The 57,671-nt window shown below is 28.3% G+C and carries 65 protein-coding genes (2 of these 65 running past the window's edge); 9 read left to right on the forward strand and 56 right to left on the reverse strand.

The window, feature by feature from the left end:
• Both Q1A46_RS01630 and Q1A46_RS01635 read right to left on the reverse strand, forming a co-directional pair.
• Positions 1-254, reverse strand: partial view of a response regulator transcription factor gene (locus Q1A46_RS01630; protein ID WP_299673316.1) — the start only. The gene continues 379 nt to the left of window position 1, outside the view; the window shows 254 of its 633 coding nt (coding positions 1-254); the start codon lies at positions 252-254; the stop codon falls past the left edge of the window.
• A gap of 223 nt (positions 255-477) precedes the next feature.
• Positions 478-1,479, reverse strand: a complete 1,002-nt coding sequence (locus Q1A46_RS01635; RefSeq protein WP_299673318.1) for a T9SS type A sorting domain-containing protein — start codon at positions 1,477-1,479, stop codon at positions 478-480.
• Between the two features lie 720 nt (positions 1,480-2,199).
• On the opposite strand from Q1A46_RS01635, the gene Q1A46_RS01640 reads away from it, so the two are divergent.
• From Q1A46_RS01640 to Q1A46_RS01665, 6 genes are all read left to right on the forward strand, one after another.
• Positions 2,200-4,902 carry a substrate-binding domain-containing protein gene (locus Q1A46_RS01640; protein ID WP_299673320.1) on the forward strand — a complete coding sequence of 901 codons (2,703 nt, stop codon included), beginning with the start codon at positions 2,200-2,202 and terminating at the stop codon, positions 4,900-4,902.
• A gap of 331 nt (positions 4,903-5,233) precedes the next feature.
• Entirely contained in the window at positions 5,234-6,769 is a 1,536-nt protein-coding gene (locus Q1A46_RS01645) for a YifB family Mg chelatase-like AAA ATPase (RefSeq protein WP_299673322.1), read from the forward strand.
• Between the two features lie 42 nt (positions 6,770-6,811).
• The gene (pabB, locus tag Q1A46_RS01650) at positions 6,812-8,137 is read left to right on the forward strand and encodes an aminodeoxychorismate synthase component I (RefSeq protein WP_299673324.1); all 1,326 of its coding nucleotides are present in this window, start codon (positions 6,812-6,814) and stop codon (positions 8,135-8,137) included.
• 2 nt (positions 8,138-8,139) lie between these two features.
• Positions 8,140-8,958 (forward strand): alpha/beta hydrolase, encoded by an 819-nt coding sequence (locus tag Q1A46_RS01655; protein ID WP_299673326.1) that lies wholly within the window; start codon positions 8,140-8,142, stop codon positions 8,956-8,958.
• A 14-nt stretch (positions 8,959-8,972) separates the two neighbouring features.
• Positions 8,973-10,283, forward strand: a complete 1,311-nt coding sequence (gene tilS / locus Q1A46_RS01660) for a tRNA lysidine(34) synthetase TilS (protein WP_299673328.1) — start codon at positions 8,973-8,975, stop codon at positions 10,281-10,283.
• Positions 10,284-10,299: 16 nt separating this feature from the next.
• Positions 10,300-12,276, forward strand: a complete 1,977-nt coding sequence (locus tag Q1A46_RS01665) for a cytochrome c biogenesis protein CcdA (protein WP_299673330.1) — start codon at positions 10,300-10,302, stop codon at positions 12,274-12,276.
• 58 nt (positions 12,277-12,334) lie between these two features.
• Here Q1A46_RS01665 and Q1A46_RS01670 read toward each other — a convergent pair whose 3' ends face one another.
• From Q1A46_RS01670 to Q1A46_RS01690, 5 genes are read right to left on the reverse strand one after another with little or no spacing between them, the layout of a single operon-like run.
• The gene (locus Q1A46_RS01670) at positions 12,335-13,153 is read right to left on the reverse strand and encodes a DNA/RNA non-specific endonuclease (protein ID WP_299673332.1); all 819 of its coding nucleotides are present in this window, start codon (positions 13,151-13,153) and stop codon (positions 12,335-12,337) included.
• The gene (locus Q1A46_RS01675; protein ID WP_299673335.1) at positions 13,143-13,592 is read right to left on the reverse strand and encodes a thioesterase family protein; all 450 of its coding nucleotides are present in this window, start codon (positions 13,590-13,592) and stop codon (positions 13,143-13,145) included. The genes Q1A46_RS01670 and Q1A46_RS01675 overlap by 11 nt, the downstream gene beginning before the upstream one ends.
• Before the next feature lie 36 nt (positions 13,593-13,628).
• Positions 13,629-14,708 (reverse strand): ABC transporter permease, encoded by a 1,080-nt coding sequence (locus Q1A46_RS01680; RefSeq protein ID WP_299673337.1) that lies wholly within the window; start codon positions 14,706-14,708, stop codon positions 13,629-13,631.
• Positions 14,698-15,960 (reverse strand): mechanosensitive ion channel family protein, encoded by a 1,263-nt coding sequence (locus Q1A46_RS01685; RefSeq protein WP_299673339.1) that lies wholly within the window; start codon positions 15,958-15,960, stop codon positions 14,698-14,700. The genes Q1A46_RS01680 and Q1A46_RS01685 overlap by 11 nt, the downstream gene beginning before the upstream one ends.
• A gap of 13 nt (positions 15,961-15,973) precedes the next feature.
• On the reverse strand, positions 15,974-16,678 hold the full coding sequence (locus tag Q1A46_RS01690) for a queuosine precursor transporter (RefSeq protein WP_299673341.1): 705 nt from the start codon (positions 16,676-16,678) through the stop codon (positions 15,974-15,976).
• A 67-nt stretch (positions 16,679-16,745) separates the two neighbouring features.
• Between Q1A46_RS01690 and fabD the strand changes: the two genes are divergently transcribed.
• Positions 16,746-17,633 carry an ACP S-malonyltransferase gene (gene fabD / locus Q1A46_RS01695; RefSeq protein WP_299673343.1) on the forward strand — a complete coding sequence of 296 codons (888 nt, stop codon included), beginning with the start codon at positions 16,746-16,748 and terminating at the stop codon, positions 17,631-17,633.
• Positions 17,634-17,660: 27 nt separating this feature from the next.
• Here fabD and Q1A46_RS01700 read toward each other — a convergent pair whose 3' ends face one another.
• The 7 genes from Q1A46_RS01700 to Q1A46_RS01730 form a co-directional block, all read right to left on the reverse strand.
• Complete coding sequence (locus Q1A46_RS01700) at positions 17,661-18,350, reverse strand: hypothetical protein (RefSeq protein ID WP_299673345.1); 690 nt, start codon at positions 18,348-18,350, stop codon at positions 17,661-17,663.
• On the reverse strand, positions 18,325-20,013 hold the full coding sequence (locus Q1A46_RS01705) for a hypothetical protein (RefSeq protein ID WP_299673347.1): 1,689 nt from the start codon (positions 20,011-20,013) through the stop codon (positions 18,325-18,327). The genes Q1A46_RS01700 and Q1A46_RS01705 overlap by 26 nt, the downstream gene beginning before the upstream one ends.
• Positions 20,014-20,052: 39 nt before the next feature.
• Entirely contained in the window at positions 20,053-22,890 is a 2,838-nt protein-coding gene (locus Q1A46_RS01710; protein ID WP_299673349.1) for a pitrilysin family protein, read from the reverse strand.
• A gap of 121 nt (positions 22,891-23,011) precedes the next feature.
• Positions 23,012-23,554: a carboxymuconolactone decarboxylase family protein gene (locus Q1A46_RS01715; RefSeq protein ID WP_299673351.1), complete on the reverse strand. Its 543-nt coding sequence runs from the start codon at positions 23,552-23,554 to the stop codon at positions 23,012-23,014.
• Positions 23,555-23,606: 52 nt separating this feature from the next.
• Complete coding sequence (locus tag Q1A46_RS01720) at positions 23,607-24,173, reverse strand: TetR/AcrR family transcriptional regulator (protein ID WP_299673353.1); 567 nt, start codon at positions 24,171-24,173, stop codon at positions 23,607-23,609.
• A 73-nt stretch (positions 24,174-24,246) separates the two neighbouring features.
• Positions 24,247-25,257 (reverse strand): UDP-glucose 4-epimerase GalE, encoded by a 1,011-nt coding sequence (galE, locus tag Q1A46_RS01725; protein WP_299673355.1) that lies wholly within the window; start codon positions 25,255-25,257, stop codon positions 24,247-24,249.
• A gap of 1 nt (position 25,258) precedes the next feature.
• Entirely contained in the window at positions 25,259-26,407 is a 1,149-nt protein-coding gene (locus Q1A46_RS01730) for a DegT/DnrJ/EryC1/StrS aminotransferase family protein (RefSeq protein WP_299673357.1), read from the reverse strand.
• Positions 26,408-26,476: 69 nt separating this feature from the next.
• Between Q1A46_RS01730 and Q1A46_RS01735 the strand changes: the two genes are divergently transcribed.
• Positions 26,477-28,861, forward strand: coding sequence for a penicillin acylase family protein (locus Q1A46_RS01735; protein ID WP_299673359.1), 2,385 nt, complete (start codon positions 26,477-26,479; stop codon positions 28,859-28,861).
• Position 28,862: 1 nt separating this feature from the next.
• Here Q1A46_RS01735 and Q1A46_RS01740 read toward each other — a convergent pair whose 3' ends face one another.
• From Q1A46_RS01740 to Q1A46_RS01825, 18 genes are all read right to left on the reverse strand, one after another.
• Positions 28,863-29,486: a hypothetical protein gene (locus Q1A46_RS01740; protein ID WP_299673361.1), complete on the reverse strand. Its 624-nt coding sequence runs from the start codon at positions 29,484-29,486 to the stop codon at positions 28,863-28,865.
• Positions 29,487-29,525: 39 nt separating this feature from the next.
• Positions 29,526-30,443, reverse strand: a complete 918-nt coding sequence (locus Q1A46_RS01745) for a pyridoxamine 5'-phosphate oxidase family protein (RefSeq protein WP_299673364.1) — start codon at positions 30,441-30,443, stop codon at positions 29,526-29,528.
• Between the two features lie 49 nt (positions 30,444-30,492).
• On the reverse strand, positions 30,493-30,903 hold the full coding sequence (locus Q1A46_RS01750; RefSeq protein WP_299673366.1) for an Rrf2 family transcriptional regulator: 411 nt from the start codon (positions 30,901-30,903) through the stop codon (positions 30,493-30,495).
• 45 nt (positions 30,904-30,948) lie between these two features.
• Positions 30,949-31,407 (reverse strand): hypothetical protein, encoded by a 459-nt coding sequence (locus tag Q1A46_RS01755; protein WP_299673368.1) that lies wholly within the window; start codon positions 31,405-31,407, stop codon positions 30,949-30,951.
• A gap of 29 nt (positions 31,408-31,436) precedes the next feature.
• On the reverse strand, positions 31,437-32,006 hold the full coding sequence (locus Q1A46_RS01760) for a hypothetical protein (RefSeq protein WP_299673370.1): 570 nt from the start codon (positions 32,004-32,006) through the stop codon (positions 31,437-31,439).
• Positions 32,007-32,018: 12 nt separating this feature from the next.
• Positions 32,019-32,876: an FkbM family methyltransferase gene (locus Q1A46_RS01765; protein WP_299673372.1), complete on the reverse strand. Its 858-nt coding sequence runs from the start codon at positions 32,874-32,876 to the stop codon at positions 32,019-32,021.
• 93 nt (positions 32,877-32,969) lie between these two features.
• Positions 32,970-33,896 carry a hypothetical protein gene (locus Q1A46_RS01770; protein WP_299673374.1) on the reverse strand — a complete coding sequence of 309 codons (927 nt, stop codon included), beginning with the start codon at positions 33,894-33,896 and terminating at the stop codon, positions 32,970-32,972.
• Between the two features lie 83 nt (positions 33,897-33,979).
• Positions 33,980-34,675, reverse strand: coding sequence for a CPBP family intramembrane glutamic endopeptidase (locus tag Q1A46_RS01775; RefSeq protein ID WP_299673376.1), 696 nt, complete (start codon positions 34,673-34,675; stop codon positions 33,980-33,982).
• A 76-nt stretch (positions 34,676-34,751) separates the two neighbouring features.
• Positions 34,752-35,252 (reverse strand): GNAT family N-acetyltransferase, encoded by a 501-nt coding sequence (locus Q1A46_RS01780; RefSeq protein WP_299673378.1) that lies wholly within the window; start codon positions 35,250-35,252, stop codon positions 34,752-34,754.
• 64 nt (positions 35,253-35,316) lie between these two features.
• On the reverse strand, positions 35,317-35,496 hold the full coding sequence (locus Q1A46_RS01785; RefSeq protein WP_299673380.1) for a hypothetical protein: 180 nt from the start codon (positions 35,494-35,496) through the stop codon (positions 35,317-35,319).
• A gap of 79 nt (positions 35,497-35,575) precedes the next feature.
• On the reverse strand, positions 35,576-35,956 hold the full coding sequence (locus tag Q1A46_RS01790) for a hypothetical protein (RefSeq protein ID WP_299673382.1): 381 nt from the start codon (positions 35,954-35,956) through the stop codon (positions 35,576-35,578).
• A gap of 99 nt (positions 35,957-36,055) precedes the next feature.
• Entirely contained in the window at positions 36,056-36,619 is a 564-nt protein-coding gene (locus Q1A46_RS01795) for a metallophosphoesterase family protein (RefSeq protein WP_299673384.1), read from the reverse strand.
• A 142-nt stretch (positions 36,620-36,761) separates the two neighbouring features.
• Complete coding sequence (locus Q1A46_RS01800; protein ID WP_299673386.1) at positions 36,762-37,070, reverse strand: cupin domain-containing protein; 309 nt, start codon at positions 37,068-37,070, stop codon at positions 36,762-36,764.
• Between the two features lie 34 nt (positions 37,071-37,104).
• A complete protein-coding gene (locus tag Q1A46_RS01805) occupies positions 37,105-37,686 on the reverse strand; it encodes a TIGR00730 family Rossman fold protein (RefSeq protein ID WP_299673388.1) in 582 nt (193 codons plus the stop codon).
• Between the two features lie 6 nt (positions 37,687-37,692).
• The gene (locus Q1A46_RS01810; protein WP_299673390.1) at positions 37,693-38,319 is read right to left on the reverse strand and encodes a metallophosphatase domain-containing protein; all 627 of its coding nucleotides are present in this window, start codon (positions 38,317-38,319) and stop codon (positions 37,693-37,695) included.
• Between the two features lie 64 nt (positions 38,320-38,383).
• On the reverse strand, positions 38,384-38,602 hold the full coding sequence (locus Q1A46_RS01815) for a hypothetical protein (RefSeq protein ID WP_299673392.1): 219 nt from the start codon (positions 38,600-38,602) through the stop codon (positions 38,384-38,386).
• A 2-nt stretch (positions 38,603-38,604) separates the two neighbouring features.
• Positions 38,605-39,153 (reverse strand): isochorismatase family protein, encoded by a 549-nt coding sequence (locus Q1A46_RS01820; RefSeq protein ID WP_299673394.1) that lies wholly within the window; start codon positions 39,151-39,153, stop codon positions 38,605-38,607.
• A 57-nt stretch (positions 39,154-39,210) separates the two neighbouring features.
• Positions 39,211-39,930, reverse strand: a complete 720-nt coding sequence (locus Q1A46_RS01825; RefSeq protein WP_299673396.1) for a YARHG domain-containing protein — start codon at positions 39,928-39,930, stop codon at positions 39,211-39,213.
• 229 nt (positions 39,931-40,159) lie between these two features.
• Between Q1A46_RS01825 and Q1A46_RS01830 the strand changes: the two genes are divergently transcribed.
• On the forward strand, positions 40,160-41,116 hold the full coding sequence (locus Q1A46_RS01830) for a hypothetical protein (protein WP_299673398.1): 957 nt from the start codon (positions 40,160-40,162) through the stop codon (positions 41,114-41,116).
• A gap of 11 nt (positions 41,117-41,127) precedes the next feature.
• Here the strand turns inward: Q1A46_RS01830 and Q1A46_RS01835 are convergent, their stop codons facing one another.
• From Q1A46_RS01835 to Q1A46_RS01950, 24 genes are all read right to left on the reverse strand, one after another.
• On the reverse strand, positions 41,128-42,291 hold the full coding sequence (locus Q1A46_RS01835) for an acyltransferase family protein (RefSeq protein ID WP_299673400.1): 1,164 nt from the start codon (positions 42,289-42,291) through the stop codon (positions 41,128-41,130).
• A 12-nt stretch (positions 42,292-42,303) separates the two neighbouring features.
• Positions 42,304-42,810: a hypothetical protein gene (locus Q1A46_RS01840; RefSeq protein WP_299673402.1), complete on the reverse strand. Its 507-nt coding sequence runs from the start codon at positions 42,808-42,810 to the stop codon at positions 42,304-42,306.
• A complete protein-coding gene (locus Q1A46_RS01845) occupies positions 42,811-43,722 on the reverse strand; it encodes an AraC family transcriptional regulator (RefSeq protein WP_299673404.1) in 912 nt (303 codons plus the stop codon). It abuts the gene before it with no gap.
• 14 nt (positions 43,723-43,736) lie between these two features.
• Entirely contained in the window at positions 43,737-44,687 is a 951-nt protein-coding gene (locus Q1A46_RS01850) for an SDR family oxidoreductase (RefSeq protein WP_299673406.1), read from the reverse strand.
• A 127-nt stretch (positions 44,688-44,814) separates the two neighbouring features.
• Positions 44,815-45,048 carry a hypothetical protein gene (locus Q1A46_RS01855; protein ID WP_299673408.1) on the reverse strand — a complete coding sequence of 78 codons (234 nt, stop codon included), beginning with the start codon at positions 45,046-45,048 and terminating at the stop codon, positions 44,815-44,817.
• Between the two features lie 119 nt (positions 45,049-45,167).
• Complete coding sequence (locus tag Q1A46_RS01860; protein ID WP_299673410.1) at positions 45,168-45,716, reverse strand: YbhB/YbcL family Raf kinase inhibitor-like protein; 549 nt, start codon at positions 45,714-45,716, stop codon at positions 45,168-45,170.
• A gap of 89 nt (positions 45,717-45,805) precedes the next feature.
• Positions 45,806-46,642: an AraC family transcriptional regulator gene (locus Q1A46_RS01865; protein ID WP_299673412.1), complete on the reverse strand. Its 837-nt coding sequence runs from the start codon at positions 46,640-46,642 to the stop codon at positions 45,806-45,808.
• A gap of 21 nt (positions 46,643-46,663) precedes the next feature.
• On the reverse strand, positions 46,664-47,419 hold the full coding sequence (locus Q1A46_RS01870; RefSeq protein ID WP_299673414.1) for a hypothetical protein: 756 nt from the start codon (positions 47,417-47,419) through the stop codon (positions 46,664-46,666).
• 69 nt (positions 47,420-47,488) lie between these two features.
• A complete protein-coding gene (locus tag Q1A46_RS01875; protein WP_299673416.1) occupies positions 47,489-48,277 on the reverse strand; it encodes a hypothetical protein in 789 nt (262 codons plus the stop codon).
• Between the two features lie 12 nt (positions 48,278-48,289).
• Positions 48,290-48,742: a lipocalin family protein gene (locus Q1A46_RS01880; RefSeq protein WP_299673418.1), complete on the reverse strand. Its 453-nt coding sequence runs from the start codon at positions 48,740-48,742 to the stop codon at positions 48,290-48,292.
• A gap of 20 nt (positions 48,743-48,762) precedes the next feature.
• Positions 48,763-49,293 carry a DUF1572 family protein gene (locus tag Q1A46_RS01885; protein WP_299673420.1) on the reverse strand — a complete coding sequence of 177 codons (531 nt, stop codon included), beginning with the start codon at positions 49,291-49,293 and terminating at the stop codon, positions 48,763-48,765.
• A gap of 187 nt (positions 49,294-49,480) precedes the next feature.
• The gene (locus Q1A46_RS01890; RefSeq protein ID WP_299673422.1) at positions 49,481-49,912 is read right to left on the reverse strand and encodes a nuclear transport factor 2 family protein; all 432 of its coding nucleotides are present in this window, start codon (positions 49,910-49,912) and stop codon (positions 49,481-49,483) included.
• A 57-nt stretch (positions 49,913-49,969) separates the two neighbouring features.
• Positions 49,970-50,395, reverse strand: coding sequence for a MarR family winged helix-turn-helix transcriptional regulator (locus tag Q1A46_RS01895; RefSeq protein WP_299673424.1), 426 nt, complete (start codon positions 50,393-50,395; stop codon positions 49,970-49,972).
• 92 nt (positions 50,396-50,487) lie between these two features.
• Complete coding sequence (locus Q1A46_RS01900; RefSeq protein ID WP_299673426.1) at positions 50,488-50,952, reverse strand: hypothetical protein; 465 nt, start codon at positions 50,950-50,952, stop codon at positions 50,488-50,490.
• Between the two features lie 5 nt (positions 50,953-50,957).
• The gene (locus Q1A46_RS01905) at positions 50,958-51,380 is read right to left on the reverse strand and encodes a hypothetical protein (RefSeq protein WP_299673428.1); all 423 of its coding nucleotides are present in this window, start codon (positions 51,378-51,380) and stop codon (positions 50,958-50,960) included.
• 42 nt (positions 51,381-51,422) lie between these two features.
• On the reverse strand, positions 51,423-52,928 hold the full coding sequence (locus tag Q1A46_RS01910; RefSeq protein ID WP_299673430.1) for a leucine-rich repeat domain-containing protein: 1,506 nt from the start codon (positions 52,926-52,928) through the stop codon (positions 51,423-51,425).
• A gap of 208 nt (positions 52,929-53,136) precedes the next feature.
• Positions 53,137-53,547, reverse strand: coding sequence for a hypothetical protein (locus tag Q1A46_RS01915; RefSeq protein ID WP_299673432.1), 411 nt, complete (start codon positions 53,545-53,547; stop codon positions 53,137-53,139).
• Between the two features lie 5 nt (positions 53,548-53,552).
• Positions 53,553-53,675, reverse strand: coding sequence for a hypothetical protein (locus tag Q1A46_RS01920; RefSeq protein ID WP_299673434.1), 123 nt, complete (start codon positions 53,673-53,675; stop codon positions 53,553-53,555).
• A 41-nt stretch (positions 53,676-53,716) separates the two neighbouring features.
• Positions 53,717-55,000, reverse strand: coding sequence for a S28 family serine protease (locus tag Q1A46_RS01925; RefSeq protein ID WP_299673436.1), 1,284 nt, complete (start codon positions 54,998-55,000; stop codon positions 53,717-53,719).
• A gap of 122 nt (positions 55,001-55,122) precedes the next feature.
• Positions 55,123-55,428, reverse strand: a complete 306-nt coding sequence (locus tag Q1A46_RS01930) for a hypothetical protein (protein ID WP_299673438.1) — start codon at positions 55,426-55,428, stop codon at positions 55,123-55,125.
• A 121-nt stretch (positions 55,429-55,549) separates the two neighbouring features.
• Entirely contained in the window at positions 55,550-55,984 is a 435-nt protein-coding gene (locus Q1A46_RS01935) for a GNAT family N-acetyltransferase (protein WP_299673440.1), read from the reverse strand.
• Between the two features lie 45 nt (positions 55,985-56,029).
• Positions 56,030-56,689, reverse strand: a complete 660-nt coding sequence (locus Q1A46_RS01940) for a hypothetical protein (RefSeq protein WP_299673442.1) — start codon at positions 56,687-56,689, stop codon at positions 56,030-56,032.
• 11 nt (positions 56,690-56,700) lie between these two features.
• A complete protein-coding gene (locus Q1A46_RS01945; RefSeq protein WP_299673444.1) occupies positions 56,701-57,444 on the reverse strand; it encodes a hypothetical protein in 744 nt (247 codons plus the stop codon).
• A 49-nt stretch (positions 57,445-57,493) separates the two neighbouring features.
• Positions 57,494-57,671, reverse strand: partial view of a hypothetical protein gene (locus tag Q1A46_RS01950; protein ID WP_299673446.1) — the final stretch only. The gene runs 182 nt beyond the window's last position; the window shows 178 of its 360 coding nt (coding positions 183-360); its start codon lies beyond the right edge, outside the window — the gene reads right to left on this strand; it ends in the stop codon at positions 57,494-57,496.

A 57,671-nucleotide genomic window follows, 5' to 3' on the forward strand; every position in this document is an offset into this window, starting at 1 on the left:
ATTTTAGTTGATCCTGAAGTTATCAGAAATTTAGGTTGGTTAACTAAATTAATACTATTCTTAAGAACATCTACTGCAATCATATCTGGAAGCTTCATGTCTAAAAGAACAATATCACAATCATTATTCTCTAACCAATCTAATACTCCTTGCCCCGTTTTGGATGATCCAACAACATCAAAAGAGGAAGTTTTTAATAAAGCTTTCACTCCGTCAATGACTATTTCATGATCGTCGGTAATAAATACTTTCATTTTATTTGTTTTTCCATAATGATTAAAACTAGGAGGTTAAAATCAAATCACGTAGCAAATATAAACACATGAAATTATCTATTTGTAGACAAAACCCTTAGATGGTTATTTTTTTGAAAATATTTTGACATCAGCTAATTATCTTATAAATAAATTTATAATTACTTTAAATAAAAAAAACCACCTAACCGTAGGTGGTTTTTTTTATTTAAAGTAATGAGAATTATTTTTTTATAAAGCGTTTATATGTTTTACTTTTTTCTGTTTTGACTACTAATAAATACATACCATGCGATAGGTTAGAAACATCTATTTCGTCTGAGTTATTATATAAACCTATTTCTTTACCTAAGGAATTATACAATTTAATACTATTGATATTGATATCTGACTGAATTTTTAATTTATTCTTGGCTGGATTAGGGTATATAGTAATGTTTGTTTTTAAGTAATCTTCTATATTGGCAGTTGCTTGGCAATCAGTGTTGAAACTGGTATTACTGTCTTTTCTCCAAGTATTGGGAGGCGTGAAGTTTTCATCAATTTGAATACAGTTTAAATTAGAATTATTTGTAGAACTAAAAGATCTAATTAGGGTATTATTTCCATTGGATAAGTTTAAAGTGGTTAATTCATTGAAATCACATAGAACTACTTCCAGTTCATTGTTTTTTGAAAGATCAAGAGATGCTATATTATTATCTCTACAATTTATTACTGATAGTTTTATGTTTTTATCTAAAATTAAATTTGTTAAAAAATTATTTTTAATGTTAATGGCTAAGAGGTCTGTGTTATTTTCTAAATTAAGATCTCTTAGTTCATTACGTTCCAAGTCTATTGTTATTAAATTTTTGTTGTTACTTAAGTTGATATTTCTAATTGAATTATTATTACAGAATAATCTTTGTAGAGAAGTGTTAGAACTTATATCTATGCTATTTAAATTGTTGTTATTACAAGCCAAAATTGTGATGTTTGGAAAAGCTTCTATGCCTGTTAAGTCACTTATTGATTTGTCAGAGACATCAATAGTTCCTCTAAAATTATTAGCTTCTATACATTGTATTTCTCCATCTTGATTAGTGTCTATTAGAGGAGATGTTTGATTTATCAATACGCTTTTAAAATTAAGATCAGGGAATACTACAATATCTGAACATTGGCTATTGATAGTGAGCCTTAGAGCCAATAGTAAAATCGTAAAATAAATTTTTTTGTTCATTTTTTAAGTTTTTTTTGTTGTTTGTTATTTTTTGCAAACATAATAAAAAATAATGCGCGGAAATTTATTTTATTTACTTGTTTATCAGTGTTTTATTTTTTTTTGATAAAGATGATGGCAAGACTCTATAAAAATATAGAATAATATACTTAGTTAATTTTTACGACTCATGATATTTCTTAACTTTATATTAACTTAATAAAAAAAGATCAAGTTTGAATTACTTAAAAAATATAAAATGAAAAATGTATTGATATAGTTCACAAGATTTTGAAAATTTAACAGAGGATACTACTTTTTACTTTAAAAAATTATTGTATAGGAGTATTACATGAAGAGTGAATTAATTACTGAAGTTTTTTCTATTTTTTTTTAAAAAACTACCAAGATTTCTAATATACAAAGAGGTTATTTCTTATTTTTTTTTTATTTATTTTTGCACCCGTTAATGAACCTATAAATAAATTAATAATTAAAATTTTAATTATTCAAAGCGTTGTTTTTTAGAGGTTTATAATATGGGTTAGTGTTAGTTTTAAACTTAGGATCTAGTGCCGCAAGGCGTGGGGGTTCGACTCCCTTCACCCGTACAAGTAGAAAACGCGAATAAGACTACAGAATAGTAAGCTTGTTATGCGTTTTTTTTTATTTGTTTATAGTTTAGTATATTAGAAATCAAAATAGTAATAGTTGGGGGAAGTTAAAAACATACTATTTTTTTTGTTGTTTATATTAGTGCTAGGAGGATGTAGTAATTCTAAGACTCAAGAAAAATATACAATAGGATTTTCACAGTTTTCTTCAAGTGAAAATTGGAAAGAAGCAGTTGTGCAATCAATGCATATTGAAACTGGTTTTCATAATAACATCATTCTTAATATTTCTGATTCAAAAGCAGATGTTGACAAACAAATTTCTGATATTGAAAACTTCATTGAGGATAATGTAGATGTGATTATCGTATCTCCAATTGCTCCTAAACCCTTAAAGCCAATAATCAAGAAAGCTGTAAAAAATAAAATTCCAGTAATTATTTTAGACAGAGAAATAAGTATTTACGATTCTTTTATCGGAGTTAATAATTATGAGGTTGGAGTAAATGCGGCTAAATATCTCCAATCTTTAAAGAAAAAGTTAAAAGTTGTAGAGATTAAAGGTTGGGCTGGTACAACACCTACTAAACATATTAGTTTAGGATTTAGAAAAATTATTAAAGAATCTGAAAGTATAGAGCTAGTTGGATCTATTCAGGATAGTTATGATGGTTCTGGAATACTAGAAAACTTAGAAGAATTACTTAACAAATCAGAGCAAATTGATTATGTTTTTGCCCACTCTGATGATTTAGCACTAAAAGCGTATGAAGTGTTTAAATCATCTAAACACAAGCATGTAAAGTTTATTGGTGTAGGAGGTCTTAATTCTGAAAACGAAGGATTAGATTTAGTTAAAAAAGAAATTTTTGAAGCAACAGTTTTATGTCCAACTGGAGGTAAAGAAGCGATCCAAGCTGCAGTTAGTTTTATTAAAGGAGAAGAAGTTAATTCTGAAATTTTATTACCATCTGTTGTTGTAGATGCAACAAATGTTGATTTGTTAAGTAGACAATTGGCTTTAATTCAGGCTCATGAATTTGATATCGAAAAACAACAACAGCGAATAGATGATCAAGTTAAATTATATAATTCTCAACGAGATTTTTTAATTGCTACATTAATTTTCTTAGGTATTATCATAATTTTATTGATCATAACCTTAAGAGCAAAAAGGAAGTTAATCAAACAAAAAAGGTTACTAGTTAAACTGATCGATCAAATAGATAGTCAGAAAAAAGAAATAGAGAAAATCGCTGAAGATTTAAGGGTAACCCATGAAACAACCAATAACTTTTTTATGGGAGTTTCTCATGATTTTAAAACACCAATATCACTAATTTTATCTTCTACAGAATCATTAATAGGTTCAGAAACTCAACAGAAATCAAATGAGTTTAATTTAATTTATAATAACTCGAGAAGATTGCTGCGAATGATTAATCAATTGCTTGATTTTAGAAGGGTAGAAAGTAGAAGTTTCAAATTAAAAGCATCTAAAACTAATATAGAATCTTTTGTAACATCAATATTTTCAGATTTTAATAGTGAAGCGAATAAAAAGCAAATAGACTTCTCTTTAAAATCAAAGATTAAAGATTCAGATGTTTTTATAGATCGTGATTTATTCGACAATATTTTGTTTAACTTATTATCTAACGCTTTCAAGTTTACTCCTATTGGAGGAAAAATAATAGTGAGTATTGAAGAAACGCTGAATAAAGTTTTTATCTCGATAAAAGATACAGGGATTGGTATTCCTAGCTCAGAAAATGAAAAAATATTTAATCAGTTTTATCAAGGAACGAATAATCAGAAAACAAGTTCAGGTATAGGTTTATTTTTAACCAAAGAGTATGTTAAGTTACATAATGGAGATATTCGCGTAATATCTGAAAAAAATAAAGGAGCTGAGTTTATTATTTCTATTCCTAAAGGAAAAACACATTTAAAAGAAGAAGAAATAATTAATGCTAATATCAAAGAAATTTCTATTCCTCAAAAGCAACTTATAGAGAGGAAAAGTTTCGAGTTCAAAAAATCAAAGAAAGAAAAAGAAAGATTATTGGTAATTGAAGATAATAATGATTTAAGAGAGTTCTTAAAAAATAAATTGTCAGAGTTTTATGAAGTTCATGATTCGGATGGGATAAATGTAAAAGATAAGATATTAGAAACTATTCCAGATGTAATTATCAGTGATGTTAATTTGCCTGAAATAAGTGGTTTTGAAATTTGTGAAATGATTAAGAAAGATGAAAGAACTTCTCATATTCCCGTCTTAATTTTAACAGCATTAAAAACTGATGAAGCACATTTAATCGGGCTTAAATCTGGAGTGGATATGTTTTTAACTAAACCATTTAATCTGTCAGTTTTATTTCAGTCAGTTGAAACATTGTTGTATAATCGAAAGAAACTTCAAAAGTATTTTAAAGAAACTACTAAAAATTTAAAAGAAGAAAAGTTAAAAGAACATAAAAAGAAAATAAAAGATAAAGAATCAGATTTTATTAATAAAATTGATGAATTAATAGATTCTAATATTGATGATTCTTCTTTTACTGTGGAAGTCTTAGCAGAGGAGTTAAATATTTCTAGAGTACAGTTATATAGGAAAATAAAAGCTTTATTGGGTATTACAATAAGTGATTATATTCAAAATATTAGGTTAGAGAAAGGAAAAGAAATGCTTCTTACAGATGAAACTTTAAGTATCGCAGATATCGCCTATTCAGTAGGTTTTTCTTCTCCGAATTACTTTTCAACTGCTTTTAAAGCTAAATATGGAGATACTCCAAAGAAGTATAAAAAAGGTAAAACAGGCTAAGTTAATTAGCGTTTGTTGTTGTAACAATTTTGAAATAAAAACACCTAAATAATTGTTTTTCAGTGATTTGATTTTGTTTTTTGTTGTTGTAACATTTTTGAAGATAGTAAAAGTAAAAGAAACTTAACTTTGTAAGTGTAATCGAATATTTGTGATTTCTTTCGGGAAAGAACCAGTAAAAGAATTGGGGGATTATTTTACACTTCATCCAAATAAAGATTATGAAATTCAAGCGCGATTTATATCGCGCTTTTTTATTTTATAAATGTTGATTATTTGCTGATTTAAAAGAAAATGATTTATTTTATCCAAAATTGTTAAAGAAAAAAATATGCTAGTTAAAGTCTTTGGATCAGCTCTCTTTGGAGTTGATGCCACCACTATTATTGTTGAAGTAAATGTAGATAAGGGAATAGGTTATCATTTAGTAGGATTACCAGACAATGCTATAAAAGAAAGTAACTATAGAATTGCAGCTGCTTTACAAAACATAGGATATAAAATACCAGGAAAGAAAATCACAATTAATATGGCGCCAGCAGATCTTAGAAAAGAAGGATCAGCTTATGATTTAACTCTAGCCATAGGAATTTTAGCTGCGTCTAATCAGATTAAAGCGAATAAGATAAAAGAGTATCTTATTATGGGAGAGTTATCTTTAGATGGAAGTTTACAACCTATTAAAGGAGCTTTACCAATTGCTATAAAAGCAAAAGAAGAAGGTTTTAAAGGTTTTATTTTGCCTGAACAAAATGCACGAGAAGCTGCTGTTGTTGATGGATTAAATGTTTATGGAGTAAAAAACATTAAAGAAGTAATTGGTTTTTTTGATAAAGAAGATCAGCTAACGCAAACTGTAATTGATATAGAAAAGGAGTATAATAATCAATTAGAAAACCCTGAGTTTGATTTTGCAGATGTAAAAGGTCAAGAAAGTATCAAACGTTGTATGGAAATAGCTGCGGCAGGAGGGCATAATATTATTTTAATAGGTCCGCCAGGTTCTGGGAAAACAATGCTTAGTAAACGACTTTCTTCAATTCTTCCTCCGATGACTTTAGATGAAGCTTTAGAAACTACTAAGATTCATTCTGTAGTCGGTAAAGTAGCTAATTCTGGTTTAATGCTAGAGCGCCCTTTTCGAAATCCTCATCATACAATTTCAGATGTTGCTCTGGTTGGCGGAGGTTCTTATCCGCAACCTGGGGAAATATCTTTATCACATAATGGTGTACTTTTTTTAGATGAATTGCCAGAGTTTAAAAGAAGTGTTTTAGAAGTAATGAGACAACCGCTTGAAGATCGTGAAGTAACAATTTCAAGAGCTAGATTTACAGTAACTTATCCGTCATCTTTTATGTTAGTTGCAAGTATGAACCCAAGTCCGGGAGGATATTTTAATGATTCTGATAATGCAATGCATTCTTCACCTCTTGAAATGCAGCGATACCTAAGTAAAATATCCGGACCTTTATTAGATCGTATTGACTTACACATTGAAGTAAACCCTGTACCTTTCGAAAAACTTTCAGATACTCAAAAAGGAGAATCTTCACTTGTTATAAGAGAGAGAGTCACAGCAGCTAGAGCTATCCAAACAAAGAGATTTCAATCTTTAGAAAATGTACATTATAATGCTCAAATGAATACAAAACAAATACGAGAGTATTGCAAATTGAATGAAAGTTCAAAAGCTTTATTAAAAACAGCTATGGAACAATTAAACTTATCTGCCAGAGCTTATGATAGAATTTTAAAAGTAGCTAGAACAATTGCGGATTTAGATAATTCTGTAGATGTAGTTGAAAATCATATCGCTGAAGCTATTCAATATAGAAGTCTAGATAGAGAAGGATGGTTAGGTTAAAATTCTAATGAATTAATAATTCTCATTTACTATTTTTGCTCAATGTTTTTAAGAGCTGAACATACTTTTTTTCTAGAAAATGTTAAAGATTTCAAGAAAAGATTATTGCAATGGGGACAAACGCACGAAACCGTCGTTTTTTTAGATAGTAATAATTATGAACAACAATACTCAAGTTTTGATTGTGTATTGGCTGTAGAAGAATTTACATCTATTAAAACTGATTATTTTAATGCTTTTGAGAAATTAAAAGAATACCAATCTTACAGTAAAGATTATTTGTTTGGTTATTTGTCGTACGATGTTAAGAATGATGTAGAAAGATTGTCTTCAGGTAATTATGATGGTTTAACTTTTCCAGACATTTATTTCTTTCAACCTCAAAAGATTATTTCAATAAAAGGAAATGAGGCTAAGTTTTTATATTTAAATGCTTTTGACGATGAAATTGAAGATGATTTTGAAAGTATTTTGGGAGGGAATTTATCGGTGAAGTCGAATCAGTTAAAAGATGAAAAATCATCAGTAAAAATTAAACTTAGAATTCATAAAGATGAATATTTTTCGAAGTTAGATCAGGTATTAAAACATATTCATAGAGGAGATATTTATGAAGCAAATTTTTGTCAAGAGTTTTATGCTGAAAATGTAGACATTGATCCATATTCGATTTACAAGAATTTGAATACGATTTCCGAGCCACCTTTTGCAACATTTTTTAAACATGAAGAATTGTTTTTATTGTCGGCTTCTCCTGAGCGTTATTTGAGAAAAGAAGGAAGTAAAATTATTTCTCAACCTATAAAAGGAACAGCAAAAAGAATGGTGAATGCTATCGAAGATGATAAAATAGCTTTCGATTTGGCTAGAGATGAAAAAGAACGATCGGAAAATATCATGATTGTCGATTTGGTTAGAAATGATTTATCACGATTAGCTAAAAAAGGTTCTGTGAAAGTAGAAGAACTTTGTAAAGTATATCCTTTTAAACAAGTTCATCAATTAATATCGACTGTTGTTTCAGAAATTAATGAAGATGTTCATCCTGTAGATGTGATTAGAGAAACTTTTCCAATGGGAAGTATGACAGGTGCACCCAAAATTTCAGCAATGGAAATTATAGAAAAGTTAGAAGAGACAAAAAGAGGTTTGTATTCCGGAGCTTTTGGGTATTTTACTCCAGAAGGTGATTTTGATTTTAATGTAGTGATCCGTAGTATTTTATATAATTCTGATAAAAAATATGTATCTTATTCCGTAGGAGGAGCTATTACAGCGAAGTCAGTACCAGAAAAAGAATATGAAGAATGTCTGTTAAAGGCAAAAGCAATGAAACAAGTATTAACTCAAAATACCAACAGTAATTAAGAATGCATAGTACAATTCAATTTAAGCACAACGAAACCGAGTTTTTTGGTCAATACTGGAAACCTCAGAGTTATAAAGCATCAGTTATTATACTTCACGGATTAGGTGAACACTCGGGAAGGTTTTCTCATGTTGCGGAAGAATTGATAAAGCATGATTTTGCTGTTATTGCTTTCGATCATTACGGTCATGGTAAAACAAAAGGGAAGAGAGGTCATAATCCAGGATATAATGCAGTTATGAATAGTATTACTGCATTTATAAAAAAGACAGAAGAGGTTTTAGGAGAGTTTCCGATGTTTCTTTACGGCCATTCAATGGGGGGAAATGCAGTTTTAAACTATATGATTTCATCTACAAATAATATTAAAGGAGTTATTGCTACAAGTCCGTTTTTGAAATTGGCTTTTGAACCTCCAAAATGGAAGTTGTCAATAGGTAAAATAATTCAAAAGATTGCTCCATTTTTAACTTTAGATAATGAAGTAGATCCTAATTTTATTTCTAGAATTCCTAAAGAAGTAAAAAAATATCAAGATGATCCGTTAGTTCATTCTAGAGTAAGTCCAAATTTTTCTTTGGTTTTTATAGAGAAAGGGGCTTATGCGATTGAAAATGCTTCCAAATTAAATAAACCAGCATTATTACTTCACGGTAAAGATGATAAATTAATTAGTTATTTAGGAAGCGAGGATTTTGCCAAAAATAACCCAAGCGTAACATTGAAATTGTATAATGAAGGTTATCACGAATTACATAATGATTTATGTAAAGATCAAGTAATTCAGGATATTATAACTTGGCTAAAAACTCAAGCGTAATTTATTCAAATTTAGTGTTACAAGATTTTAAACTTCATATAGAGGATAATTTTCCTTTTTTAAAAGAAACCCCTTTTTTAATTGCAGTTTCTGGAGGGATAGATAGTGTTGTTTTATGTCATTTGTTTCATGATTTAAAGTGCAATTTTGCTATAGCCCATTGTAACTTTAAATTAAGAAGGGAGGCAAGTGATAGAGATGAAGATTTTGTAAAGGCACTAGGAAAGAAACTACAAGTAGAAGTTTTAACAACATCTTTTGAAACTGAAAAATATGCTAAAGAGGAAAAGTTATCAATTCAAATTGCAGCAAGGGAACTTCGTTATAATTGGTTTAAAAAAATAATTGAAGAAAGAAATTTTTCTCACGTATTGACAGCTCATCATTCAGATGACAACTTAGAAACTTTTTTTATAAACTTAACTAGAGGTTCTGGACTTGATGGGCTTATTGGTATTCCAAAACGAAATGAAAATATAGCAAGACCTTTATTAAAATTTTCTAGACAAGAAATAGAAAAATATGCATTATTGAAAAAAATAGAGTGGAGAGAAGATGCTAGTAATGCAGAACAAAAATATTTAAGAAATAAGATTCGTCATAAGTTAATTCCTATCTTAAAAGAGATAGATCCAAACATTTTAAATAGTTTTGAGAGAGTATCGCAAAATTTATCAGAAAGTAAGAAGATAATTGACGATAAAGTAAGTGAAATTTCTGAAAAAATACTTGAAATTGATGGAGATTTGATAAAAATAAGCGTTTCTGAAGTGTTAAAATTATCAAATCCTAAAGTTTATTTATACCAGTTGTTGAAAGAATATAATTTCACAGAATGGAATAATGTTAAGGACTTGTTAAAATCTCAAACAGGAAAAATTGTTACCTCTAAAACCCATGAATTACTTAGAGATAGAGATTTTTTATTGTTAAATAAACGCAATTTAAATGGGAGTTTAAAAATGCAGCAGGAAATAGGAATAGGCACATTTAAAATAGACGATAAAACAACGATAATTATTGAAAAATCCCTGAAAAATGAAGCAACAGGGAAAAATTCTATTTTAGTTAACAAAAATTTAGTAACTTTCCCGATGATAATAAGGAAATGGGAAGTTGGAGATTTTTTCTACCCGATAGGCATGAAAGGGAAGAAAAAAATCAGTAAGTTTTTTAAGGATGAAAAGTTATCTAAGTTCGAAAAAGAAAGTACTTGGTTGCTTTGTACTCAAAAAAATGAAATCATTTGGATTGTTGGTAAAAGACAAGACAGAAGATTTGCTGCTTCAGTTTCTACAAAGGATGTATTAAAAATAAGTAAATAAAATAACCCCAATGACAATGAAAAGAGTTTTTACCCTATTTTTATTTATTCTAGGTTTTTCGTTCGCCTCTTTTGCGCAGGATGATCCTCTAGAAGTAGAAACCTCTGTTAAAAAAATCTCAGATACTGAGTACGATTTAATTTTCACTATTTTTATTGAAGATGATTGGCACCTTTATTCACAGTACAATCCAAAGGATGCTTCTTTACCTATGACAATTAAACCGTCTGTAGGTGATGAAGGTTATACTTTGGTAGGTAAAGCTGTTGAAAGTGAGACAATAACAGAGTATAGCGAAATATGGGGAGTAGATGAAATCTTCTTTGCAGAAGAAGCTACTCTTACACAACGTATAAAATTAGATGATCCAGGTTTAACCCAGGTATCATTAAATATAGATGCACAGGTTTGTAAAGAATTCTGTTTACCTTATGATAACGATTTTACGTTTTCATTAAATGGAGGCGAAATTGTTGAAACTGTTGCTACTGTTGATGAAAATAGTAAAGCATTAACTAACTCTTTAAGCTTAGATTTAAAAAATAAAGAGTTATTAAATACAAATGTTTCTAATGGTGCTACTGATGGTGAAAAAGGAAATTTATTAAATATTTTCTTATTAGGTTTTCTAGGAGGTTTAATTGCCTTTTTAACTCCTTGTGTATTCCCATTAATTCCATTAACAGTATCTTTCTTTACAAAACAATCTGAGAAAAAAGCAAAGGGAGTTACGAATTCAATTTTATATGGTTTCTTTATTGTTGCAATTTATGTGGCTTTAAGTTTACCTTTCCACTTTGCTGATAACTTAGATCCTGAGATTTTAAATACAATATCTACTAATATGTGGTTAAACATATTTTTCTTTATTGTATTAGTTTTCTTCGCAGGTTCATTCTTCGGGTTTTATTCAATTACATTACCAAGTTCATGGGGTAATAAAACTGATAGTGCTTCTGGTATAGGAGGTATTATTGGTATTTTCTTTATGGCTGTAACTTTAGCAATTGTATCTTTCTCTTGTACTGGTCCAATTCTAGGTTCTTTATTAGCAGGTTCTTTAACTTCAGATGGAAGTCCGATGCAGTTAACAGCTGGTATGGGAGGTTTCGGTTTAGCATTAGCTTTACCATTTGCATTTTTTGCTCTTTTCCCTAAATTGTTAAGTGCTTTGCCAAAATCTGGATTCTGGATGAAAGCAATTACTGTAATGTTAGGTTTTATTGAATTAGCATTAGCATTCAAATTCTTATCAAATGCAGATTTAGTTGGACAATGGAATTTCTTAAAAAGAGAAATATTTATAGGAATTTGGATTTTAATTACTGTATTAGCAGCATTATTTATGTTTGGAGTAATTAAATTCCCTGGAGGTGAAAAAGTAAGAAGAGTTTCTGGTTTACGCATTGTTTTAGGTTTAGCTGTTTTAGGTTTCGCTGTTTACATGGGACCTGGTGTGACACAAAAGCCAGTATGGAATCAAAACTTATTAAGTGGTTTTGCACCACCTCAATTCTATAGTGTATACGAGCAACAAGATAATAAGTGTCCTTTAGCATTAAATTGTTTTAAAGATTTTGATGAAGGAATGGCTTATGCAAAGTCTGTAAATAAACCAGTTTTATTAGACTTTACAGGTTGGGCTTGTGTTAACTGTCGTAAGATGGAAGAAAATGTATGGAGTGAGAGTAACATCTATAACACATTAAAAGATGATTACGTATTAATTTCTTTATATGTTGATGATAATGAAAACCCGCTTCCAGCAGATCAACAATTTGATTTTGTGAAGCCTAATGGAAAAATTAAAAAGATTAGAACATATGGTGAAAAATGGGCTACTTTACAAACTGTAAACTTTAAAAATGCATCTCAGCCTTTTTATGTACAGTTAAGTCCAGATATGGAAGTATTAAATACACCACAACAGTATACAGATAAATTAAGTTATTATAACTGGTTAAAAACTGGTTTAAAGAAATTTAAAGAGTAACATCTTTAATATATCCGAGTAAACAAAAAAGGATTCGCAATTGCGAATCCTTTTTTGTTTATCTAAAAGACCACTTTTTATAACTTGTATTACTTTCTAATTGGTTTTCTATTTGATTAGGTAATTCAGGAAAAAAATCAATTCCTGTTTTTTGTTCTAATTGATCAATAGAAATAACAAAATTATATAATGGGGCAGAAGTTTCTTTGTGTGGAATTAGAAAAGCTATAGCTTTAATTTCAGGCTCAGAATAATCTAATAGAACTTTATAAAAAGCATTAGGAACTGTTACTTTCTCTTTACCTATAGTTTTTGTTGAAGCATGATCAAGAATTCCTCCTGTTACTATGTATAAGTGTTTGTACTTTTTAGACCAGTAACGAACTTTTTGTTCTAATTTATTCCAAATACCAGCATTAAAGTTGTGTTTTTGAGGAGAAATATTAGATGTGTAAAAAGTTTCATTAAAAAGTTTTTTTGAAGATTTTCTATCCGCAGCTGGACATAAATGTCCTTTATCGTAACCAGATTTCTTATAATTTTTCCAATCTGCAGACTTCGTTTTTACTTTAGGATCTTGAATGAAAAAAGGTCTTTTGAAATCAGTATAAACAATATCATCTTTTTCTAAAGAATAAGCAACCCATTCAGCTTGTTCATGTTTTTCACTATAAGAGAATGAATATCCACTATGATGAATTATTTGCCCAGTTGTAGAGCTAGGCAAATAATTAAATTGTGTGTTTTTTTTACTGTTGTTTTTTTCAACGGAAACACTTTCTTCAGATTTATATTTTTCTTTTTTTTCAGTGTAATAATATGCTACAGCAACAATAACAACTAAAAGAATGCTGAAAATATCTTTTTTACGCCTCACTTTTTAACGGAATTTCTTTGAAATCTTCTGTCCTTTCTGCATCAGTGAAAATTTCTTGAAATTTCACAGGAGGAACTGTCAATTTTCTTTTTTCTAAATCTAACCAAGCTCCATAAACATTAATTACAGCAGAAAGTTTTCCTTTACTATTAAATACCTCATGCTGAATTTTCCAGCGTTCACCTTTACCAGAAAGTCCTGTAATTTTCAAGTTTACAGAAATATCTTCTCCTAAATGTATCTCTTTTAAAAATCGTGTATTTTCTTCAAATAAAATCGGGCCTACTTTTTCTTTTGTGAAATCATGAATTGTTATTCCATACTGATTAAAATAACGTAATCTAGATTCAGCTGCATAATCATTGTATGCTGTATGTCTCATGTGAATGTTGGCATCAAAATCTGCCCATCTCGTTGTAAAATTTACAATAAAGCTCATGTGTGTGTTTTAATTTGTATGAGCGAAATTACAAACTTAACTTTTTACATCCAATGCATCTCTTAAGGCATTTCCTAACAACATAAAAGCCATAACTAAACTCATAATTGCAATTCCTGGAATTAATGCTAAATAGGGCTTTCCTAATATAATATAGTTGTAGTGATTTTTAATTATTGCTCCCCAAGATGGTGTTGGTGGTTGTGCACCAATTCCTAAAAAGCTTAATCCGCTTTCTATTAAAATAGCAGCGGCAAAGTTAGCCGCAGAGATAACAATAATAGGCGCCATGATATTAGGAAGAATATGCTTGAAAATAATTCTAAAGTTAGAAAAGCCTAAAGCTTTAGCAGCTTCTACATATTGTTCTTGTTTTGCGCTAATTACTTTTCCACGAACTATTCTAGCAACTTCAACCCACATAGTTAAACCTACAGCAATAAAAACTTGCCAATAACCTTTTCCCATGACTAATATAAAGGCAACTACTAAAAGTAATGTTGGAATAGACCAAGTTACATTAATAAACCACATAATAAACGCATCTATTTTTTTGCCATAGTAACCCGCAATCGCACCAACTGGTATTCCTATGATTAAAGAGATAAAAACAGCGATAAAACCGATGAAAAATGATATTCTAGTACCTATAAGTAACCTACTTAACAAGTCTCTTCCGTACTTATCTGTTCCAAATACAAAAGTACTTTTACTAATAAACTTTTCAGGCTCGTTATTAAAGATGGACAAAGGATAAGATTTAGGAAGTTGATCAGCGTATTTTATTACTTCTAAAATATTATTTTGTACAGAATATGATAAAATAGGTAATTCTCTGAAATCATTTTTTTTTCCCTCTATTAATGTGGTAAATAAAGATGTTTCTTCTTGTTGTTGATTAGGAATTCTAAGCATTAATACATTAAAACCAGGAGGTTTTGAATGAATTTCTAAGTGCATTTGATTAGCTGAATTAGAATTGTCTGGAGCTAAAACATAGCAAAATATAGCTATAAATCCGCAGAAAATGATGTAGCTAAAACTAAAAACACCCAGTTTATTTTTTTTGAATTTTCTAAGGGCAAGCTGATGTAAAGAATTTGAATTACTTTTCATCAGGATTTGTTTTCAAATTAGTAATATCTAAGCTAGAAGGGTTTTCATAAACTTCTAAATCAAAGAAAGAAACACTAGCAAAAATATGGTCAAAAATATCGGCCATAATTCGTTCATAAATAATCCATTCTTTTTCACTACTAAAAGCATAAATCTCTAAAGGAACTCCGTTAGACGTAGGAGCTAATTGTCTACTCATAAACAGTAAGTCCTGATTTATTTTTGGATGATTTTTTAAGTACATATCGATATACTTTCTAAACATACCGAAGTTCGTTAAGTTTCTTCCGTTAATAAGTAACGACTTGTCTATATTGTTAGATGAATTGTAAAGGTTAACTTCATCTGATTTTTCAGTAACGTAATCTTTAATTAACTCAATTTTTTTGAAGTGTTCAATCTCACTTTCGGAAAGAAAATGAATACTATTAATTTTAATTTGAATAGCTCTTTTTATTCGTCTTCCACCAGAGTGATTCATTGCTCTCCAGTTTTTAAAAGAGTCAGAAATTAAAGAATAAGTAGGGATACTAGTAATGGTGTTATCAAAATTCTTTACAATTACTGAAGTTAAATTGATTTCAATAACATTTCCATCAGCGCCAAACTTTTCCATAGTAATCCAATCTTGCAAACGAACAGTATCGTAAACTGAAATTTGAATACTAGCCACAAAACCTAAAATAGTGTCTTTAAAAATTAAAAGTAATACTGCAGAAAAAGCACCCAGAGCAGTAAAGAAACGCAATAAAGGTTTCCCTGTGATTACTGAGAAAGAAACAATAAATGCTATGATCCATAAAAGAATCATGAAAATTTGCACATAACTTTCTAGCGGTTTGTCTTTAAATGCAGGAAGTGTTCTTAAAAAATCTTTTATACTTTGTAGTATACTCTTAACTAAAGAAACAAATGTTAATACAATTAAAAGATTAACAAATCGCTTAGCGTATTCTAAGAAATGAGAAAAATCTATAAGTATATATTGTAAACTTCCATAAGTAACAAGAAGTATTAATACACGAGCAAAGTTTAAAAAAAACGAATTTTTAATAAGAATATCATCAAATTCAGTTTTAGTTTTATTGGCAATTTTTTTTAAGAATTTACTTCCATAATAACGAAGTATTTTAAAAAGTACATAACCTAATATTGCAATGATTACTAAGTTGAAAAATACATTCAAATAAGTAGCTAAATTGTGATTAAGATCTAACTTGTCTTTTAAAAATTTGTAAAAAAAATGATTCACAGTTCCTTAAGAATTAAATATCTTGAATTTCTTCCCCAATGGCTAATTTAAATTTTCTTCTGAAAAAATATACCGCAATATAAAGCAAAGGAGTGTCTAAAGCAGCAATTACAATTTTAAAAATTACACCACTAATTAATAATCCTAAAAATTTATCCCAAGCAATAATTTCAAACGAACAAAGAAGTACTAATACTGTTATTGTATCTATAAATTGAGAAGTAAATGTTGAAAAATTGTTTCTTAACCATAAATACTTCCCTTTGGTTAAGTTTTTCCAAAAGTGGTATACTTTTATGTCTATAAATTGAGCGAACAAATATGCAAGCATAGATGCTACAACAGCTAAAGGAGCGGCTCCAAAAACAAGATTAAAAGTTTTATCATTAACAGGAGACCAAGCAGTAGCTGGGGCAATTTTACCTGCATAAATAATTAATAAAGAGAAAAGTGAAGCAAAAATACCTGCAATAACAACTTGATTGGCTTTCTTTTTTCCATATACTTCTGATAGAATATCTGTAATTAAAAAAGTAATAGGATAAGGTAATAAACCAACCGAAACTTCAAATAATTTTACACCAAATAGTTCTAACTCGAACGGATACCAATAAAAGAATTTTTGAAAAATTAAATTTGAAGCTACCAAAGAAGCAATAAACAAGGCTGCTAAAATTAGAAATATATTTTGAGCAAGTAGTTTGTTTTTCTCAGTCATATAGCGAAAATAACAAAATTAAAATTGATTATGTTTGCATTATAAAACAAATGACAAAAAGAAATTTATGAAGGCATATGTTTTTCCTGGACAAGGAGCACAATTTACAGGAATGGGGTTAGATTTATATGAAAAATCACCTATCGCTCAAGAGCTTTTCGAAAAAGCAAATTCTATTTTAGGTTTTAGTATTACCGACGTAATGTTTGAAGGTAGTGCGGATGAATTAAAACAAACGAAAGTAACTCAACCAGCTATATTTTTACATTCAGTTATTCTTGCTAAAGTATTAGGTGAAGAATTTAAACCAGATATGGTTGCAGGACATTCTTTAGGAGAATTATCTGCTTTAGTTGCAAATGGTGTTTTATCTTTTGAAGATGGTTTAACATTAGTTTCTAAAAGAGCTTTAGCTATGCAAAAAGCTTGTGAAGCTCAAGAATCTACTATGGCTGCTGTTTTAGGTTTAGAAGACGCAGTTGTAGAAGAAACTTGTAATACTATTGATGGAGTAGTAGTAGCTGCAAATTATAATTGCCCTGGACAATTAGTGATTTCAGGAGAAATTGAGGCTATTAATAAGGCTTGCGAGGTTTTAAAAGAAAAAGGCGCTAAAAGAGCTTTAGTATTACCAGTTGGTGGAGCTTTTCATTCGCCACTTATGGAGCCAGCAAGAGAAGAGTTAGCAAAGGCTATTGAAGAAACTACTTTTAATACGCCAAATTGCCCAGTGTATCAAAATGTAGCTGCAAGAGCAATTACAGATCCTAATGAGATTAAAGAAAATTTAATTGCGCAATTAACTGCGCCTGTAAAGTGGACACAATGTGTACAAGCAATGATTGCTGATGGAGCAACTGAAGTGATTGAAGTTGGTCCTGGAAAAGTTTTACAAGGTTTAATGCGTAAGATTGATAGAAGTGTAGCTGCTAGTGGAGCAAGCTTCGGAGAATAATAAAAGCAGTCATATTGACTGCTTTTATTATTTATATTTGATTAGTTTAAACTGTATTTCTGAGTTTTTTAATTCAATATATTCTTCAGAAAACTTTAAGATTTTGAATTTTTGTTTTTCGTCTTTAATAGTTTTAGGATGATAAAAACCAATAGATTGATTTTTATTCATATAGGCAGTTATTTCATAATTTCTATCAGGAGCCAATATAATTAGTTGTCGATCTAAAAACTCACCATCAATTAGAATTTCAATTCTATTACTGTAATCCCCTTTCTTAAATGTAAAAGCGCATTTATCATATAAACTAGTTTCACATGATTTATAAGGAGTATTACCTGTTGTATAAATCATTACATTGTTTAAGGGTTTGCTTTTGAAATTAAAAATAGAGAAATTTATAGATATAGAGTCTTTACTATTGTAGTAGCTCCTAGATTGATAATAACTATTTTTATTAGGATACGATAAGTCATAATTTAAAAACAAACTATCTTTTACAATTTTATAATGCCCTTTTCCTTTGGAATGAATACCTACATCAGTTTCTTTTTTAAATGAAAATAGACCATTTTTATTAAATTCAAAGCTTTCAAAAGTATCTATAATATTATTTTTTTTATATTTTCCTTGAATAATCTCTTGACTAAATGTTTTTGTAGCGTAAAAGAAAATAAAAAAAAGAATAAAATTAATTACAATTTGTACCTTTCGCATCACTATTATTTTTTAATTCATTAAATACTATTTTAGCTATTTTTTCTCTTTCGTTAGAATTAGGTACTAGAGTTTGAAATGAGTTTGTCATGCTTCTGATATTACCATTAGAATCCATTTCAAATAAACCTGCCCATGATAATGATTTATAATAATTCCATCCTAATAAATCGTCTGGTCCGTTAATATTGTTTCGATTTAAACCATTTCCATATTCTTTGTCCCATTCAAATAAAGAAAAGGCCATAGCATCTATAAACTGACTCATAAATTCGTGGTGAAGTTGATTTGGAGTAGTTATATTATTTTCAGATGCGTATCTTCTCATTTTATCTCTAAAAGTTAAATTTTCTAATCCAGGATAACTGAAAAATATTCCATTTAAGTAAGTATGTATTGATTCATGTATTATAGTTCGAACAATAGAAAGTTTTGTAGCAGTAGATAAATAAGAGTTATCAATTGTAATTGTAGATTTAATTGTCCTTCCATTAGCGCCTTCAAGGTTGCCATTCTGTATTATTAAGTTAGTCCTGTCACTATTTTTAAAAAGTTTTAATATATGTTGACTAAAATTTAAAGATAAATTATTAGAAGGAATAATAATTTCATTTTTTATTGGATGATTTTCAAAAAGCCCATTTTCTAGTTCTTCAAAAGTTTTTTTAGCACATTCATTAGTTAATTTATTGATAATTAGTGTTTCAAAATTGACCTCTCCATTACTCATAATAGTATTTATAGCTTCTATGATGAATTCTTCTGCTTCTTTTGAGAAGTTTTTCTTTTCATAAAATTCGGCTATTTCTTCTCTAATTGAAGCATTTTCTATTTTATAGATAAAACTATGCTGTTCTGGTGTTAACCGACTTACCATTTCAAAAAACTCAGTCTTTAAATGTGATGGTAAAGGAGATGTTATTATTGAATTTTCATTATTAGTATTATAACCTGATCCACCAGAACTTGGAGCTAAAATTAGCCCTCCTCCAGATTCATTTGTAAAGCTAGGAGGTCCAAATATTGTATTACATTCAGTATATATTTTTGTCTTAATGAATTCTTCTTTAACACACGCATCAGTTGGTTCATGATCGACCTTAAAGTCTCCTACATTATTTGTACAGACAACTAGTTCAATTCTATAACATTTAGTCGTGCTTTTTGAAAATACACCATCTAACTCTTCTTCATCTACTGGGATTACTTCTATGGTTCCTTGAAAAGGATAAGGCTTGCCATTTTCATCTAGTTGTACTTTTGTAGCCATAGTGTATTTTAAAAATACAGAAGTAATTTCTTTATTATTCAAATTTTTAGTAATTACTAGGTTTTCAAATTGATTCAGTTTTGAATTATTTTTTTCTACAACAAAAGTATAAGTTTCTTTTTCTGCAGTTTTAATATGTTTTATTAAATTAGTTTTTAAACCTATTATATTTTTTTTACTCCTTCTTAATATTTTTTTAGATACAATTAATTCATTGTAATATTTTTTGAAGTCTGAATTGTTAGCAAAATCACTGAAGTTGATGTTTTCAATTAGTACATTACTTTTTTGTTGTTGCTCCTGGATGGTATCATCATTACAATTATAAATAATTAAAGTTGAAAGAGTAAGACATACCAATACTAGTATCTTTTTTAAGCTTATTTTTTTCATTTTATTATTAATTTTATAACAAATTTACTTTTTTAACTTTTATTGTTTTACTTTTTCTTGAAGTTTATTTAAAAGTACAGGTTCTCCAAAACCTAATTCTTTCATTCTTTTTAATTGTGTTTCTGCATCTCCAACAACTAGCCAAATCATTTTATTAGGATCTACATATTGATTTGCTAATTCTTGAATTCTTGGAATAGTCATCTCAGAAACTATTTTTTCTCTATCCTTCATATAATTATTAGTTAAATTATATGTGCTAATATTTTCTAACATTCTAAGTTTAGCTCCCATAGTTTCAAAAGCTCTTGCATTACTTTTAATTAAGAAACCTTTGGTTGTTGCTAAATCTTTTTCAGAATAATTTTGAGCATAGTTTTCTAGAATTTGCTTTACCAATTGAGAAGCTTCTAAAGTAACATTACTACGAACTCCACTACCAATAGTAAATGCACCTTTATCTTTTCCTCCAGAAAAACCTGATCTTACTCCGTAAGTATATCCTTTTCCTTCTCGTAATTGTTGTGTTAATTGAGAAGCAAATCCACCACCGCCTAAAATATAATTCATAACAGTAGCAGGATAATAATCCGCATCATTGAAAGCTAATGCTGGTGCTCCAAAACGTAATTGAGATTGCTTAGCATTTGGAATATCATAAAAATATACTGTTGATTTTTCAGGAGCTTCAGGAGTTTTAAAACTAGGAATAGTTACTTCTTTAGCCATCCATTTTTTGTCAAGTTCTTGTAAAGAAATAATAATGTTTTCTTTATCAATATCACCAACTACATGCATTGTTGTTATTGAAGGAGAAAAGAAATTATTGTAATAGGCTTTTAAATCATCGATTGTAATAGACTCAACAGATTTTACATCTCCTAATACATTTTTAGATCGGATATTATCTTTTCCATAAATAAGTGCATTATATTGATTAGAAGCTATTGAAGTCGGACTAGCTTCCTGTGATCTTAAATTTGTAATTGCACCTTTTTTTAATAACTCGAATTCAGCTTCATCCCATCTAGGCTCTAAAAGCATTTCTTGAACTAAAGCTAATGTTTGCTTGTAATTACGTTTTAAGGTATTACCAAAAACACGAATATTATTTTTAGTAGAAAAAATACTTACTGATGCACCTAATTGAGCTAATTCATCTTCTAACTGACTTACATCTTTATTTTTAGTTCCTTTTTCTAATAAACTAGCTGTTAAATTTGCAACACCTAATTTATCCATGTTTTCAAGTAATTGTCCACCTTCGATAACAAAATTGAATTGTACTAATGGAACTTCATCACTTTGAATTCCAAATACTTTTAATCCGTTTTTTAATTCATCTTTCCAAACATTTGGAGTTTTAGATTCCGGAGCTTTTCCATATGGAGGCTCAACAGAACGATCAAAAGATGAAGGTGTTTTTTCATAAGTTGCTGCTATTGATGAATCGAATGATTCTTCTGCACCGGTAACTATTTTTTCTTCAATTACATTAGCTTCTACCGAGTTTGATAAAGCTAATTCTTGTTGAGTTTTTGGAACAAAACTAGTAGCGATATAGTTTTTGTCTTTTATGTATTTGTTAAAAACAGCCATTACATCAGCAGTAGTAACTGCTAATGTTTCATTCAATTCTTTCGTCACATATCCTGGATCTCCGGTATATGTATTGTAAGAAGCTAAACGAGAACCTTTACCAAGAACGCTAGATAAACTGTTATAAAAATCTGTTTCTAAACCAGCTTTAATACGATCTAAATCTTTTTGAGGAATTCCATTTTGTTCAAAGTCAGCGAATGCTGTTTGAATCCCTTTTTGAACTTCATCTAATTTTGTATTAGAGAAAGCTCTAACGATCAATTGAGTTTGGCCTGCAATTTCAGAATTGAAATTGAACATTGTTGTGCCTGATGTTAATTTTAAATCATCAACCAAAACTTTATTTAAAGGAGCTTTTTTTCCATTACTTAAATATTCTGCTAAAATATCTAAAGCATACGCATCTTCATGATATTGTTCTACAGTTGGCCATGTTAAGGTTAATTCTGGTAAACGAGCAAAGTTATCTTCATAAACTATGTGTTTAGTTTCTTTAACAATCCCAGGTCTTTTTTGAATCGGAGCAATTGTTTCACCTTTAGGAATTTCATCAAAATATTTATGAACCCATTCTTTAGCTTGAGTAACATTTAAATCACCAGATAAAACTAAGGTAGCATTATTAGGAACATACCATTTTTTAAAGAAGTTTTTTACATCTTGTAAAGTAGCATTTTGTAAATCTTCTAAAGAACCAATAACTTGCCAATTGTAAGGATGATCTTTCGGATACAAATTTTTTCCAATTACATACTGTCTATGTCCATAAGGTCTATTATCAACACTTTGTCTTTTTTCATTTTTTACAACTTGTTTTTCTTTCGCTAAAACAGGATCTGTAACTGTATTAATAAACCAACCTAATTTATCAGCTTCTGCCCAAATCATTTTTTCTAAAGCATCGCTAGGAACAGTTTGTAAATAATTAGTTCTATCTCTTGAAGTAGATCCATTAGCACCAGAACCACCAATTCGTGCACTCATTTTATCAAGTCCACCTTTACCTAAGTTTTCCGATTCTAAGAACAATAAGTGTTCAAAAAGGTGAGCAAAACCAGTTCTACCTTCTATTTCTCTTGCAGAACCAACATGAACCATAAGTTCTACAGCCACAACGGGGTCTGATTTATCAACATGAAAAATAACATCTAAACCATTGTCTAATGTGATTTTTTCATAATCTATTTTTAAGTCTACTTTTTTGGATTCTTGTTCAGAAGAAGTACATCCTATTAAAATACAAAATAGGAGTCCAAAAGTTAAGTTTTTTATCATGGTTATATCTCTAAATTAGGCTTTAAAGATACTAAATGAAGAAATAGTTAAATTCCCTAAAGTTTGTTAAAATAAAAAAGACGATTATAATAAATCGTCTTTTTACATTATAAAACTTTAATTAAATGAACTTTTTAAAAGGTTCATCTACTTCAGTATTTGCAATATGATTTACGTAATTACTTATTACTTTTTGAGAAAGTCCCAAGATAATTTCTAAAACGTGTCTTTCAGTATATCCAGCTTCATAAAATTTATCAAGCTCTGCTTGAGAGATATTACCTCTGTTTCTTAAGATAATAAGTGTTGTATCGTATAATGCTTGTAATTTAGCATTTGGCATCGCACTTTTATTCCTTAACGCATCAATTAGTTCAGGATTAACTTTCATCATATGCGCAATAGCAGTATGTGCCGGAACACAATAATGACATTCATGCTCTACATTTATAGTTTGCCAAACTACAGTTAATTCTTCAGCGTCAAAAGCTGTTTGTGTAGAGAATAAATGATGTAATGTTTTATATCCTTCTAAAATAGCTGGAGATTCTGCTAATACACCATGTAAGTTTGGTAACATACCAAATGCTTTTACAGATTCTTCTAATTGTCCTTTACTTTTTTCAGGAGCGGTTTCGATAGTGTGAACAGTTAATGTACTCATCTTAAAATTGATTTTAATAACTAAACAATCGGTTAGTTATTGGTTAAAAAAATTATGTATTACTAAATATGTTTTCTATAAAAATGTGTAATTGAGGCTTGTTAAATACTCTAGAAGCTGAAGATAAACCGAACATAGAAACAATAAAATAATCTGACTGTTCTTGAATTTGTACTTCGGTAAAACCAGTTTCTTGTCGAACATTATTTTCAAATAAACCTCTTATTTCTTTAGTGAAATTTGATAATTGATTTTTAATAACAGGATCAGAATCTTCGTTTAACTCATTAGCTGCATTGGTAACTAAACATCCTTTTATAAAATCATTATTATCTTTTGCGAATTCTAAAAAATCATAGAAATATTCTTTTATTCCTACGATACCATTATTTGAATCTTTTAATTTATCTGTAATAGCTAAAAGCTTTTTTCTATAAGATTTCACACACTCTAGAAAAACACCTTTCTTACTTCCGAAACTAGAATAAATAGAAAATTTATTAATGCCCATTTGTTTTTCAAGCATTTGCATAGAAGTAGTTTCGTAACCATTCTTCCAGAATAGTTCCATTGCTTTATCGATTACTTCAGATTCTATGTATTCTTTTTTTCGGGCCATTTACTTTACAAAACTAAACAATTGGTTAGAAATAAAAAACTAGTTAATAAAAGTTTAACAATATCTCCAAATTTTAAGTTTGAGTATTCTGCCATTTCCAAGCAGATAATAAAGCTTCTTCTAAACTTTTTTCTGTTTGCCAGTTTAATTTTTCGTTAGCAATATTTGTATCAGCGTATGCAGCAGTAATATCACCAGCTCTACGTTCAACTATTTTATAGTTTAAATTTTGATTGGTAGCTTTTTCGAAAGCTTTAACAATTTCTAAAACAGAACTACCTTTTCCTGTTCCTACATTAAATACTTCAAAAGCTGTTTCGTTTTTCTGATGTAGTAAACGATTTAAAGCAGCAATATGTGCTTTAGCTAAATCAACAACATGAATATAATCGCGGATGGCAGTTCCATCAGAAGTATCGTAATCATCACCAAAAATTGATAATTGTTCTCTAATTCCAGCAGCAGTTTGTGTTACGTATGGAATTAAATTTTGAGGAACACCTAAAGGAAGTTCTCCAATTTTAGCACTTTCATGAGCACCGATCGGATTGAAATATCGTAAAGCAATGGCATTTAAGCCATTTGCTTTACAACTATCTTGTATAATTTCTTCTCCAATTTGTTTAGTATTTCCGTAAGGAGATTCTGCTGGTTTAATTGGAGCATTTTCAGTTATTGGTAATTCATCTGCTTGTCCGTATACTGTACAAGAAGAACTAAAAATGAAATTATTTAAATTTCTATCTCTCATTTCCTGAAGAATGTATACCAAACTACCAATATTATTCTCGTAATAATCTAAAGGTTTTTGTACACTTTCTCCAACTGCTTTAAATGCAGCAAAATGGATAATACCATCAACATGGTTATTTTCAAAAAAAGAAGTTACTTGTGCTTTACTTTTTAGATCTAGTTGAAAAAACTCAGGAACTTTACCTGTGATTTTTCCAATATTTTCTAATACTTCTATTCTGGCATTTGATAAATCATCGATTATAATAACATCAAAGCCTGAATTTTGTAATTCAACAGCAGTATGGGAACCTATAAATCCTAAACCACCAGTAACAAGAATCTTTTTCATTTTATTTTAGAAAATCGTTTACAGTTTTTGTGATGAATGCTAGTTGTTCTTCATCTAATTCTGTATGCATAGGAAGCGAAATAACGGTGTCTATCAATTTATTTGTTACCGAGAAATCATCTTCATTATAACGTTCGTCTGCATAAGCTTTTTGCTTGTGTAATGGAACAGGATAGTAAATTGCATTTGGAATATTGTTATCTAACAAATGCTGATGTAATTCATTTCTTTTTCCATTTGTAATTTGTAAAGTATATTGATGAAAAACATGACAATCGCATGTATCACATATATTTCCACAAGATGAAGAAGTAGGAGTGATGATATTTTCATTACTAGCAAACGCATTGTTATAATATCTAGCAGCATCTCTCCTTGCGTTGCAATACGCATCTAAATTTGGAAGTTTAGCTTTTAAAACGGCTGCTTGAATACTATCTAAGCGAGAGTTTACTCCAACTACATCATGATAATAACGTTTGTACATTCCATGATTTACAATTCCTCTGATGATATGAGCTAAATCGTCATCATTTGTAAATATTGCACCTCCGTCACCATAACAACCCAAGTTTTTCGAAGGGAAGAAAGAAGTTGTACCAACATTTCCTATTGTACCTGCTTTTTGCTTAGTTCCATCTTTAAAAGTATAATTAGCTCCAATCGCTTGAGCGTTATCTTCAATAACAAATAAATTATGTTCTTTAGCAATTTCTAAAATAGCTTCCATATTTGCTACTTGCCCAAATAAATGTACAGGAACAATTGCTTTTGTTTTAGGAGTAATTGCTTTTTTAAGTGCTTCAATGTCTATGTTGAATGAGTCTGGTTCAACGTCAACTAAAACAGGAGTTAAGTTTAATAAACCAATAACTTCTACTGTTGCAGCAAAAGTAAAATCAACAGTAATTACTTCATCACCAGGTTGTAATCCAAGTCCCATCATTGCTATTTGCAGCGCATCAGTTCCGTTTGCACAAGGAATTACGTGTTTAACGTCAAGATATTTTTCTAAGTCAGCTTGAAATTCTTTTACATAAGGACCATTCACATAAGCTGAAGAATTTAATACCTCTTGAATTGAAGTATCTACAATATCTTTAATTTTTTGATACTGACTTTGTAAGTCAACCATTTGAATTTTTTTCATCTAGACGTTTGTTTATGTATTCAAAAGTACAAATTTAAAACCTTTATATTTGATAAAAAACCAGCACGAATGAAAGTACTTAAAAAACTTGTTTTTTTTCTTTTAATAATCACTTCCTTACTTGTTTTAGGATATTTTATTTTCAGTAATCTTCTAAAACCTACTTACAAAGGAGAAATTTCTTTTGAGGGTTTAAAAGATAAAGTAACTGTATTTTATGATGAAGCAGGAGTACCTCACATTAACGCTCAGAATCAAGAAGATGCTTACCAAGTTTTTGGTTATGTACATGCTCAAGATCGACTATGGCAGATGGAAGTTGTTCGAAGAATTGCTGCTGGACGATTAAGTGAAATTTTTGGTAAAGAATTAATAAGAACAGATAAGTTTTTTGGAAGTTTAGGTATTGAAGAAGCTGCAGCAAAAACAATTCATAATTTAGATAAGAATTCTAAAGCTTATCAATTGGCATTAGCCTATTTAAAAGGAATTAATCAATTTATAAAAGAAGGAACTACTCCGTTAGAGTTTCATTTAGTAGGTGTTGAAAAAGAAGAATATACATTAAAAGACATGTATAATGTTTTCGGTTACATGGCTTTTAGTTTCGCAGCAGCACATAAAACAGATCCGTTATTGAACGAAATTAAACAGAATTTAGGAGCAGATTATTTAACTGAATTAGGTATTCAAAGTGAACATGGTCAGTTGATAAAAAATGCAAGAAAACCTGTTGTACAAGCTCAAATGACTGCAGCAATTAATAAAATTTACGAAAAGTTGCCTGTGCCTAGTTTTATAGGGAGTAATTCATGGGTTTTAGGACCGAATAAAACTAAAAATGGGAAAGTTATTTTTGCTAACGATCCACATATTAACTTTTCTCAGCCTTCTGTATGGTACCAAAGTCATATTAAAACACCAGACTTTGAATTGTATGGATTCAATTTAGCTTTAACTCCTTTTCCTTTGTTAGGACACAATAGAAATTATGCTTACGGATTAACAATGTTAGAAAATGACGATGTTGATTTTTATATAGAAAAAAACCATCCGGAAAATCAAAATCAATATAAAACTGTCGATGGATATAAAAATTACAAAACGTATTCAAGAACAATAAAGGTTAAGAAAGAGAAGGACAGTACTTATCAAGTTAGAGTAAGTCAGCATGGTCCTATCATGAATGATATTGTAGAACAAATTCAAGATGAACGTCCAATAGCAATGAAGTGGATTTATACACATTTACCTAATCATTTGTTAGATGTTTGTTACGAAATGTCTCATGCGAATTCTTTAAGTGAGTTTAAAAGAGGAGTTTCTAAAATTCACGCTCCAGGTTTAAATGTAATGTACGGAGATGCAAAAGATAACGTCGCTTGGTTTGGAGCCGCTAAATTATATCAGTTTAGAGATAGTTTAAACACCAAAGTTTATTTAGATGGAACTACAGGAAAAGACGAGATTATTAATTTCTTGAATTTTGGAGAAAATCCTCAAGCAATAAATCCAGATTGGGGTTATGTGTATTCTGCAAACAATCAGCCAGATTCTGTAGCAGGAAAATTATACCCAGGATATTATTTACCAGAAGATAGAGCAAAACGTATTGTAACTTATATTGAAGAAAAAGAAAAATTTACAAAGGAAGACGTTTCAAAAATGATGAATAATGTTAACTCTTTAGTTGTTAAAGAAGTTATTCATACAGCATTAAAAAGTATTTATGAAAACGATTTAAATGCCAAAGAAAAAGAAGCTGTTCAATTTTTAACAGCTTGGGATGGTAACTATTATAAAGAAAGTGTGGCTCCAACAATTTATACAAAGTTTATTTATCAGTTTTTAGAGAATACCTATGAAGATGAATTAGGAGAAAAAGCTTTTTTACAGTTTTTAGACGGCGCACCATTGCAGAAGAAAATGATTGCCATTCAAATGAATAGAGAAGCTTCGGTTTGGTGGGATAACATAAATACAAAAGAAATAAAAGAAGATAAGAAACAGATTGTAACAACGTCATTAAAAGAAGCGGTTGCCTTTTTAGAGAAACAATTAGGAACAGATCTTAATACTTGGAAATGGAAAAGAGTTTTATCTGTAGAACACGAACATCCTATAGGAAAAGCAGGAGGTTTATTACGTAAATTCTTTAATGTTGGACCATTTGAAACGAATGGAGGAAACGAGGTAATTAATAATCATATTTTTAGGTTAAATGCTTCAGGTATTTATACAGTAGTTGGAGGTCCGTCAACTCGAAGAGTTATCGATTTTTCAGATATAGAAAATAGTATTTCAATCTTACCAACAGGACAGAGTGGAAATAGATTTAGTCCTTATTATAAAGATCAAGCACAGAAATATCTAGAAGGAAAGTATATCAAAATGAAATTGAATCAAGAAGAGATTCAAAAATCAGACAACAAATTAGAATTTTTACCAAAATAAGTTATAGTTTCATTTTAACTATTGGCAAATTAGGTTTTTCAAAAATATTATCATTTAAAGATTTTCTTTCAACCGAAATTAATTCAATACAGCTATAAGAATCATCTAAATCAGAAATAGCTTTAATAGATAAAGCTCCATTGGTTTTTTCAGTAAAAAAATGCCATAAACCAGATTTATGGTTTTTGTAGTATTCTGGTTTAGTTCTTAATTCTGGACTATAATAATATTTATGAATTCCTTTGTTAGTTTTGACTATTAATAATTCACATTGGTAATTGAGAATTTTTACGTCTGTTTTTTCGAACTTATGTGATAGAATTTTTTCTTCAGCTATGTTTGTAAGACTATACATAAGATTTTCACTAATAGCCATTTTTGTAAATAATGTATCTTTTCCTTCGTGATATGTATTCATTTTAAAAGCACCATTAAAAGAAGAACGATATTTTTTCCCTTTTAAAAAATAGGTTTGTTCTGTTCCCATGAAGTATTTTACTTCATCTTCTGACATTTCACCAGTTTTATCTTTAAAGTCTAACTTGAATTTTAAAACACCTTCAAAATCATTTTGAGCAGTTACAATATTAGCTACAAAGAATAGGAAAATAAATAGTTTTTTCATGACTTAATTTTTTACAAAAGTAATGAAAAAGCAAAACCATTAAGGATTAAAAGGAGAAAAGCTAATAAACTCCCAATCTGCTGTATAGTATGTTTTAGTTTGTATCCATTTTTCAGGTTTAAACAACCAGTATCTACCAGTTCCCATAGTAGTTTCTAAATCTTCAGTGTTTTCTTGATCTAAAACTAATGTTGTACTTCCAGATAATTGTAAAGCATTTCCATTTTCATAATCAATAAATAATAATCCAGATTTAGGGCATTGTAAGAAGTTACCTAGAGTATTAAACAAATTATTACCAATATAATCAGGTATTTTTAAGATATCATTTTCTAAAAGCTGAATAAAACCTTTTGGTCCGCCTCTATGAGAAGCATCCATATTACCATGTTTATTTACACTTCCTAAGAAGAAAGTATCAGCATTAGTAATCCAATTTCGTTGAAAATCGTTTAAAATAGTTCCTGTAGTTTGTTCACTTTTAACGCTTGTTTTTTCTTCTGAAATTGATAATACGCGTTGTTGTATGTATTTTGGACAGTTAGGATAGGCTTCAGTAATAGAAAATGTAATCGTATCATTTATAATTTCAGCACTGGCATTTATTCTATATCGAGTGCGAGAAGCAGTATCGATAAATAATAAACCGACATTAGTATTCGTTTGTATGTTCGTTAAAAAAATATCTTTTTCATTATGTTGAGTTTTATTTAAAAATATGTCTAACTGTTTTGGATTTTGAACTTTAATAAAACCTTTTTTACCAATAATCATCGATGTCCAAATATGATTTTCTTCATCTGTAGTACTAATAATAATAGTAGTTTGTTGTTCTATAAATGGAATTAGCTCATTTAGGATATGATCTTTTAATAAACGTTCTACTAATTTAGGAGGATGATAAGCTTTATATTTTTTTTGAAGTTCTAATTCACCTTCATGAAATGGCTGTCTCATATTATTGTTTTTAATGTAATTATTTTTATTACAGTTTTGTTTAAAAAAATTAGAAACTATTTTTAAAAGCTTCTAAAGTTGTTTCTTCTAATTTTAAAAGAATAGCATTGTCAATTTCTTGATATAAACTATTAAGTTTAGTGTTAATTTTTTTTCCAACCTTACAAGTTTTATCTGGAGTTTCACTTCTTATTTCAAAAACATGATCATCTTTTTTTATTGCTTTAAAAACATCAGCGAGTAAAATTTTACTAGCATTTTTACTAAGTTTTACTCCTCCATTTTTACCTTCTTTACTTTGAATTAATTCGGCTTCTTTTAATTTTCTTAATTCTTGTCGTACTAAAACAGGATTTATATGAATACTTTCTGCCATTATTTTTGAAGAAATCCATTCTTCAGGAAACATAGCTAAAAGTGTCATTATATGTAAAGAAGTGGATAGGCTGCTTTTTATCATTTAATGTAATTTAAAATATTACAGTTTAAAAATACTATAATTATTTTAAAAAGATAATTTCAATTGATCTCCTTCAGAAATAGCTTCCCATTGAGTACATAAATGATCAAATTCTATTTTTAACTCTTCAATAATTTTAAGATTTAATTCAGGAATTTGAACATTATTTAAATTATTTGCTTCCCAAGTAACTAAAGAAATATAATCATCAATTTTAGCGGCACCAGAACCTATAGCTTGTAAATTTCTTGTCATGATTTCAGCTAATAAAGCTTCTTGCTCTAAGTTTTTAATAATTTCTTTATCAGATAATTCTTCAATAGACATCCCTGATTTTATATTACCGTAAAAACCTTTGCTGAATTGAAACTTTTTTTCGATGACATAATGAGCTATATCATGATTTGGAAGATTCGGACCTAAATTATAGCTTGTAAAAGTCTTGTTTTCTCTTTGACATGTTAAGGTATTTCGATCTCTTCCTTTTGTAATAATTATATCCATAACAGTTTAATTATGATAAATATAATTAATTACTGAGATAAATTATAAATACATTGTTCTCGTATTTTCCAAACGGTTTCAAAATCAAAAGGTATATTATTGTTTTTAATCCAGTTTTTCATAAAATCTTTATGAAACTGAACTTTGTATTCTACAACTTGATTTGGAGTGATTTCAATTTCTGAAAGAATATCATTCTCAATCCTTGTAATTGAAGATGAGCTAGATGTGAAATCAAAACGTTTTTCTTGTATAGATAAATAACAGTGTGCTTCAGGTACAAAGTCTAGATTATTTTCTACTAATACATTTCCAATACCAGGAGTGTTTTTATGATTCATTTTATAAATTCCTAAGATCAAACTAACATTAGGAATCTGATTTACATCTGCTAAAGCTTTTAAAAGTGCATGTTTAGAACTACAACTTCCTTTTTTTTCAGATAAAACTAAAGAAAAATCATATCTATTTTCATTTCTACCATAGGGTAAATTTGCAATAAACGAGGTTAATTCATTCCAAGAATGAATATTTAATTCTTTAGCTAAAAGCGTTAACTTATCAGTAGAGTTTAATGTATGATTTTTATGTAGAGTCACTTTCAAAGTAATTTAATTCAGAAGTTTGTAGTGATCTTTTTTAGTTTGATGAAAAGCAAGAATCTCAAAATGTTTTTTATGCATCATATCTTCTCGTTTAATTTCTTTTAAAGTATCTAAAGATTCAAAATTCTGAATAGAGAAAATAAGATAACCATGATTAGATAAAGTATCAAAAAGATCGTTTCTTTCATCTCTATCTAAATATCGATAACATTCCACCATTAATGCAGGTTTGTAGGTATTTAAAATATCTGGAATAGTTTTTAAAATTTCTTTATCGTAACCTTCTGTATCAATTTTTATTAAACTTAATTGTTGAAGTTCAGTAGTATATTTTTGATTTAAATAATTGTTTAGATTTTTTCCTTTAACTTCTAATGTATAGTTATGTTTGTGTTCTTTTTTCTGTATTTGAGACAAAAAACCACCATTACAAAAAGAAGCATCACTATAGTTAAAAATGAATGCGCCTTCTTTTTCTGTAACAGCAAAACATTCTGGAATTATAGTTGTTAATTGAGGATTGAGTTCAGTATTCTTTTTTAAAATTTTAAATACATAAGGATTAGGTTCTATAGCTAAAACTTTTCCTTGTTTACCAACTGCTAAACTCATAGGAATTGTAGTGTCTCCGGTATGGGCGCCAATATCTATAATAAAACTGTTTTTAGTTGTGATAGATTTATAAAAGTTAATGTTTTCTATCGAAATCTTTTTAGGTTTTTCTAAAGGGTGTAACCATTGTGCATATTGAATATGGCCTAACGGAAATACAAGAAAATCTTTTATTTCATAACCGTATTCTTTAAAAGTTTTCTTTATCGATTTCTTCTTTAATTTTCTTTTGATATAGTTAAATAAACTCACTATAACTATGCTTTCTTTTTTTAGATTGTAAATGTAATTAAAATGATAAACCTACGAGTTACTTACGTTTAAGTAATACTTCTAAAAAAGTACTTATTGAATTAAGCCGTATGGAAAAATCGTATAATTATTGTCCATTAAACGTTTGTACTTCTTTTGAAGCTTATTAAGATTTAATTGTTCACACACCGCTTCCATGTAATTAAATAAAATATATCTATGAACAGAAGTAACATTTGTGCTGTCAAACTCTTTATCTATAGCTATTACTTTATCGTGGGCAAAATTGTAAATATTAGCGTTGTATTTTTTGAAATAGTTATCGTCCATAATAATTGAATCCATAATAAATTTTAGTTCTACTATAGATCGAATTAAGAAATGATCTGGTAAATTTTCATAAAAACTTAATAAATCGTCTACATCGCCACCCCATTTTGGCTGAATGAATTCCGTATAATGTAAATAAGGCCAAATTAATTCTGGATTACTTTTTGAAACTTTATGAAAGGCATTAGTTGCAGATTGGCTATTGCTTAAACTCATATACAAACGAATCTCTCTTGCATTTAATTCTGGAGTAAAAAATGAGTTTTCAGTAATTTCACTGAAGATTTCTTTAGCTTCTATTAAATATTCGAAAAAACTTTCTGCATTTTTTTCAGAAACATCTTTCGCTAATTTATGACTTCTAGCAATCCATGCTAAGTGTAAATAAAAAACACCTAAAGTAAGTTTAGAAAAATCGGTGTTCTCACTAGTATGCCAAGTTGTAATATCTTCTTCATTAAGCGATAAAGCTAAATGATCTACGATTTGAGTGATATCATTCAATTCTTGTTTAAGAATATAATTTTCTATTTGATCATAGTTTTTGTTTTTTATCCAATTTTCAATTTCTTCAGCAGATTGTAAACCTAAAGAATATTTTCGTCGATGCTTTTTTTTATTTTTTAAAAATGTAGCAATTACAAAATAAATTAGAATGATAGCACAAAGTATAACTATAGGGTTATTCATTTTTAGTTGAATTTTTTGATAAAAATACTAAGATTAGTTTTTTTACTAAAGCTTTGTTTATTACATAACAATTTCAGTTTAAATTAACCTACCCTGTCTATCATCGACATAGTATTTAAAATACAATGTGCAATAATTAATGGCCATAAATTTCTTCCGAATTTAACATAAGCAATACCCATTATCAACCCAATTATAGCTACTCTTATAGATCGATCTGATAGATCATAAGAATGTCTGAAACCAAAAATTAATGCTTGAAGAAGAACGGCTAAAATTGTTGCTATAGTAGTTTTTGAAAATAAACGTTCGAACCAGTTAATTAAAAAACCTCGATCTAATAACTCTTCTAGCATAGATTCTACCAACACAGCTGGAATGATTGTAAAAAATAGTAGCCAATTTCCTTTCAGATTTCCAAATTTGGAAGCGGAATTTTCACCATAGTTTTTTTCTGTGATTGAAAATGGCAAATGATCTTTAATAAGCTCAAAAACCATTATAGATACTACAATGCTAATTAAAATACCAATGGTAACAAAAATAGTTTTTTGAATACTTTCAGGTTTTTTAAGTCCTATGTCAGACCAAGAAATATTACGAACTCTCATTCGCCAAATAGCGATTGCCAAAGTAGAAAAACTCCAGAATAATCCATTAATAATAAAACTAACTTTTTCAAAGTATATTTCTCTAATCAAGAACATTACACTCAGGTAAATAATTAAGTCAAAAAGAAAATTTCGATAATTAGAAGTTTTTTCGTTAGTAGAAGTCATGGTCAAGCAATTAATGTTTTTTGTAGGACGTTTTAATTTTCAGCTTGTTACAGTTTTTTTTATCAGCTTTTATTATTTAAATCAAATGTTTTTCATAAAGAGTATTTGTAGATAAGGCTAATTTTTTAATTCCTACATTTTTGAAACCTAAATTTTCATAATAACTACAGAGTTTACTGTTATTACTATCGGCATCTAAACGGAGGTAATTATAGTTTTCTTTTTTAGCTTGATCACTAATTTGCTGAATAATTATAGCACCTAATCCTTTACCGTTATATTTTTCTCTAATTACTAATGAATGAATATATTTTGCAGGAATTTCTTGTTCTCCCCAATACAAAGTGTCTTTAGTCATAATTCTAACCATTCCCATATTTTCATCTCCATTTTCAATGAAAAAGAATTCTTCATTTTGAATTCCTTCTTTCACCCAATTAATTTTTTCAATAGGTGGGTTTTTCCAGTATTGCCAGTGATTTATATTTTTTTGATGAATCTTTTCAGCTGTTTCTTTAAATAGCTTTAAAACAGAATTTATTTGTTGAGGTGTAATTAGTTTGAAAGAAATATTCATTCCATAAGTTTTTAGAAATCTAAAAGTAATTAAAATAGATATTATTAATTATTATTGAGATGTGTTAATCTTTCTTTTTTTGTTCAATTCTGTGTTCATTACCATAAATCATTTTATCTTCATCGTGCATAGCGTTAGCCATGCCTAACATGAATGCAGTTATAATTAAAGCTATTTTTCTTTTAATTCGATGAACTAATGAATTGTTTTTTCTTACGTTTTTTTTATTTTTTAAGTTATACATTTTTTCAGGATAAAAGGTTAAAAATTTATTTTATCACCGATGCAATGAGATTGCATATTGCATAGAAACTAGGAGTCTGCTATGCTATGTATAAACTTGAAATTTGATTGTTAGATATAAACTTTTTGATTAGAAAAGTTTGCTTATAAATTGCATGACTAATTTTTAGAAATTCAAGATGTTGTACATCTAAAATTCTCTTAGTTGAAAAATTATGAATCTCTTTAAAATTAAGATAAATAAGAAATTTCTCAAGGAAATAATCTACTAATAATTGCTTATTATTAGTATTGTATTTAGCATATTCATAAGTTAATTTCTTTTGCTTTTTTGCGAAAGAAACTTGAAAATAACTAGGATTATTATTTGAAATATATGTAGAAGAACATTCTGTTACAGTTAGACTGAAAATCAGAAGGAAGGAAATTAGATATTTTATATGTTTTTCTATTTTTTTCAATTTCAATATTTAAGATTCGTAAATCTTACGTTACAATTTATTTTATAAAGTTATAAAAAAAGCCTCACATTGATGAGGCTTATACTATATTTAAAGTTATTATCTATTATTTTTTTGAAATGGAGGTGTCCAGTTTTTTGTTTTCATAATGGCTTTAACCTCCTCGTATGATAAAGGATAAAAATTATGACAATCAACACCAATATCAATAGATAAAGAAGTTGGATCGTCTGACAAAGTACCATGAGAATGACCGTACAAATGATATGTTCCCCAATGAGAAGCGTTCCATTCGCGAAGTGCATAATGAAATAATACAATCATTTGTTCTCCACGTTCGAATTCATCGTCTTTAATAATTAATTCATGATAATCTTTAATCCATTCAAATCTAGAGTGACATGCTTGAGCAGATTTTTCATGATTTCCATTTATTAAATAAATCTTCCCATTAAGTCGTTCTAGTATTTTTCTCAATTTTCCAGAAGAAGATAATCCTACATCTCCTAAGTGATATACTTCATCTTCTGGTTTAACTTTTTCATTCCATTTTTGTATTAAAATCTCGTCCATTTCTTCAATGTCCTTAAAAGGACGTTCCGAAAATTTGATGATATTTTTATGTCCAAAGTGATGGTCTGAAGTAAAAAATATTTTACTCATTTTGTGTTTTTTAATTATTTATTTCTATTTACCAGCGTATTGAATATTAAATTCAACTTTGGACTCTGAAGGTTACATCTTTTTAGTTTTAGAAGTTCTCATATTTTATCAATTTTTATTTTTCAAACATACATATTTATTTTTAATCCGCTTCATTATAGCGATCACCGCAAGTTGTTGGTTGAGAGATTACGATGAATTCTAAATTTTCATTTTGTTGATTCAAAATTCTATGTTTTACGTTTGCCGGTATATGAATTCCTTCTCCACTTTCAACTATAATAATCGAGTTTTCAATTTCAAAAGTTGCTATTCCTTTTAAAATTCTAAAGAACTGCTGCGCTTTTTTGTGATGATGTTTTTGTTCTTTAGTATTTGGAGGCATGAGTTCTTCAATAATACTTAAATCATTAGATTTTACTAAATGCCATCCGCTGCATTGATCACCCAATAATAATGTTCGCTGTTTTCTTTTGTTGATTTTTTTAAAGTGTTTTTTTTGTAATCCATTTTTCTACTGTTGGAGCTCTATAAGTTTTCATTTTGGTAAGTAGATCATCAACATCACTACTAACTAAAACCATATTTCTATTTACTTCTTTTAAAAGCCCTTTTGTAACCATAGTATCTAAAAAAGAGATAAGCTCATTATAATATCCATTACTGTTGAGTATTCCGATAGGTTTTTTATGAAGGCCTAATTGACCCCAAGTCAACATTTCAAAAAGCTCTTCTAAAGTTCCAAAACCACCAGGCAACGCAATTACTCCGTCGCAAAGATCATTCATCTTTGTTTTTCTTTCATGCATAGATTCTACCAAAATAAGCTCAGTTAATTCGGTATGTGCAATTTCTTTTGCAGCTAAAAACTTAGGTAAAATACCAATTACTTTTCCCTTGTTTTCTAGAGTACCGTTAGCTACTTCACCCATTAATCCAACATTTGCTCCGCCGTAAACAAGTTCGATGTTTTCAAGAGCTAATTGATTGCCAAGCTTTCTTGCTTGAATTTTAAATTCAGTATCGGTTCCAAAACTTGAACCGCAAAAAACTGTAATTCTGTTCATAATAATTTAATATTCGATTGTTATTGGTGCATTTGTAACTTCATATCTAATGTTTAGTATACTGGCATTAATAAAATTTACACCAAATTTTTTAGTAGTTCCATAAGCTTCATGTATGTGTCCAGCTAAATGAACTTTAGGTTTAATTTTTTTAATTGTGTTCAGTAAGTTTTCACAGCCGACTGTTTCATTTTTATTGGTTAAATCAAGAATTCCATAGGCAGGACCGTGAGTTATTAAAATATCTGTTTCATCTGGAATTTTATCCCAGTGTTTTTGAATTTCTTTACCTCTTTGTCGGTTAAAAGCCCAATCGTAAAACCAAGGTTGGATAGGCGATCCCCAAATATTGATTCCTTCGATAGTTATACCAGAATCATTAAGATAAATAATACTGGAAGGTATAAGTTCTTCAATTTCTTCAGGACTTGCTTTTTCAAAGAAAAAATCATGATTACCAGCGATAAATATTTTGTGTTTAAAATCAAGCGCTTTAAACCAATTCAGAAAATCTACAACTTCATGCTTTTCTCCACGGTTGCTTACATCACCAGCATGAATAATCATGTCACCTTTTGGTAATGATACCGATTTATGAAGTCCGTGCGTATCTGAAATACAAACTATTTTCATGAATTAAATTTTAATAAACCAACAAATTATAGTTTTAGTTTCAACTCAAAGGGAATAAAATAGATTATTTTGAAGGAAGTTTTGCAATAATATTTCCTTTAGAATCGAAAAATGAACCATTTTTACAACTCATTTTTTCTTCCATTGGCATTTTAGATAATTGTTCGATGAAATCTCTAGTGAATTTTTTGAATTCGACACTAGGATTATTAATTCCCTCTTCATGCATTCTTTTCCTTATTTTATTAATTCCTAAAAAATGAGTAACATTAAGTTTTGTCATCTTTAAATTATTTTTTCTAATTCTTCTGCTTTTTTTACTTGGATTTTCCCTTTAGTTGGAATCATATTTTTCCAAACCCAATTATAATGATTTATAACTTGCTTAGCGGATAATTGAGGTCTTTCTCCAGTTGTATGTCCATCTTCAATTACAGTAATATGATAATCTTTAGTAAGTGCCGATTGAATTGTAGATTCTACACAGAAATCAGTTGCACAACCTGTAATGATTAATTCATTAATCTTATGAAAACTCAATGTGTTTTGAAGTTCAGAATTATAAAAAACATCATTAGCATATTTGTCAATATTAATATCATTAGGTTGAATATCTAATTCGTCTAAGTTTTCCCATTCAGTTGTGTTTTTTTCAAATTCACCAGAACCACTTCCGTCATGTTGAATAAAAATTACAGGGAAATTTAATGCTCTAAAAAGTTGGGTTAACTTGTTAATACGTTCAATTACTCCATCACTATCAAATCTTGGCGTTTTTTCAGTGAATGAACCTTTTTGCATATCAATTACTAATAATGCTTTTTTGTTTTTCATTTTACTTTATAATTACGATTAACAATTGTCTTTTTAAATTATTTCAAAATAATTAATCTATCCTGCTCCATGAGTTTTAATAAAAACTATTTGTTCATTCTTCCATTTAAATTCCCATAAATCAGTATATTCCATATAATACTCACTAGGGTACATTGAGTTTCCAATCTCTGAACCTTGATCGAAATCGTATTTAAATGTGATGTCATTTTTGTTAATTCTTATAGAATAGGATATAATATTGTTTCCATTATCGATAGTAGTTTTGTAAATTCCTTCAGATTTAAACCAATTGATATTGTTTATATCGATGTTTTTAAGAACTAATTTTAGTCTTTTGTAAAGCGTATTTTTTTCATTGATTTTAAATTTATTTTTTTCTAAAAGAACTGTTTTGTTAGCAGTGATAATATTGGTTTTCAATTGTGCTAATTCAGAAATAATTTTTGCCCTAGCTTTTTTTAAAAGAGCAATTTTGTTTTTGAATACTTCTGTATTATATTTTTCGAAATTGTTGAGTTTTATAGCATTGTTATCCTTTACTGGTGCATACCAATTCTTTTCTGAAAAATAATAACTGATATTACTATTTTTAAAATTATATCCTTTTCTAGCGAATAAATCATTAATTAAAAATTGTATTTCATCTATGCTTAAATCGTCTATTTGGATAGAGTTGATTTTCTTTAAAGAACAAGAAGAACAATCTTTTATGTTTTGTGAGTAAAGGCAATAAGAACAAAAAAAGAATACAATGATTTTCTTTAGGGTTTTCATAGTTTTTGTGGTTAAAATCTAGTATTTTAGATAGTAGATTGCTGTGCGAAATTTTGAGGTGAATATACTCAAATAAATAAAATTATAATCTGAATTTTTTACTTAAAGAGAGTGAGTTTTTCATCAAAACTTATAAGTAACTCTTTAAAAAGAATCGTTTACTCATTATAGCTTTTTAAACAAGATAGCTTTCTATAATTTAGAAAAATAATAGCAAATTATTATAAAAATGAAAAAGTACTATTTATTTCCATTAATCGTTTCGGTATTGGCTTCGTGTTCTTCTTTAAAAACCGAAGAAGTAAATAAAGATGTAATCTTATTTAATAAAGGAATTGCAGTTTTTGAAATACTTGAAGAAGGAAGTTTTGATTATGAAATAGCAAGAGTAGATACAACTTCTGTGGCAGGAAAAATGAAATTTCAAGTTTTATATGATACAAGAGAAAATATACTTGATTCAGCCTTAGAATATTTCGAAGAAATTATTAAAGAATATCCAAAATCTAACTTGTATCACAAATCGTTATATAATTCAGCTAAAATAAGTTCATTACTAGAGTATGAGAACGATGAAATAAAATACTTAAAAATGATTCTAAAAAGTGATGCTAATGATAAAGAGAAAAGTGGAAGAAGTGGTTTAATGGCTAATCCGTATGCAAATTTTAAAAATGAAGCTAGCAATCGATTAACAGGAATTTATATTCAAAAGAAAGATTTTAAAACTGCTTTGAAATACAAAAAAATAAATGAAAAGTATCCTTTAAAACATTTTTGCGGAAATGCATATGCCGAAGATGAAATACGCACTGCACAACTATATGGAGAAATTTATATTGGACTTGGAGATACTAAAAAAGGATTAAGTTATTTATTGCCTCAGGTGTTTAATAACAGTTTAGGTAGTAATTCAGATATAGTTGATTTTACTATTAAGTTTTTAAAAACAAAATATGAAAAGGGAAAATTAGTAGATGAATTGAATAATTCTATTAAAAATTATTACTCGCGAACTGAGAAGAGAAATGATGATGAATGGACGGATTATTATATCAAATTTTTAGATGAAGAAATTATAGTTCCACATTGGGGACTCAGTTTTGAAACAGATCAAAAGAAAATAGAATCATTGTTAAAAAAAGTAATTCTTAACTCGGAATTTTATAAAAAGTTGAAACAGTAAATCCTATTGGTTTATTTTCTAGGATATTTTCTTCCATTTAAAAATTTACCAATAAAAGTATTTCTAACAAAATAATGATATGTACTAAAACAAATTATTGTTGTGAAAATTACAACTATTAAAAATTTAGCAACTGCTGGTAAAGGTAAATTCCAAATAAAAGCAGGAATTATAGCTGTTAATGGTAAATGAATCAGATACACCCAATAAGAAGAATCTGAAATATAACGCATTCTTGCTGAATAATGACTTGCATATCGAACAAAAAGGCCAATAATTCCAGAAGTAAATAAACAAACAATTATAGCACTTAAAGCAATTAATAATATAGAATTACTACTTGGATTGAGTTGATATATTTGAATTATTAAACCTTGAATAATAGACAAAATGACAGCTGTTAAAGTAAAAAGCCAATCGTACTGCATAAAGCTTTCTAAATGATGTTTAGAGGAATATAAAATCCATCCAATTACATAGAAAACTAAAAAGTAAACATAAGTGTTTTTATCAAGAATTAAAGACACAGAAGCCTGTATCATAGAAGTTCCTAAAAAGTAAAGTGTAATAAAAATTAATATAGAAAAACACAAAATTCTTAAAAAAGGCCTTTGAATAATCCATTCGAAACGTTTATGAATTATATCGTTTATTTTTTGGTTTTTAAATACTTGCTTAAAGATTACCATTGTAGCGGTAATCCAAGATAAATAGTATAAGAACCATAAATGTGATGTGGTTTTCGGTAGAATAGAAGCAAAACTAGAAAAGATATTTAAAGAAATATCTAAAGCATTTACCTGATGAGAGAAAGTTGCATTTGTATAGCTGTAAGCAAAGACAATGAATGGCCAAAGTAAAAGTAGAAATGTAATAAAAGGTAAAACAATCCTTGAAAATCTATTTTTAATCATTTGTTTCGGTTGTCTTTCATAATAAAGCATAGCCCCGAAAAAACCTGCAACGACAAAGAATATTTGCATTCTAAAAGAATGAATTAGGAGGACTAAAAAATCACTGAAAAGATGTGTCGTATTTGGATCTTTTATAGACCAAGCATTTCCATGATTGGTTACATTGTAAGTTAATGCAGCATGTAATACAATTCCTAAAAGCATCATAATTGCTCGTAGCGCATCTAAAGAATGTATTCTTTCAGTTTTTCTTAAAGTCAATTTTTAAATTTATTAGATATTATTGTTTGCTAATTTTAATGCTTCATGATAAGATTCAATTCTTGAATTTGCATTGAGATCTATCAATATGAGAATTACTAAAAATAAAATAATCGTGATAGAACTTGTTCGCCAAATTGGTTTATTTATAAAAATCATTAAAATGGCTGTTAAAGCAATAAGAACAGGAAATATTTTAAAAGCTACATTTTTATATTCACTCATGGTTTTTTCAGTACGTTCAATTTCTTTTTTAATAAAAGCAGACGGATTGCTTTTATATTGTGATTCAAAATTCGACAGTTTAGAAGTGTTACTGAAGTAAAAACTGATTCCTGCTAGTAAAAATAATGTCCCTGCGATTAATGTTGGGTAAATAAAAGCTTTTGCTATTTCAGTTTTTCCTAATTGCCAAAACCCCAAAGTGGCGATGATAAATAAGATTCCAAATAAAATAAAAATTATAGCAGAAAATATTTCATCTTTTGCCCAATCTAGTGCTAGTTTTAAAATATCCATTTAATTCAATTTATATTTTTCTCTATATTCAGAAGGGCTAATTCCTTCTTTCTTTTTAAATAATCTTGAAAAGTACGGTGGATACTCGAACCCTAATTCGTAGGCTACTTCAGCAATACTTTTATTAGGTTGTAATAACACGTTTTTTGCTTCATCGATAAGATGTAAATGTAAGTGTTCAGTAGTTGTTTTTCCTGTTTCTTTTTTTAGTGTATCACTTAAATACCGTTGAGAAACTAACATGTTATCAGTGATTTGTTCAATACTCGGAATGCCTTTTTCTTGTAATAATCCTGATTCAAAATATTCAGATAAATATGAATTGAATTTTTCTAATAAGTCATGCGATAATTCTTTTCTGTTTATGAATTGTCTTTCATAAAATCTATCGGCATATTTCAATAAAGTGTTAAGTTGAGAAATAATAATTTCCTTACTAAAGTTATCTTGATTATTCTCATATTCGATTTCAATATTTTCTACAATAGCTTCTATTTGTTTCTCTTCTTTTGGAGAAAGATGTAAAGCTTCATTTGTAGCATAAGAAAAGAAACCATATTTTTTTATTTGTTTCGCTAATTCTGTTCCTTTTAAAAAATCTTCATGAAAGTTAATAGCAAATCCTTTTTGTTCGAAAACAACACTATTGTCCCATTGTAATACTTGTCTTGGAGCAATAAAAATTAAAGCTCCATTAGTAAAATCATACTTTGTTCTTCCGTAGTTTAAATCTCCTTTTACAAACTTTTTTAAACTAATAGAATAGCAATCGTTTGTGATAGGAGGAGAGCTTTCTCTTGGACAAGGTAAATAACCATTTCCTTTAGAATTAAAAACACTTAGCATAGGATGTTCTGGTCTTGGTAATCCTAAATAATCCAAGTAAGAAGGTAATGTTTTAAAATGCTGCATAATGATTCACTAATTTATACATTCCACTTTAAACCTGTCGCTTTTTCTGAAACTTCCCATAACTTTTTAGCTACAGATTTATCTTTAGCATGCGGTTCTAGTTTACATTCACCAACTGGACCAGTCCAATAGTTTCTTCCTGTTGGACCATAAAAACTACTTTGATTTAAATTTGGTTCTGTGGCACACATTAACTCTGGATAAGCACCTTTTTCAGCAGATTGAACTAATGGTGAAATTTTCATAAGTTGCCATATAAATCGAGTTAGTAAACTTCCGCTAGTTTTAATTAACGATGTACTCGAAGCGCCAGGGTGACATGCGTAAACTTTTACATCTGTTTTTTCTGCCTTTTTTAATCGATCTTGTAATTCATAAACAGTCATGATTTGCGCTAATTTACTTTGGCTATATGCATGGTTTCCATTGTAATTCCTATACCAATTTAAGTCTTCGAACTTAATAGTTCTAAGTCCCATTTTATAACCTTCACTTCCAACTACAACAATTCGTCCTTTAGATTTTTCAATACGAGGGAAAAGTAATGCTTGTAAAGTGAAATGACCGTAATGATTTACACCAAGTTGACTTTCAAAACCATCAATAGTTAATACTTGTTTAGGAACTTGAGCAATAGCACCATTACAAATTAAAGCGTCTATTTGAGGAACTTTTTCTAGTACTTCTTTTGCTGCTTTTTTAACTGAAGCTTGTATTCCTAAATCAACAATTACAGATAATATTTCTACATGATTTCCTAGTTCTTGTTTTAATGTAGTTATAACATTTTCTACCTTTTTAGGATTACGATTTAGCATTACTACTTTTGCTCCTTTCGATAGTAATATTCGAGTAGCTTCAAATCCCGTACCACTAGTGGTACCTGTAATCACATATGTTTTCCCATTTAAAGATTGTATTCTATCTGGAGTCCAACCTTTTTTACCAAACTGATTTGTATTCATTTATACTTATTAAAAATTAATAAAGCAAAACTAGAATACAAATCAGCTTAGTTTGTTATACAGATTTTCGAATTTTGAATACTTTTTGGTTGTATTCAAAAAGTAATGAGCTATTTAGATAAAAGCTCTAAGATTTAGTATTGTTATCAGCTTTAATTCTATTTAAGTTTAAATCTTTTTTAATAGTAAAGAAAATTACAGAAATAGAAATTAAGAGTAGTGCTAAATATGTAAAGCCAATCATTGAAGTTTGAGAATCTTTAGCGCCAATTAATAAAGGAAACATTATTAAAGATAATCCGCCTAAAATACCAAAAACAGCAAGTAGAATTACTTTAATAGTTATATATACTTTTTTCATTATAGAATTTTTATTTAGTTGTTTTTACTTCATTTAAATATACGGTTTTTAAATCATAAAAGCGATTTGAGTATGAACTCAAATCGCTTTTTGTATTTTAATTTGTTTAATGTTAAAATTTATCTTTTGTAATATGCTATGATACTGGCTTTTGCTAATGTTTGATTCCAAAGATTAAATCCAACGACAGCAGGATTTGTGTTTTCATTAAGTCCTAATGTATCAGTTTTTAAAGCATATACTGTAATAATATATTGATGAAATCCATGTCCTTTTGGAGGACAAGGTCCGCCAAAACCTTTAATTCCATAATCTGTTATACTTTGAATTGCTTTTTTGGGAGCTAAATTTAGAGAAGTGATTCCTGCATTAGTGACTAATTCATTTACATTCGAAGGAATATCAAACACAACCCAATGCCAAAAACCGCTGCCAGTTGGTGCATCTGGATCGTACATGGTAATGGCAAAACTTTTTGTTCCTTTTGGAGCATTTTTCCATGATAGTTGAGGTGATTGATTTTCTCCTGAACAACCAAAACCATTAAATTCTTGAGTTTTTGTGGTTTCTCCACCTAAATCTTTACTGGTTAAAGTAAAAGTTTTCTGACTATAAGCTGTTGTAGAAATAACAAAGAATAATACAGCTATTAAATTTATTGTTTTCATCTAATTGTTTTTAATAATTACAAGAACAAAATTAGATGTATGATCGTTAGTTTAATCTACTGAAAGGGTCAAAAAGTGTTGCTAAAAGCTCAATTGTTTTGATGCTGTTTAGGCGTAATTCCGTATTTAGATTTATAGGCCTGAATGAAACTCGATAAACTTTCATAACCTACTTCAAAATACATTTCAGAAGGAGTTTTGAGCTCTTTATGAAGTAAATAATTGGCGTGTTCTAATCTTTTGTTTTGAAACCATTTAATAGGCGACTCTGCATAATGTTTTTCAAATTCTCTTTTAAATGTAGATACACTCATGTTACATAAAAAGGCTAACTCTTTTAATGTTAATTTATTTAGTTTATTGCTTTCTATAGTTTGTGTGAATTTTTGAGTAGTATTATCGCTATTTATAGTTAACGAGAATAAGAAATCAGTTCCATATATTTCTATCAGATACACTAAGATTTCTTCCAGTTTTAGTTGAAGTAATTTGTTTTTTACAGGATCAGAAAGTTTTGAAATATCTTCAAGGTTTTTTACAAAACTTCGAATAAAATTATCGTATTTAAAAGAATAAACAGATTTATATTCTGAAGATTTTTTTGCGGCAAGATTATTTTTATGAATAAAATTCAACAGTGTTTTATTAGAAAAAAATAAAAGTAAACTTCTATAATTTTTAACTTCAGAAAGTTTTTCAGTCATTAAACAATGACCAGATTTCATAATTAAAAATTCTGAATTTTCAATGGACAAAGTTGAGTTGTCGAAAAAAACTTCCTTTGTTCCATCTAACAAAAAACTAAAAGTATTCTGATTTAAAATGATCTCTTGTTTCGATATTTCTTGAGTACTTTGATAGTCGAAAACTTGAATTAATTTAGAGTTTTCAATAGGCAGTCCATCAGGTAATGTAATTGTCGTCATCTTTTTTGTTGTATTATGGACTTATAGTTTTACTTCTTTTAGGTTATCAAAAGGAATTCCGAATTCCTCTTTGGTTTCATAAGTTCTATATATTTTGTGAATATCTGATTTTCTTAATTTTTTTACAACTTTAGTAATATCATTTTCAGATATATTTTTATCTACGAATAAAGAATAGTAAATATTCATTTTTATCCATTCATCAAAGGTCCAACGATCTTTAAAAGTGTTGTATTCATTTTTAAAATTAGGTTCTAATTCATTTAAAATACAGGTGATATCGTAATTCAAATTCTCTATGTTTTTTGAATATTCTGTTTTAACACTAATAGAGTCTTTTATCTTTTCTATAAAAACTTTAATTCCGTATTTAGTATTTGTGCTTTGATATTCTGCTTTTTCACTGCTTCCCAAATCGATATTACTATAATTCTTTTTAAGTATAAAGTCAGTAAAACTTTTAGCTTTTATAAATGTAGTTTTCTCATTTGGATTGGTTGCATATTGAACAGCTAAGGAATCGTGATTTAATTTATAGATATAATTTTGAGTTGCTAAAGAATCATTAAACATATTATCATACTTAAAATGAATAGTGTTTTTACTGGTTCTGTATGCACCTTTATAAAAAAACGGATTAGAAACAATTAAGGAATCGTTTTTAAATTCAAATCTACTTTCTTCATTTATTTCGTACCATTTTCCTATTAATTCATTTTCATTTCTACAAGAAAATAAAATTATAACTAGAGATAATATCGGAAGTAATTTTTTCACTATAAATTTTTACTAATAAGTAGCGGATAAAAACAACTTGTTACAGAAGAACTAAGGAAAGAATACTATTTAGTCGTATTCATCTAAATGTAATATGTAATAAGCATCTTTATATTCTAATATAATTTTTGAAGATTTATAACCATATTCACATTCATAAGCGGTATAGTTAGTACTTGCAATAATACTTTCTAACAAAAGGAAAATTTTTCTGCTTGTTATTTTCGATCCTCCATTGTAATTTACAATCGTATTTCTTTTAAATAGAAAGGCTTCAATTTTATCTATTAGATATTCTTCTGAATGTTCTTTGTTTATTTTACTAAAATATTCTGTTTCAAATCTTAAAAGAGATTTTTCAATTATTTCTTTTGAAAAAGAGATATCATAAAAGGAATAACCTATGGCATCAAAGTTCATATAATCTGTAGCAAAATCTAATACCCCTTGTAAATAATCTATTTTATGATTTTCATCTTCAATAGCTTTGATTAATTCTGGATTTAATTTCTCACCTTTTTCTAGTAAACAAATTGCTAACCAAGTTCTATCCCAAATTTCAGAGCTTGTATTTAAGTTTTCATCTTTTAAAAGAGATTTTTGAAACAAAAGTTCAAAATTATAATGCATAAATACTTTTACATTTGGAGTTTCAAAAACTTGTACAAAATTATCTTTGTCTTCATCAATTAAAGTAAGTCTACTTTTAGAGATAGCATGAACCAAGCATTTATCATCTAAAATAAAATACTTGATATTCTGATTGTTATTAAAAATTTCTATACGATAACCTACAATTTCATATTCATTTTGATTATTGAATATTGCACTAGTTTTTTGATTAGGAAAACCTTTCATATCTGAAATAAATTAATTGTTCATTATTTCGTCTAAAGCTTTTTTTAGTTTCGGATGTATATATTTTATCTTTTCTACCACTAATTTTTCAGAAGTTAAATCTACTATTTTAAGAATTTTCTTTACTTGAGTTTTCGGATTTATTAATGTAATTGTTGAGGTCTTTTTATCAAGTGTCCATTCTCCAGTATAATTTTCTGTAAACAACGAAGTGTCATTTCCACAAGGGGCAGAGTATCTACTTCTGAATTTTCCATTATTAAAAAGTTCAGTACTTAATCCATATTTAAGTTGATCTAATCTTTTTTTTAAGAAAACTTCATGGCCATTGCGAGTAGAATTTTTGAGAACCCAAATTCCGATTAAATCACTTTCGTTGAAGTTAAAAGCGAAACTGTCTTGACTATTACTAGTTTGAAAGCAGAGTATTAACGTTAAGATTACTAATGTTGATTTTATTTTCATAGCTTTTTTAAATTATCATTTTATTTAGCATTTTTTTCAAACTCCATTTGAATATACTCTTTAGATTTTCCTTTTGGAATAGAAGGAGAGTTCCATTGATTATTCAGAATCATTTTTCCAATAAAAGCAATTTGACCAATATGATATGGATAATGAGCAATTTGTCGAGTTAAACTTTCTATTAGTTTTACTTTTTTGTTTCGAATTAAAATAGGGTTGTGAAAATTATTTTCATTCATAAGATCTAAGGCAGAAAATAAACAATTCCAACCTTTTTCCCATCTTTCTATTAATTCATTGTAGTTTAAATTTTGAGTTGTAAACTCGCTTTCTCGATCTCTCCAGTCTTTTTCACCATCACTATCAAAGAAATCTGTCCATCTCGACAACATATTTTCAGATAAATGAATCATAATACAAGCAATATCATTGCTTTCTTCATTATATCTCCAATAGAGATCTTTTTCGGTTAATTGAGAAATTGTTTTGTCTGCTACTTCTTTATAAGACGTAAATTGAAGTCTAATATTTTTTAAATATTCTTCTACCACTTTTTCTTTAATTTTTTACAGCGTTTTTCTAGATATTAAATTTAATGAAAAAGGATGAAACTTAAAATCAAAAAGAGTTAGTTTTTGAATAGAAATTAATATGACTTTGATTTTAAGGCAGGTGAAGTAGTTCATGTTTTAGAAGCTTTTCTAAATACACTATTTAAAATCATCCTGCCTAATTTTTTTACTGTACAAGAGTTACATAATCTTGAATTACAACCCACGCATTATTCGTTTTAACTAATGAGTAAAAATTCTTTAAAGTTGGTTTTCCCGGACTTGTAAGTGTTGCTTTTATAGAAGCCATATTTTTTCCTATAAACTCAATGTTCTCATAAGTAGTTTTTCTTTTGTATCCACCAAATTTTTTACTTCCAATGAACGATAAATAAGTAGATTTATCTAAAATGGATATACCTCTTTTTTTAGCATCATATAAAGCAACTCTAAAATTAGAATGCAAATGAGGTTTTAGTTTTTCTACATTATTAATATCACCAGCATTTATATAAGCTTCTAAAGCTGATTTTACTTCTTTTTGTTTAGTGTCTTGAGCATTAGACAAACAAGAAACTAATGTTAGAATGATTAATAGACTTGAAATTTTTGTTTTCATGATTTCTAAATTTTAAAAGTCATTATTTTAGTTAGCTAGACAACTATTTTTTAAAAATTAGTTATCTAAATTTTTTCTAATTTTTTGTAAAATGACCTCAATATTCTTTTTTTCTTCTTCAGAAAGATCATTTAAACCAGAAAAACGAATTTTTTCTATGATAGGGTAAAGGTTGTTTATTAAGGCTTTTCCTTTTTTAGATATACTTAATTCTACTTTTCTAGAATCTGTTGACGAGTTAGTTTTAATGATAAATTCCTTTTTTTCAAGATGACGTACCATTCTAGAAATTGTAGGTTTATCTTTTACTAATATTTCACCAATATTAATCTGACTGATAGATTCATTTTCATGTATTACATTTAAAACTAACCATTGTTCAATAGTAATATCTATTCCATGGGATTTCAAAATACTTTGTCCATACTGTCTTATTTTTCTTGCAGTAAGTTCTATTTGAAAATAGGTGTTGTTATGAATCATATTACAAATATATTAAAAATAGTTAGCTAAGCAACTATCTAGGTACTAAAGTATTTTTTTGAAAAAATAATTAATAAAGATTAAGTAGTTAATTAAGATGTTTCTTGTTCAGGAGTTTTTATTTTTCCTTGTTTAATTTGTCCTATTACAGTAGAAAAAGGATCATGATCATCTATAGTCCATTCATTGTTTTTAAAAACAAAAGATAAATAAGGACTTGAAATAATGTTTTGATGAATTTTTAAATTATCGCCCTCTTCAGGTGTGTAATCAAAATCAAAACAATCTTCACAATTTAAGTTTAGTGCAATCCATTCAGCATTTAAACCATTTCCAATATCATTAGAAGGAATCATATAACGACCGATTTCGGTAATTTCTTTATCTCCATAAAATTTGAAAAGTGTCCAAAGGTATTCTTCAGGTATTTCAGAATTTTTCGGATTTTCCTTTTTATGGATTTTCCCTTTTTTCTGGGATATAATTTTAGGTTTACGAAATTTAATTTTTTCACTATCACAAGAGCAAAAAAGTATTCCATTGCTATAATCACACATAACTTTTAACGTAGCATTTTAGATATAATAATAACCAGCATGAATATTACAGTCCAAAATATAGCTCCAAGAAACATAGTAGTTCTAGCTTGTTTAAGTTTTTTATAATATCCATATCTTTTAAATCTTTGCAATTCAGATTCTGAAAAGCTATCATTATCTTGCCATTGAGGCTTGGGGGTAAAAAAAGAAAGGAAAAAAAATGAAAACCATTCTTCGTTAGTGAGAGGTTCTACTTTTCTTTTTTCTTCCAACTCTTTATACATTACATATTCAGTTTCTAAATTTTTTCTATGTTCATCATTTAAGTTTCTAGATTCAAGTTCTTTTTTAGCTTTATCGATTTTTATTTTATCCTTTTCCGTCTTAATTACATCTAGTAATTCGACGTTAGAATATTGATGAATAGCTCTTTTTATTTGATACATGAATTTTAGCTCGTTTATGTTAATTTATAAAAGAAACTGTATTTAATTCCAAAACTTCCACCACTTATTGGTGTTTTCATTTTCTCTACTTAAGCTATCTTGTGCACATGATATAGCACTGTCAAAGTCATGATCAATTTCTGAAGGAATTACATTTTTCAGATATTCTAAGTTCTCTAAACTAATACGATTTACAGCGATTTTAAAATGTTTTAAATTCGAAATTTGACTAAATAAAGATTCTGAAAGTTTTACAATTTGGTTAAATCCTAGATATAATTTTTCTAAAGCATTAATTTGTGTATCAGGAATTGTAATATTTGTTAGCTGATTACTAGAGATGTCTAATTCTTTTAAGTTTTGAATATTGAAAACTACACTAGGAATTTCAGTATGTAAATTATAACTTAAATCGAGGTTTTTTAGTTCTTTTAAATGACTTAAAGAGTTTGGTAAATCTGTAAGTTGGTTAGAACTTATATCTAAATAATTTAGTTTAGATAGTAATCCGATTTCTTCAGGAATGTTCTGTAATTTACTTTGATTTACTCGTAAAGACTTTAAATTCACTAACTCTTTTATTTTGCTAGGAATATTTTCAATTTCGTTTCCAATAATAACTAATTCCTTAAGTTTTTTTAGCTGTATGATTTGTAAAGGAAAAGTTTTCATTTTATTAAATGAAAAAGAAAGTGATGTAAGGTTTTCTAGTAAACCGATACTTTCTGGAATTAAAGATATTTTGTTTCCATAAAAGGAAAGCTCTTTAATTTCATTAAGTAAAACTCTTTTTTCTGAGACATTTAAATCACACGTTGTATTTCTATACCCATAAATCATTTTGTGTTTCAGTAACCAATCAAATAGTTCTTTATAACTAGCGTCATTTTCGCTAGTAATATTCTTAGCAGAATTAGCTAATCTAGACTTTAGAGAGGTTAAAGGTTCTAAAAGATGAAAATCAGTAAAATAATTGGTTAATAAATTCTTCTTATCATTTTTACCCCAACTTGGATGTCTACCATAATCCCAATCTCCAACATGTAATAATTCTGATTTATAAAAAGAAATTCCTAATCCATGTTCACTATCCCAAGAAGATGAACCAGTGAAACCAATAAAAGCGAAATCATCTTCTTCAGAATCACTAATGTTTATTGAGCTTATTTCAAAATAATTTAAATAATCTTCATATTTGTCAACTATCGGAAAACCTTCTTTATTAGTATAAGTTCGATCTTCTGTAGAAGAAATACATTGAGTAATTTCATTGTAAATACCATAAAATTCCATGAAATATTCTTCATCTTGTTTTAAATACTGAAGAATTTGTGCTAACATTTCATTAGCATGTTTTAAAAGAAACTCATGAGCATTTTTTTGTGCTTCACTTGGAGCTGTATCTTCGTCGGTAAAACTAAAATTAATTTCAATTAAATTTTTATTCTTATCCTTTTTAGCATGTGAATTAAATGCTGAAAATAATTCTCCGAAAGTTAAATAATATCCTAGTTCATCTGTATCTGTATATTCTAATTCAGGTAGCATTTTTATGTTTTTATTTAAGTTTAAAATTGAATGAACGATTTTGTTTTTTTATGTTAGAATCTATAAAAAAAAAGCAACTCCAATTAATAGTAAAACAGTAGCTATTATAGTGATTTTAATGAAATTTATTGCTTCAACAAATCTAAAGTAGAAACATATGTACTGATTGCGTCAAGTTGCCGCCATCTCTATGACGAGTTTTTTTTAATTATCTATTCATACCAAAACTTTCACCAAAAACTAATTCATCATTAGAGTTCCATGAATAAGTGAAAAAATATCTTGGTATTTCATTTGAGTCTAAATGATGAATATCAATCATTACAGCATCAACTTTTTCTTCTGATTCAGCGCTTTTCACCTTTACATCTGATGTAATTCCAAAGGCTTTAATTTTTTTATTGTTAAGCTCATTATGCAAGTTATTGGATAAAAAATCAATGATAATTTGACTATCAGGAAATTCATTTCCTTCTTCGTAATAACTAATAGGAACGAGTTCGTTTTTATTATTAATTGTTGCAGCAAATGGAAAGTATTCTTTACCATCTAATAACATGGTTTCAGCAAAATGAATTGAATAGTCTATTATTTTTTGAATGTCTTTTTTAAATTCCATAGTTTTTAATAATCAAATTCTTCACAAATTTTACTAAAAGGTATTTCTTTAATAGCATCTAAAATATGTTCTTCTATAGGAAAAGCATAATCTTCTTGATACCAGATAATACAAAGACTAGAAAACATTTTGTTTTTCTGAAACAAGATTAAACATTCTTTATCTTAACTTATTTTTCTATTTTCAATTCTAGCCATCGTTCTAAAGCTGAACATAATCTTTGATATTCATTTTTACTCATGTTTTTTATACGGGCATTTCCATGATGTTTGCCTTTCATTACAAACCATTCAGCATCAATTTTATCATTTTCAGGAACTGCACAAGAAGTCCAAGTATCATTTTCTCCATAAATAAAGATGAAATTATTGCCATCGTTTTCAATCCAATGATGAAGTTTTTTTAGTAAAGTTCCATCGAAATCGACTTTCATTTTATTCGGAACAAAAGTTGCGTGTGGATTTTGATCTGTTGGTATGGAAACTAATAAATCTTTAAAATCTTTAATTTCATATCCGTAATATCCCATTTCTGTAGCAGCTTGGTAGTAATGAGAACCGTATTTCTTTATAGATTTATCATTGAATAGAGAAATAGGATCCATAGTAAAATAATGTATAACATCTTTTTTGAAAGTGTCTTTTCCTGAAGGAATATCATCACAACTATGCCCCCATTGCCAAAAAGCAAAAGGATATTCTAAAACGGAATATTCGAAAGCTTCTTCAACAGATAAATATGTAAACTTCCAGTTTGCCTGAGAAGCATAAGATTCTAGAATAGGAATAATTTGTGCTTTATTTTTAAGTAAACGAGTTTGATAGTTTTTGATTTTCTCTCGACATTCTTTAGTTCCAACAGAATTTAAAAAATCATAAATTCTTTTATCTTCAAGTGAATTGGTTAAAGGAGCTACATAAGATATACTAGCATCTACATCGTTAGGATAAAAATACTTGTAAAATATAGTTGTAGATCCGCCTTTACTTATTCCTGTGCTAATCCATTTTTTAGTATATATTTTATCAAATAATGTTCTGATATGATGTAAATCGGCTGTCGCTTGCTTTAAGTTCAAATATTTGTAGTTCAAAGAATCTGGTTTACTGTCTCCAAAAAATCGATGTTCTACATTAATCTGATTCGCATTTAGAAGTTTAGTAACTTCTTGTTCTCGGTTTTTTCTTAATTGATATCCTTGAGTTACAATTACCGTTGGATGCGTAAAGTCTGTATGAGATAAATAAACTTTCTGATGAAAAAAACCTTTTTTAGGATCTGAATGATCTATAGGTTGTTTGATTTTTAATTCATAAGTAGTTGTAGAAGATGTAACTTTTTCAAACGTGACACCAGGTAAGTTTTTTAACTGGTCTTCAATATTTAAATTTTGACTATTTAACTGAAATAACGTCCAAAGTATTAAAACAAAGGAAGTAATTTTTTTATGCATAGCAATGTTTTTATGTTAGTTTCGGCCTTAAAGTTATATTTTTTATTTGAAACTTAACATTACAATAGAAAAATAGGAGAGGAGTTTATGAAAGTTGATTCTTATTAAAAAATAAGATAATGCTATTTGATTCTTTTAAGATATTGACCAGGTACTTTTAAAAACTCTTGATAACACCAGCTATTCGGACAATCATTATTTAGATCAGAATGTTCTGCAATTCTTAACATAATGCTATCGTTTTGATCTGTTCCTGAATAAATTTCGCCGATTTCAAAAGTTCGTTGAGTAATTCCTATTGCGCCTCCTACATTTACATCTGCTGTATATTCTGTAACGAATTCGTATCGATTATTTTCAATCTCTTCATCAGAATTACAAGAGACAAAAATTAAAGAAAGTAAGAATACATAAATAATTTTTCTCATTGTGTTCTTTTAAATATAGATACTCAGATTAAAAAAAGGTTGCGTTTTGTATTAAAGAAAAATAAATGGTTGTTATAATTTTATTATCATGACAATATATTGATTAGAAAGTTTAAAGCTATCACTTCAATTTTTTAGAAAAATAAATTCTTCGGTGTCCTTTTGGAAAATCTTTTATTTCACCAATTGGTTTATATCCATTTTTCAAATAAAATTCTTCAGCTTGAAAGTCAAATGTATCTAACATAGAAATTACGGCTCCTTTCTCAATGGCAATTTTTTCTGCATGTTTTAAAATTTTTGAACCGATTCCTTTTTTACGATATGCTTCTTTTACCCATAAAATTTTAACTTCTAAACCGCTCCAATATCCAATTCCACCTAAAATACCACCAATTTCAATGCCTTCTTCATTTTTGGCAACAAATTCTATTTTAGTCCAAACATCTGCTGTTGCAGGAACCTTGTTTAAATTATATTCATTAATTCCATCTACAATTTTCTTTATATTTTTTTCTGAACAAGTTTCAATAGTAAATTCGGTTGTTGTTTTCATGAGTTTAATTAAGTAATTGATTTATTACCAATTGATAAGTAGTTGTTATTTTAAGTTTTTAAAAATTAGTTGGTTCTTTAGTTTTTTAGGAATCCCCAGACTATCTTTTAATATTTCAAGTCTTTTTTTTGATTTTACTTTAAACATTATTTGTTCATCGTATTTCACTTTTATAATATGAAAGTAGTTTCTTTTTTTATAGGGATATAAACTATCGGGAGGATTCCAGCCATTACTTATATGATACCAATTTCCACCTTTTTTATAAATACTGTCTTCTTTGGATAAATATACGGTATCTCTAGGATGAAGGATTTTGTAATCGTTTGTTTCTATATTGTTTATGAAAAGTCTGTTACCAATAGAATCTTGTAAGTTTGGATATTGTTGAGCAATTATCCAATCATTATTCCAATCTATTTGGTGGATAGTTTCATTAACTACTAATGAGCCACCAAATTCATTTTTTGTATTGTAGCAAAGAGACATGTTTTTCTCATTACAAAAATAATTTAACCTGTAGTTACTCACTACATTAATTACTTCATACTCATCACAGTCAATTGTTCTAAGAAGAAAAAAAGGAGATGTTACAATTAAAACGATAACTATTAAAACACCAATAATTCCAACACAACCTAGTCCACTTAAGCAACCAAAACATCCGAAACAACCCCAAAATAATTTTTTCTTTTTCTTTTCCAATTTTATTTAGTTTAATGTTTCTCGTTTTCCATTAGCCATTCTAAACTTTGAATAAAATATTTTTTTATTGATTTCTTTAAATATTGACTATAATCTGTTTTTTCGTTTCTTTTGATAGATAACCAAGCCATTGCATAAGCAATTATTTGCTCAGGTAAATAACCTTGAACACTAGACTGCCATCCAAATCCGCCATTTGTACTAAAAGATGAAAAATTAAATCGTGAGTTACCAATAAAAATTCCAAAACCATATAAAATAGCTGTAAAATCAGTGAGGAATTCATCATTTTCTTCAATTCTGTTTTCACCTAGTAAAATTTGATGTGCTAATTCATGAGAAATAGTTGCAATTAATGAGAGCGTATTTTTTAACTGTTCTCTTTCTATCGAAATTATTATTCCTTCTTTTGTTTGTTCGTAAGTTCCACTTGCGCTTTTCCAACTTCCGTTTATATCAGCAGGAGTTGTTAAAATTGTTCCATCTGCCATTTCAACTGGAGAGTCAGAGAAAAAATTAAGATTGATATCTACATTTTTAATGTTCATCAACTCCATTGTTCTTTCTAGTATAAATTCAGCATCTTTTTTTGTTCCGTCGAACGTTCGATTATAAAAATCTTCAGTCGGTGTTATTGTACGAATTGTCATGAAGTGCTTTTCTCCAAATTCCTCTATTAACCAATTTAAATTGTAATCAATCCAAATTTTATCCTCGTTGGTAATCGGTAATTTTTTCTTTTTTTTCCAAAACATTAATTAACATTTTTTACTTGTTTGAACAAGAAGTTAGAGATTTTTTAGATTACCCGAACAGAAGAACAGTAATGAGTCCTATAATTGAAGCAAAAATAGCCACAGATATAACTAATTTAGGAGTGATATCTAAGTTTGTTACATCGTCTTCGGGAATATTTGCTTTCAGTTTTATTGAAATTAAAGAGCCTATTGTTGAATCAAAAACACCTACAATACAACTACCA

This window comes from uncultured Tenacibaculum sp. (assembly GCF_947502995.1).
Lineage (GTDB): Bacteria > Bacteroidota > Bacteroidia > Flavobacteriales > Flavobacteriaceae > Polaribacter.

Coding starts and splice junctions, on each gene's coding strand:
- Q1A46_RS01700 (WP_299673345.1), bottom strand. CDS start 18,350: ATGCGAAAGGTACAAATTGTAATTAATTTTATTCTTTTTTTTATTTTC.
- Q1A46_RS01840 (WP_299673402.1), bottom strand. CDS start 42,810: ATGGATATTTTAAAACTAGCACTAGATTGGGCAAAAGATGAAATATTT.
- Q1A46_RS01925 (WP_299673436.1), bottom strand. CDS start 55,000: ATGCATAAAAAAATTACTTCCTTTGTTTTAATACTTTGGACGTTATTT.
- Q1A46_RS01845 (WP_299673404.1), bottom strand. CDS start 43,722: ATGCAGCATTTTAAAACATTACCTTCTTACTTGGATTATTTAGGATTA.
- Q1A46_RS01740 (WP_299673361.1), bottom strand. CDS start 29,486: ATGAAAAAACTATTTATTTTCCTATTCTTTGTAGCTAATATTGTAACT.
- Q1A46_RS01930 (WP_299673438.1), bottom strand. CDS start 55,428: ATGAGAAAAATTATTTATGTATTCTTACTTTCTTTAATTTTTGTCTCT.
- Q1A46_RS01775 (WP_299673376.1), bottom strand. CDS start 34,675: ATGACTTCTACTAACGAAAAAACTTCTAATTATCGAAATTTTCTTTTT.
- fabD (WP_299673343.1), top strand. CDS start 16,746: ATGAAGGCATATGTTTTTCCTGGACAAGGAGCACAATTTACAGGAATG.
- Q1A46_RS01830 (WP_299673398.1), top strand. CDS start 40,160: ATGAAAAAGTACTATTTATTTCCATTAATCGTTTCGGTATTGGCTTCG.
- Q1A46_RS01780 (WP_299673378.1), bottom strand. CDS start 35,252: ATGAATATTTCTTTCAAACTAATTACACCTCAACAAATAAATTCTGTT.
- Q1A46_RS01795 (WP_299673384.1), bottom strand. CDS start 36,619: ATGAGTAAAATATTTTTTACTTCAGACCATCACTTTGGACATAAAAAT.
- Q1A46_RS01645 (WP_299673322.1), top strand. CDS start 5,234: ATGCTAGTTAAAGTCTTTGGATCAGCTCTCTTTGGAGTTGATGCCACC.
- Q1A46_RS01820 (WP_299673394.1), bottom strand. CDS start 39,153: ATGAAAAACAAAAAAGCATTATTAGTAATTGATATGCAAAAAGGTTCA.
- Q1A46_RS01895 (WP_299673424.1), bottom strand. CDS start 50,395: ATGATTCATAACAACACCTATTTTCAAATAGAACTTACTGCAAGAAAA.
- Q1A46_RS01920 (WP_299673434.1), bottom strand. CDS start 53,675: ATGTTTTCTAGTCTTTGTATTATCTGGTATCAAGAAGATTATGCTTTT.
- Q1A46_RS01850 (WP_299673406.1), bottom strand. CDS start 44,687: ATGAATACAAATCAGTTTGGTAAAAAAGGTTGGACTCCAGATAGAATA.
- Q1A46_RS01755 (WP_299673368.1), bottom strand. CDS start 31,407: ATGGATATAATTATTACAAAAGGAAGAGATCGAAATACCTTAACATGT.
- Q1A46_RS01690 (WP_299673341.1), bottom strand. CDS start 16,678: ATGACTGAGAAAAACAAACTACTTGCTCAAAATATATTTCTAATTTTA.
- Q1A46_RS01750 (WP_299673366.1), bottom strand. CDS start 30,903: ATGATAAAAAGCAGCCTATCCACTTCTTTACATATAATGACACTTTTA.
- Q1A46_RS01900 (WP_299673426.1), bottom strand. CDS start 50,952: ATGTGTGATTATAGCAATGGAATACTTTTTTGCTCTTGTGATAGTGAA.
- Q1A46_RS01710 (WP_299673349.1), bottom strand. CDS start 22,890: ATGATAAAAAACTTAACTTTTGGACTCCTATTTTGTATTTTAATAGGA.
- Q1A46_RS01860 (WP_299673410.1), bottom strand. CDS start 45,716: ATGAAAACAATAAATTTAATAGCTGTATTATTCTTTGTTATTTCTACA.
- Q1A46_RS01675 (WP_299673335.1), bottom strand. CDS start 13,592: ATGAGCTTTATTGTAAATTTTACAACGAGATGGGCAGATTTTGATGCC.
- Q1A46_RS01855 (WP_299673408.1), bottom strand. CDS start 45,048: ATGAAAAAAGTATATATAACTATTAAAGTAATTCTACTTGCTGTTTTT.
- Q1A46_RS01915 (WP_299673432.1), bottom strand. CDS start 53,547: ATGGAATTTAAAAAAGACATTCAAAAAATAATAGACTATTCAATTCAT.
- Q1A46_RS01735 (WP_299673359.1), top strand. CDS start 26,477: ATGAAAGTACTTAAAAAACTTGTTTTTTTTCTTTTAATAATCACTTCC.
- Q1A46_RS01825 (WP_299673396.1), bottom strand. CDS start 39,930: ATGAAAACCCTAAAGAAAATCATTGTATTCTTTTTTTGTTCTTATTGC.
- Q1A46_RS01905 (WP_299673428.1), bottom strand. CDS start 51,380: ATGTATCAAATAAAAAGAGCTATTCATCAATATTCTAACGTCGAATTA.
- Q1A46_RS01785 (WP_299673380.1), bottom strand. CDS start 35,496: ATGTATAACTTAAAAAATAAAAAAAACGTAAGAAAAAACAATTCATTA.
- Q1A46_RS01635 (WP_299673318.1), bottom strand. CDS start 1,479: ATGAACAAAAAAATTTATTTTACGATTTTACTATTGGCTCTAAGGCTC.
- Q1A46_RS01810 (WP_299673390.1), bottom strand. CDS start 38,319: ATGAAAATAGTTTGTATTTCAGATACGCACGGACTTCATAAATCGGTA.
- pabB (WP_299673324.1), top strand. CDS start 6,812: ATGTTTTTAAGAGCTGAACATACTTTTTTTCTAGAAAATGTTAAAGAT.
- Q1A46_RS01910 (WP_299673430.1), bottom strand. CDS start 52,928: ATGCTACCTGAATTAGAATATACAGATACAGATGAACTAGGATATTAT.
- Q1A46_RS01880 (WP_299673418.1), bottom strand. CDS start 48,742: ATGAAAATAAAATCAACATTAGTAATCTTAACGTTAATACTCTGCTTT.
- Q1A46_RS01720 (WP_299673353.1), bottom strand. CDS start 24,173: ATGGCCCGAAAAAAAGAATACATAGAATCTGAAGTAATCGATAAAGCA.
- Q1A46_RS01665 (WP_299673330.1), top strand. CDS start 10,300: ATGAAAAGAGTTTTTACCCTATTTTTATTTATTCTAGGTTTTTCGTTC.
- Q1A46_RS01815 (WP_299673392.1), bottom strand. CDS start 38,602: ATGACAAAACTTAATGTTACTCATTTTTTAGGAATTAATAAAATAAGG.
- Q1A46_RS01705 (WP_299673347.1), bottom strand. CDS start 20,013: ATGAAAAAAATAAGCTTAAAAAAGATACTAGTATTGGTATGTCTTACT.
- Q1A46_RS01805 (WP_299673388.1), bottom strand. CDS start 37,686: ATGAACAGAATTACAGTTTTTTGCGGTTCAAGTTTTGGAACCGATACT.
- Q1A46_RS01945 (WP_299673444.1), bottom strand. CDS start 57,444: ATGTTTTGGAAAAAAAAGAAAAAATTACCGATTACCAACGAGGATAAA.
- Q1A46_RS01875 (WP_299673416.1), bottom strand. CDS start 48,277: ATGAAAGGTTTTCCTAATCAAAAAACTAGTGCAATATTCAATAATCAA.
- Q1A46_RS01745 (WP_299673364.1), bottom strand. CDS start 30,443: ATGAGACAGCCATTTCATGAAGGTGAATTAGAACTTCAAAAAAAATAT.
- galE (WP_299673355.1), bottom strand. CDS start 25,257: ATGAAAAAGATTCTTGTTACTGGTGGTTTAGGATTTATAGGTTCCCAT.
- Q1A46_RS01770 (WP_299673374.1), bottom strand. CDS start 33,896: ATGAATAACCCTATAGTTATACTTTGTGCTATCATTCTAATTTATTTT.
- Q1A46_RS01935 (WP_299673440.1), bottom strand. CDS start 55,984: ATGAAAACAACAACCGAATTTACTATTGAAACTTGTTCAGAAAAAAAT.
- Q1A46_RS01715 (WP_299673351.1), bottom strand. CDS start 23,554: ATGAGTACATTAACTGTTCACACTATCGAAACCGCTCCTGAAAAAAGT.
- Q1A46_RS01680 (WP_299673337.1), bottom strand. CDS start 14,708: ATGAAAAGTAATTCAAATTCTTTACATCAGCTTGCCCTTAGAAAATTC.
- Q1A46_RS01890 (WP_299673422.1), bottom strand. CDS start 49,912: ATGAAAACAAAAATTTCAAGTCTATTAATCATTCTAACATTAGTTTCT.
- Q1A46_RS01730 (WP_299673357.1), bottom strand. CDS start 26,407: ATGAAAAAAATTCAAATGGTTGACTTACAAAGTCAGTATCAAAAAATT.
- Q1A46_RS01655 (WP_299673326.1), top strand. CDS start 8,140: ATGCATAGTACAATTCAATTTAAGCACAACGAAACCGAGTTTTTTGGT.
- Q1A46_RS01865 (WP_299673412.1), bottom strand. CDS start 46,642: ATGACGACAATTACATTACCTGATGGACTGCCTATTGAAAACTCTAAA.